Annotated in this window: 41 protein-coding genes (2 of these 41 cut by a window edge); 7 read left to right on the top strand and 34 right to left on the bottom strand. The window is 30.9% G+C overall.

Annotated elements, in window-relative coordinates; genetic code table 11:
- From ACH5TX_RS12930 to ACH5TX_RS12850, 17 genes are all read right to left on the bottom strand, one after another.
- Positions 1 to 166: the 5' portion of a LysE family translocator gene (locus ACH5TX_RS12930; protein WP_439339916.1), read on the bottom strand. It extends 530 nt beyond the left edge of the window; 166 of the gene's 696 nt are visible here — the first part of the coding sequence; its start codon is at positions 164 to 166; the stop codon falls past the left edge of the window.
- A gap of 134 nt (positions 167 to 300) precedes the next feature.
- Positions 301 to 1,185, bottom strand: coding sequence for a glycoside hydrolase family 17 protein (locus tag ACH5TX_RS12925; protein ID WP_439339915.1), 885 nt, complete (start codon positions 1,183 to 1,185; stop codon positions 301 to 303).
- 11 nt (positions 1,186 to 1,196) lie between these two features.
- The gene (locus tag ACH5TX_RS12920) at positions 1,197 to 2,762 is read right to left on the bottom strand and encodes an MFS transporter (protein WP_439339914.1); all 1,566 of its coding nucleotides are present in this window, start codon (positions 2,760 to 2,762) and stop codon (positions 1,197 to 1,199) included.
- 40 nt (positions 2,763 to 2,802) lie between these two features.
- Entirely contained in the window at positions 2,803 to 4,308 is a 1,506-nt protein-coding gene (locus tag ACH5TX_RS12915; RefSeq protein ID WP_439339913.1) for a glycoside hydrolase family 30 protein, read from the bottom strand.
- 25 nt (positions 4,309 to 4,333) lie between these two features.
- Positions 4,334 to 5,557: a glycosyl hydrolase family 17 protein gene (locus ACH5TX_RS12910; protein WP_439340053.1), complete on the bottom strand. Its 1,224-nt coding sequence runs from the start codon at positions 5,555 to 5,557 to the stop codon at positions 4,334 to 4,336.
- A 61-nt stretch (positions 5,558 to 5,618) separates the two neighbouring features.
- On the bottom strand, positions 5,619 to 9,074 hold the full coding sequence (locus ACH5TX_RS12905; RefSeq protein ID WP_439339912.1) for a 1,3-beta-D-glucan phosphorylase, GH149 family: 3,456 nt from the start codon (positions 9,072 to 9,074) through the stop codon (positions 5,619 to 5,621).
- 82 nt (positions 9,075 to 9,156) lie between these two features.
- Complete coding sequence (locus ACH5TX_RS12900) at positions 9,157 to 11,955, bottom strand: PKD domain-containing protein (RefSeq protein ID WP_439339911.1); 2,799 nt, start codon at positions 11,953 to 11,955, stop codon at positions 9,157 to 9,159.
- A gap of 11 nt (positions 11,956 to 11,966) precedes the next feature.
- Positions 11,967 to 12,827 carry a glycoside hydrolase family 16 protein gene (locus tag ACH5TX_RS12895; protein ID WP_439339910.1) on the bottom strand — a complete coding sequence of 287 codons (861 nt, stop codon included), beginning with the start codon at positions 12,825 to 12,827 and terminating at the stop codon, positions 11,967 to 11,969.
- Between the two features lie 33 nt (positions 12,828 to 12,860).
- A complete protein-coding gene (locus tag ACH5TX_RS12890) occupies positions 12,861 to 14,300 on the bottom strand; it encodes an Ig-like domain-containing protein (protein ID WP_439339909.1) in 1,440 nt (479 codons plus the stop codon).
- Positions 14,301 to 14,313: 13 nt separating this feature from the next.
- Positions 14,314 to 17,457 carry a glycoside hydrolase family 2 TIM barrel-domain containing protein gene (locus ACH5TX_RS12885; protein WP_439339908.1) on the bottom strand — a complete coding sequence of 1,048 codons (3,144 nt, stop codon included), beginning with the start codon at positions 17,455 to 17,457 and terminating at the stop codon, positions 14,314 to 14,316.
- A gap of 672 nt (positions 17,458 to 18,129) precedes the next feature.
- Entirely contained in the window at positions 18,130 to 19,086 is a 957-nt protein-coding gene (locus ACH5TX_RS12880) for a PKD domain-containing protein (RefSeq protein ID WP_439339907.1), read from the bottom strand.
- 12 nt (positions 19,087 to 19,098) lie between these two features.
- Positions 19,099 to 21,114, bottom strand: coding sequence for a hypothetical protein (locus ACH5TX_RS12875; protein WP_439339906.1), 2,016 nt, complete (start codon positions 21,112 to 21,114; stop codon positions 19,099 to 19,101).
- A 10-nt stretch (positions 21,115 to 21,124) separates the two neighbouring features.
- Entirely contained in the window at positions 21,125 to 22,606 is a 1,482-nt protein-coding gene (locus tag ACH5TX_RS12870) for a RagB/SusD family nutrient uptake outer membrane protein (RefSeq protein ID WP_439339905.1), read from the bottom strand.
- A gap of 8 nt (positions 22,607 to 22,614) precedes the next feature.
- Complete coding sequence (locus tag ACH5TX_RS12865) at positions 22,615 to 25,632, bottom strand: SusC/RagA family TonB-linked outer membrane protein (protein WP_439339904.1); 3,018 nt, start codon at positions 25,630 to 25,632, stop codon at positions 22,615 to 22,617.
- 229 nt (positions 25,633 to 25,861) lie between these two features.
- Entirely contained in the window at positions 25,862 to 28,666 is a 2,805-nt protein-coding gene (locus ACH5TX_RS12860) for a helix-turn-helix and ligand-binding sensor domain-containing protein (RefSeq protein ID WP_439339903.1), read from the bottom strand.
- Positions 28,667 to 28,849: 183 nt separating this feature from the next.
- Entirely contained in the window at positions 28,850 to 29,524 is a 675-nt protein-coding gene (locus tag ACH5TX_RS12855; protein WP_439339902.1) for a head GIN domain-containing protein, read from the bottom strand.
- Between the two features lie 94 nt (positions 29,525 to 29,618).
- Positions 29,619 to 29,918, bottom strand: coding sequence for a heavy metal-binding domain-containing protein (locus tag ACH5TX_RS12850; RefSeq protein WP_439339901.1), 300 nt, complete (start codon positions 29,916 to 29,918; stop codon positions 29,619 to 29,621).
- Between the two features lie 207 nt (positions 29,919 to 30,125).
- Here ACH5TX_RS12850 and ACH5TX_RS12845 point away from each other — a divergent pair, with 207 nt between their 5' ends.
- Positions 30,126 to 30,692 carry a hypothetical protein gene (locus tag ACH5TX_RS12845; protein WP_439339900.1) on the top strand — a complete coding sequence of 189 codons (567 nt, stop codon included), beginning with the start codon at positions 30,126 to 30,128 and terminating at the stop codon, positions 30,690 to 30,692.
- A 307-nt stretch (positions 30,693 to 30,999) separates the two neighbouring features.
- On the opposite strand, the gene rnr is transcribed toward ACH5TX_RS12845, so the two are convergent.
- A complete protein-coding gene (rnr, locus tag ACH5TX_RS12840) occupies positions 31,000 to 33,204 on the bottom strand; it encodes a ribonuclease R (protein WP_439339899.1) in 2,205 nt (734 codons plus the stop codon).
- An 879-nt stretch (positions 33,205 to 34,083) separates the two neighbouring features.
- Between rnr and ACH5TX_RS12835 the strand changes: the two genes are divergently transcribed.
- From ACH5TX_RS12835 to ACH5TX_RS12825, 3 genes are read left to right on the top strand one after another with little or no spacing between them, the layout of a single operon-like run.
- Positions 34,084 to 34,518: an RpiB/LacA/LacB family sugar-phosphate isomerase gene (locus ACH5TX_RS12835; protein ID WP_439339898.1), complete on the top strand. Its 435-nt coding sequence runs from the start codon at positions 34,084 to 34,086 to the stop codon at positions 34,516 to 34,518.
- An 11-nt stretch (positions 34,519 to 34,529) separates the two neighbouring features.
- Complete coding sequence (locus tag ACH5TX_RS12830; RefSeq protein ID WP_439339897.1) at positions 34,530 to 35,447, top strand: cation diffusion facilitator family transporter; 918 nt, start codon at positions 34,530 to 34,532, stop codon at positions 35,445 to 35,447.
- Positions 35,448 to 35,502: 55 nt separating this feature from the next.
- Positions 35,503 to 35,946 carry a GNAT family N-acetyltransferase gene (locus ACH5TX_RS12825; protein ID WP_439339896.1) on the top strand — a complete coding sequence of 148 codons (444 nt, stop codon included), beginning with the start codon at positions 35,503 to 35,505 and terminating at the stop codon, positions 35,944 to 35,946.
- On the opposite strand, the gene ACH5TX_RS12820 is transcribed toward ACH5TX_RS12825, so the two are convergent.
- The 10 genes from ACH5TX_RS12820 to ACH5TX_RS12775 all read right to left on the bottom strand — a co-directional run bounded on the left by ACH5TX_RS12820 (position 35,947) and on the right by ACH5TX_RS12775 (position 44,430).
- Positions 35,947 to 37,353, bottom strand: a complete 1,407-nt coding sequence (locus ACH5TX_RS12820) for a T9SS type B sorting domain-containing protein (RefSeq protein ID WP_439339895.1) — start codon at positions 37,351 to 37,353, stop codon at positions 35,947 to 35,949.
- Positions 37,343 to 38,194 carry an OmpA family protein gene (locus ACH5TX_RS12815; RefSeq protein ID WP_439339894.1) on the bottom strand — a complete coding sequence of 284 codons (852 nt, stop codon included), beginning with the start codon at positions 38,192 to 38,194 and terminating at the stop codon, positions 37,343 to 37,345. The genes ACH5TX_RS12820 and ACH5TX_RS12815 overlap by 11 nt, the downstream gene beginning before the upstream one ends.
- A gap of 65 nt (positions 38,195 to 38,259) precedes the next feature.
- Complete coding sequence (locus ACH5TX_RS12810) at positions 38,260 to 39,894, bottom strand: S41 family peptidase (protein ID WP_439339893.1); 1,635 nt, start codon at positions 39,892 to 39,894, stop codon at positions 38,260 to 38,262.
- Between the two features lie 5 nt (positions 39,895 to 39,899).
- The gene (rnpA, locus tag ACH5TX_RS12805; protein WP_439339892.1) at positions 39,900 to 40,277 is read right to left on the bottom strand and encodes a ribonuclease P protein component; all 378 of its coding nucleotides are present in this window, start codon (positions 40,275 to 40,277) and stop codon (positions 39,900 to 39,902) included.
- A 110-nt stretch (positions 40,278 to 40,387) separates the two neighbouring features.
- Positions 40,388 to 41,098 carry an aromatic aminobenezylarsenical efflux permease ArsG family transporter gene (locus ACH5TX_RS12800; protein WP_439339891.1) on the bottom strand — a complete coding sequence of 237 codons (711 nt, stop codon included), beginning with the start codon at positions 41,096 to 41,098 and terminating at the stop codon, positions 40,388 to 40,390.
- Positions 41,098 to 41,535, bottom strand: coding sequence for a nitrophenyl compound nitroreductase subunit ArsF family protein (locus ACH5TX_RS12795; protein ID WP_439339890.1), 438 nt, complete (start codon positions 41,533 to 41,535; stop codon positions 41,098 to 41,100). The genes ACH5TX_RS12800 and ACH5TX_RS12795 overlap by 1 nt, the downstream gene beginning before the upstream one ends.
- Before the next feature lie 12 nt (positions 41,536 to 41,547).
- Positions 41,548 to 42,525, bottom strand: coding sequence for a permease (locus tag ACH5TX_RS12790; protein ID WP_439339889.1), 978 nt, complete (start codon positions 42,523 to 42,525; stop codon positions 41,548 to 41,550).
- A 10-nt stretch (positions 42,526 to 42,535) separates the two neighbouring features.
- On the bottom strand, positions 42,536 to 42,835 hold the full coding sequence (locus tag ACH5TX_RS12785) for a thioredoxin family protein (RefSeq protein ID WP_439339888.1): 300 nt from the start codon (positions 42,833 to 42,835) through the stop codon (positions 42,536 to 42,538).
- A 53-nt stretch (positions 42,836 to 42,888) separates the two neighbouring features.
- Complete coding sequence (locus tag ACH5TX_RS12780; RefSeq protein WP_439339887.1) at positions 42,889 to 43,194, bottom strand: ArsR/SmtB family transcription factor; 306 nt, start codon at positions 43,192 to 43,194, stop codon at positions 42,889 to 42,891.
- Between the two features lie 45 nt (positions 43,195 to 43,239).
- Complete coding sequence (locus tag ACH5TX_RS12775) at positions 43,240 to 44,430, bottom strand: TlpA family protein disulfide reductase (RefSeq protein ID WP_439339886.1); 1,191 nt, start codon at positions 44,428 to 44,430, stop codon at positions 43,240 to 43,242.
- 157 nt (positions 44,431 to 44,587) lie between these two features.
- On the opposite strand from ACH5TX_RS12775, the gene ACH5TX_RS12770 reads away from it, so the two are divergent.
- Positions 44,588 to 46,441, top strand: coding sequence for a glutamate-cysteine ligase family protein (locus ACH5TX_RS12770; protein ID WP_439339885.1), 1,854 nt, complete (start codon positions 44,588 to 44,590; stop codon positions 46,439 to 46,441).
- A 3-nt stretch (positions 46,442 to 46,444) separates the two neighbouring features.
- Positions 46,445 to 47,635 (top strand): succinylglutamate desuccinylase/aspartoacylase family protein, encoded by a 1,191-nt coding sequence (locus tag ACH5TX_RS12765; RefSeq protein ID WP_439339884.1) that lies wholly within the window; start codon positions 46,445 to 46,447, stop codon positions 47,633 to 47,635.
- A 166-nt stretch (positions 47,636 to 47,801) separates the two neighbouring features.
- Here the strand turns inward: ACH5TX_RS12765 and ACH5TX_RS12760 are convergent, their stop codons facing one another.
- The 6 genes from ACH5TX_RS12760 to ACH5TX_RS12735 all read right to left on the bottom strand — a co-directional run bounded on the left by ACH5TX_RS12760 (position 47,802) and on the right by ACH5TX_RS12735 (position 56,252).
- On the bottom strand, positions 47,802 to 48,068 hold the full coding sequence (locus tag ACH5TX_RS12760; RefSeq protein ID WP_439339883.1) for a hypothetical protein: 267 nt from the start codon (positions 48,066 to 48,068) through the stop codon (positions 47,802 to 47,804).
- A 430-nt stretch (positions 48,069 to 48,498) separates the two neighbouring features.
- Positions 48,499 to 50,322: a M1 family metallopeptidase gene (locus tag ACH5TX_RS12755; RefSeq protein ID WP_439339882.1), complete on the bottom strand. Its 1,824-nt coding sequence runs from the start codon at positions 50,320 to 50,322 to the stop codon at positions 48,499 to 48,501.
- Positions 50,323 to 50,379: 57 nt separating this feature from the next.
- On the bottom strand, positions 50,380 to 51,990 hold the full coding sequence (locus tag ACH5TX_RS12750) for a S8 family peptidase (protein WP_439339881.1): 1,611 nt from the start codon (positions 51,988 to 51,990) through the stop codon (positions 50,380 to 50,382).
- A gap of 119 nt (positions 51,991 to 52,109) precedes the next feature.
- Entirely contained in the window at positions 52,110 to 52,970 is an 861-nt protein-coding gene (locus tag ACH5TX_RS12745; protein ID WP_439339880.1) for an MBL fold metallo-hydrolase, read from the bottom strand.
- A 241-nt stretch (positions 52,971 to 53,211) separates the two neighbouring features.
- On the bottom strand, positions 53,212 to 55,407 hold the full coding sequence (locus ACH5TX_RS12740) for a SulP family inorganic anion transporter (RefSeq protein WP_439339879.1): 2,196 nt from the start codon (positions 55,405 to 55,407) through the stop codon (positions 53,212 to 53,214).
- Positions 55,404 to 56,252, bottom strand: coding sequence for a universal stress protein (locus ACH5TX_RS12735; protein ID WP_439339878.1), 849 nt, complete (start codon positions 56,250 to 56,252; stop codon positions 55,404 to 55,406). The genes ACH5TX_RS12740 and ACH5TX_RS12735 overlap by 4 nt, the downstream gene beginning before the upstream one ends.
- Positions 56,253 to 56,355: 103 nt before the next feature.
- Between ACH5TX_RS12735 and ACH5TX_RS12730 the strand changes: the two genes are divergently transcribed.
- On the top strand, positions 56,356 to 57,671 hold the 5' portion of the coding sequence (locus ACH5TX_RS12730; RefSeq protein ID WP_439339877.1) for a cation:proton antiporter. It continues 553 nt past the right edge of the window; the window shows 1,316 of its 1,869 coding nt (coding positions 1-1,316); its start codon is at positions 56,356 to 56,358; the stop codon falls past the right edge of the window.

The following is a 57,671-nucleotide window of genomic DNA, read 5'->3' as shown; positions in this document are numbered from 1 at the left end:
CCACTAAAATAAAAATGATATCGGCTAACATAACGCCACAATCAAAAATTAAGGCACTTTTAAAACCCTTGGTAGCACTGGTTTCGAGAAGTACAAAAAAAACCGGACCAATAGTAAAGGCAAGTATAATTCCAAATGGAATGGCTGCTAAAATATCATCAAACATAATTTGTGCGAAGCTTTACACAAAGTAAAGAAATATTTTAAAAACTAAGAGATGAATTAATAAGTTAAAATAAAAAATGTGTGATTAGATAACCACACATTTTACTAAAATTAGTCACTCAAAATATACGTTTCTTAAAACTTCAGTTTTTCATTCTTATCCCAAAGCCCCCAATAAGCTCCTACATCGCCTTCAGCTCCAACTTTCCAAGATTCATCAAATGATGAGAAATAAAACATTTCTATATCATCTTCATTAGACCAAACTTGTGAATTAACAAAATACTTTAAAGCATTTTCATGTGATGGTTGTGCTCCTTGAAGCCCTTCACCTAAAGAGGGCCAACCTGTTTCTGTTATAATCACTTTTTTTCCATTACCAGCTTTTAAAGCTTGATGATACATGTCTTTCATATATAACAAAGCATATTCTAAACTACAACCTTCCCAATACGGATAACAATTTGCTAAAATAATATCGCAGGCTTCTGTAATTTTTGGTCTTTGTTTAAACTCATAGTAAGCATCTACATATCCCATAGGAATATCTGGAATCGCTTCTTTTACTTGATACATAAAAGATAAAAGCGCTTCTTCGGTTAAATCGCCTCGGTACATGACTTCATTACCAACTGCAGCAATATCAACATAACCTTGCTTAGCCAATTTTATAAGTCCTGCAATTTCCTTTTTATTAATTTCATCATCGTTACCTAACCAAGCGCCTACCAATGTTTTAATGCCATATTCCTTAGCAATACGAGGAATAATTTCATTCCCTTCTGTACAAGAAAAAGAACGTATCCATTTGGTATAAGGCTTAATTATTTTCATACGTCTCCTTATCTGTTTTTCGGTAATTTGTTCTCCTGGTTCTTGACCTTCTTCATAAGGACTAAAACACAACCCATGCATCCCATTTTTTAGAACTCTTTTAAACAAATTATGTAAACCTCTTGTGGTTTTTTTATCAAGATCTATTCCTCTAAACGATCCTATTTTATCTTCTCTATACGACATATTCTTAATAATTATAATTCTCCTCTACGCTTTACTAATACTTCTTTTATTTCGCGCGCTCTTGATTCATCTAAACTATATTTCCACATTACAAACATTGCTAACGCAGCTGTTAAAGCAGGAACAACAATATCTGCAATTCTAAGTCGAGTCATGGTTTCAACAGCTTGCTCACTTATATTTTGATCAAAACCAACAACTTTTAATATAACGCCACTTAATATAATAGCTAAAGCTTGACCTAACTTTACCATCCACCAGTAAATGGCTCCAAAAGTGCCTTCTTTACGTGGCATGCCATTTTCAAGTTCATCTAAATCGCAAACATCTGCAGTCATAGACATCATTAAGGTAAACAAGCCTCCCATTCCGAAAGCAAATAAGGGAATTGGTAAAAATATTAACCATGGTATACCATTACTAGCATCAATACTAAACCATGACATACCTGCACTTTCTAAATATGGATTCAAAAATTCGAAAATAGAAGCCACACCGTTATTGAGTGATTGACCAAAAGCCGTTTGATTAAAACTGTTATTAAGTTCTACATCGAAGCCCCACCATTTTAATATATAACCAATAATAGATAGGAATGTAGAAATTAAAAACGCGTTTCTTTTTCCCCATTTAGTAGCCATTTTAGAAATAATAGGGATTACTACAAATGCTGTTAAAATAGCATTAAGTGTATTAAACCACGCTGGCCACGTACCTGCTTGTTCCCAACTGCCTTGGTTCATATAAAACACAATAATAAAAACAGAAAACGCAGCTACTAATTGAAAGCCATTAAACACTAAAAAAGTTGCGCCACAAAGTTTCATAAAAGGCTTGTTTTTAGATACTTGTTTTATACCTTTTACTAATTCTTTCATATTAGACGCAAGGGTTTTAAAATTAATCTCTTGTCTGTTTCCCATATGAGCTGAATCTATACCTCTACAAAAGAAAGCAGGTAAAATTCCGAATAAAATACACACTGCCCCTACTATAACCGCCATGGTTCTTACGCCTTGTGCAGGATTATCAAACGTATTTACATCTGGAATAATTACATATAACCAAGGTACTATCATCCACGCAATTTGACCCATTGAATTTGCTAAACTCATAAGTCTTGTTCTTTCATTATAATCAGATGTCATTTCATATCCTAATCCAACCAAAGGTGTTGCAAACATTGTGTTTCCAACAAGAAAAAGGATTTGTAAAATCATAACATACCAGAAATTAAATGTCTGTGATGCATTTTCATCTAGCTGCCACATTAAAATAAAAAGTATCCCACTAATAATGGCTCCTGTAAATATATAAGGACGTCTTCTACCCCATCTTGACTTTGTATTGTCGGATATAAAGCCCATTATAGGATCTGTTAAGGCATCAAATATTCTAGGTAATCCTCCCAAAAGACCAGCCCAAACAGGGTCCATGCCAAATGCTGTAAGAATAAATACTTGAAGATAAACACCTAAAACTCCGGGTAAAAGATTAAGAACAAAATGGCCTGCTCCAAATGCTCCTTTTTGACCTAATGGAACTCTATCTTTTGCTGCTGTTTTAATATTAGACATATCGTATTGGTTTTTAGTTGGTATTGTTAATAGTTTCTATTTATATTAATAGTTTCTTCTTTGGTATTAATATTGTTTGAATAGCTTGTTTACTTATTTGAATATCTATAGACTGTTCGCCTAAAGACATCTTTATATTTTTTGATTGTTCTCCTTCATTAAAAATTACAACAGCAATAGATCCGTCGGGGTTTTGGGCTGCAGTAACCATTAGCGTATCATCGGAGTTTTCAAGACCTATTATTTTTGCTTCTGGCCTTATGTATTTACTAAAATGCGCCATGACATAGTATAATGGTGTAAAGTAAACTTCATCTGTATCTGGATCGACAATTACAGGAGCTACACACCAGTTTTTAAACCAGTTTGGACCGCCTTGTTTATCGAGTACCATATTCCAATCTACCCATCCATCAACCCAGTTATTTAGGCAACCTATAATATCTCTGGCGTATCGATTTACAGGCGCGTATTTAGGATGTAAATGTTTGTCTTCTTCAGATGCCCAATCCCAACCCCAATCGGTAGCTTCTTTTTTCCAGTACCAAGCATCATCTTTCCAAACCGGAACTTGAGAATCTACACATCCTTCGGTTTCAATTAAAAATTTATTTGGTGCTTTATTATGTGCATATTGCAAGGCTTCTGGAAAAAAATCATACGTACTCTCGTACCAATGAATAGCCGTTCCATGAAAATATTTTGATGATGCTTCGTCTCTAAACATTTCATCTACCCATTCTTTTAAACCCGCTCTATTTTGATCGTAACCTAAAATAATTTTATCGCCATAACCATCAGACTCTAATTTTGGACCTAAATGAAACTGAACAAAATCGGTCATTTCTTTTGGTGAAAAATGCATACTTTCCCAATTGTTACCGTTACCATGAGGTTCGTTTTCAACTGTAAAACCCCAAATTTCTATCCCTTCAGCTTTATAAGCATCTAAATATTTTGAGAAGAATAATGCCCAAGTATCATAATATTCTGGAAGTAATTTACCGCCAACCCAATTGTTATTATCTTTCATCCATGGAGCTGCTGTCCATGGTGAAGCAAATATTTTAAAACCATCTTCAGACACTGCTAAGGCATCTTTTATCATAGGAATTAAATCATCTTTATCTTCTTTAATAGAAAAATGTTCTAGGTTTTTATCACCTTCAATAGGCGTATATGAATAATTAGAAAGCGAAAAATCGCAAGAATTCATGTGTGTTCTCGTTAAAGAATAATTTGCACCTTCTTTAGAAAAATAAGCCTTCAAAATAGTATTTCTATTGACTTTACTAAGCTTGTTTAATAAGTAAGCTGAAGACTCTGTAAAAGCTCCACCAAAACCTGTAATGGTTTGGTACGTTTTATTTGATAAAAGTTTTATTGTACTCGCTTTTTCTACAGAAGGTCTTTCTGAAATCTTTTTTAAATGATTGCCACTAGCTGAAGTTTCATAAACTTCTACTTGTAACTCATTATGCGTTTCATTACAACTTAACATAAGAAGAATAAAAAGTGAATACACACTGTATTTTAATGTTTTCATATTTTAAAACTTTAAGTTGACTCATTTATCTATGTGCCATAATTTCTCCAATAGTTACTGGTGTTAAAACATCTTTCAATAAAGCATCTTTATCGCCATTATATGTTTTAGTTATTGGCTGTCCATCTCTTGTTAATCCTTTAAAAACGCCTTGATCAACTAAATTCCACAACGCATATTTCGCTTCACCTTTAAGGTTTATAAGTCCAAAATGATTCTCAGAACCTAAAGCGTTATGTGCATCTTTCCATTGCTCATCAAAAGCTTCAAAATAGAAACAAGAAATGTTTTCTTGGTTTGTCCAATTACGTATAAGTTGATAGTATTTTGCCGACTTATACTCATCTGTTGCTCGAGAACCTTTGGCACCATAATGTCCGTTTGACACGGTTGCCCATCCTGTTTCGCCAATATGTACAGGTTTATTAACCCCTAAACTTTTGATGTAATTTGATACACTATCATGTTGTTGTTTAGCAAATTGAAATGAGCGTTGCATAGCAGCCTCAATTTTTTCGGCATCAGTTAAAGTATATTCACTTTCAGGAACAAACCAAAAGGCAGGATTATAGTGAGAGTTATGCATAGGATAAGTATGCATAGAAATATAATCTACTGCCTTTATTAGTTTTTCTAAATCTTCTGTATGGTAACTAGGGTCGCCTCCACCCCAAGATGAAAAATCATCGGAACTTGTAATCCATAAATCTTTTGATAATTCACCAGACTTCTTTAAATCCTGTAAATGATTTACCCATTTTAAAATAACATTTGGCCTAACAAAATAGCTTGTTGCCCAACGTACCATGGCTTCATTACCAACCGCAATAATTTTTACAATATCTGGATATGCTTTTGCTAAGGCCACTGCTCTATCAATTTCTCCTGCATTCTGTTGGCTCTCTACTTCATGATTCGGCTCTAAACCTGTCCATGCATTTTCGCAATCAATCCACGCGCCTAACATTACATACATTTCAAAGGTTGAATCTTCAGCTTTTAATTCTGAAATAGCTTTTAATAAATTAGGAGCTTGCTGTAACTGAACATTATAAGTGCGTAAAATTTTCACGCCCATAGCTGCCAATATTTTCATATCCTCTTTTAACTGAGGAATGGTAGGTTGTATATCGCGAGATTTTTGACGATACCCACCATAAGAAATTGCTAGATAATTAGGATTCCCTAAAATGTCTGCTGCTGTTTTATATAATGATTCATTTTTAGGTTGTTGATTGCATCCTAGCATAGCTATTAAAATTGGTAGTATTAGTAATATTTTTAAATGTGTCTTCAACGGTATATATTTATTATTTCTTTATTGAAACAATTATTTGATTAATCTCGCCTTCTCTTTCAAAAATAGATTTAGATATTTGCTCATCAAGTTTTAAGCTATCAAACACCGTTTGTGTGCCTTTATTAAAATTAACTTGTACGCTATCTTTATTTGAAAACTTATATATAATTGGTATTTGACAGTAAGTGAAACAAAGCGAATTAGCGTCTAATTTTATTTCCTGTGGTTCTTTATTAATTGCTGTATAATTAAACACTTGTGGTTCTTTTAAAAACTCATTGTCTCTTAACAAACGCGGATTAAATAATACTTTTCCGTTTTTAACAAAAACTCCTAACTCGCCTATTCTGCTTAAAACATCTTCTTTTACTTGACCTGTCATTCCTGGTTGTTGTGCTCCTTTTGTTGCTGGTGTATGCGAATACGGATCGGTAGGAAATGCACCGTATAATTCTGGCGATTTATGCACGCCTATACCTGCATTTATTTCATAATAATGATCTAAAAGCTTGCCTATAATAACTTCGCTTTCTTTCATATTTATTGCCAATAAACAATTTTCTTGTACTGCCAATAATAGTTTAGATACCATATGCCAGTAAATAGAACCTAAACCTTCATAGCCAAAAAATGTTCCTGAGCGTCCTGTAAAAGCTTTATGATTAAATATAGATTCGAAAGTATCTAGCAATAACTTAGAATCTCTTTCTACAAGAAACTGATATTTATTTGGCAAACTAGATAGCGCTTCTTTTAAGCTATTTGCATTATTGAAATTGCCATTAAAATGATAATTTCCTAACACATCTTTTTCTATAATTTGTTGATGCCCTTCTGCAACTAATTGCTTTAACAATTCAGATTGCTCAAAAGAATCTTTAGGGATGTTATTCTTTTTGTCAAACCTTGGTAATTCTTTATCTGGATATAAAATATAACTGTATTGGTCGTCTCTAAATAAAGCACTGCTCTTTAAACCATCTAGTAATTCTAAAGCTTCTTTTGGTGATAAATAGCCCGAACTTAAAGCTGCTACTTGACCTTCTAACATTTCTGGCAGATATGAAATTGAAACTTCTGAATCATTTTCAACTGTCATTAAATTATACGCATGAAACATATTGTCTGTGCGTTTATTAACATCTATTGTATGTTGTAAATAGGTTTTTGTAATTGTTATAAACTCTAAAATCTCTGATTTACTAACGTTACTTTTATTAGCAGAAAATCCATTATTATAAATAGCTGTTCTATACTTACTTCCAGCACTACCTAAACCATCTAGTACAGTTTTACGATCTTCATTAGAAATGCTTCCAGAAAGTATATTTTTATTGGTTTCAAGTGTTGAAATAACTTCATTTAAAAACACCCCTAATTCCTGTGATATTTGAGCATTATCTATATCAGATTTAGCGATAACTTCTTCAAAGAAATTTAAAAATCTATTTAAATAACAAAGGGTTACCATAGATACACCATTACCAACTAATGCATTGTTGGCATCGTTCCATTCTGGTCTTTGTGTATTTAACCAAATACCTCCTTCGGGAATAAAATTTGAAACTTTTGCTAATACCGTTGCTAATAGTTTTTCAATTAAATTAACCTTGTAAATAGCATCGTTTTTATCTGTTAATAACGCACCATCGGCACCTAACAGCTCTTTTCTTTTATTAATTTCTTCATCTAATTTATAGTCGAAATCAATAGTATCTTTAGGATTAGAAAGTGTGTCTTTATAGCTTTTAATTTTATACGGCACATTGGCATAAACAAAAATGTTTTCGTTAAAGCGTTTTGCTAAAAGGCTAGGGTAGTGGTCTTCTATAAATTCTAAGAATTTTAAAAGATAAATAATTTGATGATCGCCCCAATAACCAATGTATGACCACGGATCGTTTTCTTCAATAACCTCCCAATCAAAACCATCTTTTGTAACACGATATGGGTTATAACCTTCAAATGTTGTAGCATTTAAAAACTTATGAATCATTCCTTCTATAAACTCTGGATAAGCATGTGCCAAGGCTTCCCAGTTTTGGAAAATATCTCTCCAATTTCCTTCGTAATCTAAAATTTTTGAACCATCTATTTCACTTCTTGTATTAATTGAAAACTTGTTCCAAGGTCTACTTGGGTCGCCATGTCTTCTACTAAATTTTAGAGGTAAATATTCAAAACAAAGACGTTTAAAATCTTTATCAACTTCTTCTTCTGCTAAATTCTTTAAATAGCTTAAAGTGAATGAATCTGGAAGTTGTTTTAATTGTGTTTCCTTTTTCTTAAAATAATCTTTATTGGCTTTAGAAATGTATGTTATGAAGTCTTGTTTTTCAATGCTGTAACCATCATCGAAAATACCACCTCTCATAATATTGAAAAGTGTATTTGAAAAATGCCTCGTATTTATAAGCGGATCGTTGGTTAATTGTAAACCATCTGATGCACCTGATAAGTTAATTAAATTTTTAGTTCCTGCATCAATATCATTTTGTACAAACTGCTCTAAATTTTGTTCGTTTTTAATCATTTCAGATATTTGAATAACCCCTGAAATAGATTGATTTACATTAGTAACAAACATCCATTTTTTTTCTGAACTTGCTTCTAATGCGATATGAGAAGAAATAAAATAAGCACCTTTTTCTGCTTTTACATCAACCTCTTGTTTTAAAGCTTTTTTACTTCTAAAAGCATCTAATTGTATAGATGATAAAAGATAAGTTGGGTTTTCTATTCCAGCAGACCAAACAATATTAGACTTTAATGCCTCACTTGGTTCTGCTTTATCTACAATAATAGCACTTAAAGCATAAACACCTAAGCCTGTATCTTTTAATAACTCACTTTTTTTATAAGCATCAACTAAATTACTTGCTTTATTTTGCAAATCGGAAGTTACTCCTGCAGGTAAAATATTTTGTAAACCATCTAAAAGAGTTATGCTAAGCTTTGTTTGAGAATTATTTATGAGTGTCGATTTTTTAACAAAACCAAACTGATTACTAGAACACCATTGGTATCTGAATGTTAAGCCTAAATCTAGATTTATTTCTTCAAAAACAACTTTATTTCCATAACTGTTTTTATATAAATTTCGAGTTATCTTGTAAACACCCATTTGACGAATTGAAAAAGGCTCCCATACATGAATAGCATCATTTAAATGCACCTGAAATATGGATTTACTTCCTGTAATATCTGCCGATTCTGTTATTTTATCGTCGGTATAATATGGAAATATTGAAGATTCAGAATTTTTTCTTCCAGCCGATAATCCTCCATTACTTGAAATAAACATCCAATGATTAGAATCGCTCACAATACTCATAAAGAAAGGACGCATTTCATTACTATTAGAAATTTTGTAATAAGTTTCATTATCAAAATTCACTAAATCTCCTTTAACAGTATCCATATGCTTTGAAGTTTTTGATTCGTCTTTAAAAACTGTACTATTCATTTAACTCTCTAATTTATTTTAAAAAAAGACTAACTAGTAAATGTTGTTTTAGCTAGCCTTTTTTATATTATTATTTTATAATCTATTGTTTAACTTTAACAGAAACATTATCTATATACACTTCTATTTTACAACCTCCTGTTGCTCCACAATCTGATTGAAACTCTAAAGAAAGTCCTCTATCTGGGTCTAATGTGTCAGCTATAGTAATATCCATTGTAACTGTTTGCCAAGTATTATCAAATGTTGGGAAGGTAATATCATGCCTTACTGCACCTGCTGTTTGCTCTGTAAACAAAGCTGCTTTAACAACCGCTCCTGGTTGGGTTAATATGGCTTTAATATCAAATGTAACGGTAACCACATCGCCTGCAGAAACACTGTTTTTAGCAAATTCTTCTTGTTTTAAAACAGGGAAAGAAGCAGCTCCAGAAGGTTCTGCAAATAATTGAGCAGAAGACGAACCAGTACCATTACTTTCTGTACTTGTAACTGTTGCAATACCTCCATTTACAAAGAAATTCCAACCTGTGCTTCCGTTTTCAAAATCACCATTTGTAATAAGCTCATCGCCTGCTGGGGTTCCGGTTCCTCCTCCTGTAGATCCTGTTTTATAAAAATACAGGTTATCCATATAAACAATTGCTGGATTTACTCCCTTTTGAGCATCTATTTTAAACTGAAGGATCTTACTAAAATCTACTCCTGTAAAATCGCTTATTGGAATATCATAACTCTTCCACTCTCCTTGTGTTAATCCTGGCAAACCAACCAAAGTTTCGTTTGGCGGACTAATTGGTGTCATTTCTAAAACTGTTGCATCAGGTGTCCAAACATCAATATGTAAAAACTCCATATCTGAAAAATCGGTATCACCTGCTAATTGCATACCAATGAATTTTACATTGCTATATTTTATAGCATCATTACCAGCTATACTTACAGTTTCTGATACTAAATCGCCTTGCCAGTTCGTATCTAAATTTGTTCCTGCTATATCAGTATAAGTATCACTAAAAATAGATTTTACATTCGCTGCATCTTGTGTTGGCATTGGTGCTGCCATGGTTGGCTCTGTTCCACCGCCTGTAGATCCTGTTTTATAAAAATACAGGTTATCCATATAAACAATTGCTGGATTTACTCCCTTTTGAGCATCTATTTTAAACTGAAGTATTTTACTAAAATCTACTCCTGTGAAATCACTTATTGGAATATCATAACTCTTCCATTCTCCTTGTGTTAATCCAGGTAAACCAACCAAAGTTTCGTTTGGCGGACTAATTGGTGTCATTTCTAAAACTGTTGCATCGGGTGTCCAAACATCAATATGTAAAAACTCCATATCTGAAAAATCGGTATCACCTGCTAATTGCATACCAATGAATTTTACATTACTATATTTTATAGCATCATTACCTGCTATACTTACAGTTTCTGATACTAAATCGCCTTGCCAGTTCGTATCTAAATTTGTTCCCGCTATATCAGTATAAGTATCACTAAAAATAGATTTTACATTCGCTGCATCTTGTGTTGGAGTTGGTGCTGCCATGGTTGGCTCTGTAGTTGATACGCCACCACCATCAGTAAGCTCAAGATCATCAAAATAATAGGTTTCGTCAGAATCTGTTAAAGAACCATCTGTACCATCTGGATTGTCTGGTTTAATAACTATTTGATTAAGACCTGTATTATTAGAAGGTATTCCTGTAAATGTAATTTCTAAGTCCGTCCAAGTGTTAGCCGTTTCAATAGTTTTATATTGAGGTCCAGGATTTCCAGATCCAGCCGGTTGTGGATTGCTATTAACTTCAAATTTTATAACTGCATTCGCTTTGGTTGAATATGCTTTTATTTTGAATGTTTTTGTAGCATCAAAATTATCAGTAAATGCATTTTGTATACCAGCCCATCTATTTGTTCCAGAAGCTTTAACTATTTTTAATACATTATTAGACGTGTTTAAACCTGTTTTATCTGGGTTTTCAGAAAGCTCGACAGTAATACTTCCATCATTAGCAAAAGAATCTACAAACGTTTCACAGCTTTCAAAATCTACAGGAAGAGTTGTAGCAGCCACAGGTGTTTCAGAACATGCTGAATTATCAGTTTCAATTTGTTCTACATCATCAAAATAATAGGTTCCTGGATCTTTAGCTGCTCCATCAATAATTAATGTAAATCTTGAATATTTATCTGAAGCATTAAAATTAAAAGTAAGTATTTCCCATCCTGTTCCTCCATGATTCGCTATAGTTTCTATATTAGCTCCTGTTCCTTCTTCTAATTTTAATAAAACATCTACAGGTTTATCAGACCAAAAATTTATAGTAATTGTTTTCTCAGTAGCTAAATCGATTTCTGTACCTAAATCAAAATAAATACCTTCATAGGCTGCACCACTATTAGTAATAGCACCTACCTTAGAGGCATCTGTATTAGATCCACCAGGTGCAGGATTATCAACAATTTCAAAAGAAGCCCCTGTAAATACTTCAGCTTCATATTTAGTATTTGTTCCATCAAAAGAGATTGGTAAGGCTACTATTTCTGGAATTAATATTACTATTTCATCTTCAAAAATAGCTGAAGCACCTGCCACATTTTTCGCTTTTAAAACTATTTTATAAGTCCCGTTGGTATAAGTTTTTACAGGATTAATTTCTTTAGAATTGCTACCATCACCAAAATCCCATTCATACGTATTAGAATTCTCTGATGTATTTATAAACGTTACAGTGCCAGAATCTTCATTAAGAGTATAAGTAAAACCAGCTTCAACTCTAGGTAATATGACATCATCATCTTCACAGCCAATAAAAGAAATGGCTAAGGTTAAAATTAAAAAGTACTTGATATTTGTTATTAATAGTTTCATAGTCTTATTTTTTAGTAGTTGTTGTTTTTATATACTCTTACATAATCTATAAGCATGTTTTGTGGAAAAACAGTTTCGGCATTAGGAGTGCCAACATAATTACCTCCAACCGCTAGATTAATTATAATATAGAATGGATGATTAAAAACCCATTCGCCTGTAACATCGGCAGGTGTTATTTGATTATATAACACATCATCTACATAATAGTTAATGTATTCTGGTCCCCATTCAATACCAAAAATGTGAAAGCCTGTATCGAATCTGTCATTTTCTAAATTATAGGGTTTTGTTATAGATGCTCCACCTGAATAGCCAGGACCATGTACTGTTCCGTTAATTAAAGTTGGCTCTTGTCCGCGATTCTCCATAATATCTATTTCACCACATTGAGGCCAACTAACAGTATCAATGTTATCGCCTAACAACCAAAAAGCTGGCCACAGACCTTGCCCATAAGGCAGTCTAATACGAGCTTCAAAACGACCATATTTTTGAGCAAACTTTCCTTTAGTTAATATTCTTGCTGAAGTATAAGAAGCACCGTTGTAGTCCTCTTTTTTCGCACTTATAATTAATACGCCATTTTGTACGGTTACATTTTCACTTCGGTTTGTATAGTATTGTAACTCATTATTTCCCCAACCTAATCCTGCTGGAGTACCATCGCCATTTCCTATATCATAACTCCAAATAGAAGTATTTAAAGCTCCATCTGAATCAAATTCATCTTGCACAGTTAATTCTGTAAATCTTGCTACTGTTTGAGTATCATCTGTAGCACAACTAGATAAAACTAAAACCCCTACTAATAAAAAAGACATCAGTAATTTTGGTTTTACTTCTATTATATATTTTATTGTTTTGTTCATCTTTGAATTTTTTGAATGTTATTATAACCAACCTTATTCCTTGTAGAAATAGATATTATCTACATAGATGTTTGAAATTGTAGTATCTGAAATAAAGAACAGAAGCCCAATTTCATTTCTACTACCTAAGCCTGTAAAATCTGCCAGAGGAACATCTAAACTCACCCATTGATCTGTTGTTAATTGAGATCCATCAATCCTTACAGTTCCAGAAGTTTGACTAGGTCCAACCTGATTTAGTAATTGTAAATTGATAAAATCTCCAGAATCAATAGCTTCTTGTACATTAATGTCTACATGAAGATGTGTCATTGCTGTAGCATTAATTGTTGGAACATCTAAAAACATCCCAATACCAACAAAATTTAAAAGTGTATAATTAATAACTTCACCACTCCCTAAAATTAAAGGAGGTTGACCTCCTAATGTTGTTTGTCCGTCTGGAGTAAAGAAGCCATTATAATAATCTACAGCTACATTATTATAAGCATCACTAAAAATAGAAATAACATTATTTGCATCTCGTGTAGGTACAGGCGATTCTTCAAAATTGCCTATAGATTCTAAGGTTAAAGACCCTAATGCTTTTACACCTCCAAGAGTTGCAGTAATCTTTGCTGTACCTGAATTAATAATAGTAACAATACCTGTTTCACTTACTTGTGCCACATCATTATCTGAAGAACTAAATGTAAAATATGAAGGCGCTGCTACTACTGTTTGATTAATACCGGAACTTAAATTAAATGTTTGTGTAAGGCCAGGTTCTGCTAAATTTATAGTAGTTCCAATAAATGTTTGTTCAGAGACATCTTCACCGCCTAAAATAGTTGGTTGTGGCTGAGCAATGGTTCCTAATTTTTCAAACTGTACTTCGTCTATCCAAAAAGAATAACCTACCTCACTTCCTGCAGGTCCTATACCTCCAGCAGAATATCTTAACATACCACGTTCTTGAACTAATTTTGATGGATCTGGAATTGGAATAATATATTTTACCCAATTGGTTGTTAAATCAACATTTGTAAGGGTAGCAATATATTTGTTTTCACCAAAATCTTCTCCAAAACCAATTTCTCCAACAGTAACAGCTTGCGATGCTTTTGCCCAAAAAGTTAACGCATCAAAACCAGTTAAGTTTCTACCAGAACCGTCTCCATCAATTCTAAATATAGCCCCTGCATAATTACCTTCAGGATCATTAGCATTTGGCACATCAAATCTCATGGACGCCATCCCTTTGTAGCTTACTTCATCATCTACAGACCATGCCGTAGGTTTCGAGCCACCGTAAGGAAAGTAAAAATTACTTCCTAAACCAATAGGTGTATCTAAAAATACTTCGGCTGTATTTGGAAATGTTGCAAACTCTGCATCTTCTGAAATATCTCTTTCACAACTAACATTGATTATAAAAAACAATACTAGCAGAAGCCATGTTATTTTTGAATAAATAAATTTTCTATTTTTCATTTTTATGTCTTTTTTATTTTCCAATGTTAATATGTATGTATGTTCTAATTTCCCACTCATTACCATTACCAAAACCAACAGGGCTTATGGTAGGCGATGTAGCAAATTCTGGTGCTGCATTTGGTGAATACCTTGGTGAATTTTCGTCCATAGAACGCCATGTACCTCGTATACCAATTTTAGTGTCTGGTAGAATAAACCAATCTGGTTTACCAACTGAAGTTGAAAGATCTAACATAAGCTGTACAGGATATGTTAAGTTGAAATCGCGATGGTAATCAAAAGGGCCCCAATCGTTAATTTTGAAAGAATGAACTAGTTTTAGTTTATTATAAATAAGTCTAATATCACCTCCAATGCGCTCAATAGTTCTTTCGTCGCTACCATTTGCTTGTGCATTTCCAGCATAAAAATTAGCAATAAGACCTAAATCTGGGCTTACTTTAGACACGATACGTGTATGTGCTTCCCATAAATCTTTTGCAGGTACTGCATTTGGAAAAGCAAAAGAAGTACGATTGGCTAAAAAACCAATAGCTGCATCTTGAGCTGTAGGATGGTGACGAAAAACAAAACCGAAATTCATAGCAAATTTTGCGTCTTCTTGTCGGTCGTTATCCCATTCGTACATCCAAGTTCCTGGTGTAGGATCGTAAGTAAATAAAATTTCTCCTGCTGTTGTTTCTCTATTTCCTCTTACAGCAAACGGATCGTCTTGAATGTTTCTAAGTCTTCCAGGTCCATTAACATCATTTGGCATGGCACCAACAATTGGTTTTTGCCATAAAAAGTTAGGAGCAATTTGAAGATTACCTATAGTATATGTAAAACCAGTAAGAAAGTTGTTTTGGTTACCGCTACCCGAATCTTTAAGTCTCCACCCTGTAAACGTTTGAGTTTGATCGGCACCACCATTAGCTACTAAGCCCATGGTAGCTCCTTGAGCATACCAGTTAAATAATCCTTTTTGAAAGGTTATTTTAGCTTTTGCTCCCCAATTATCTTTTTCATTAATTTTATCGTTATAAATAATATAATTACCTGATTGACCTTCTGCAATTTGGAATTGTCTTCCATTTAGAGGTTGTCCTCCCCAAATACCACCAGCTTCAATTTTAAATGCTCCAAGTTCTCTTTTAGCATGAAGAGTTACTCTTCGTGTTTTTGGAAGCGGAACAGCAATAGACGTTACAGCTTCACCAACATCATCAATATCTTCATGGTAAACCGCCGTAAGATCGTAATGTCCTATTTTTTTACTGTATTTTAATAACACAGCAGGATTAGCTCCCCACCAAAGTTGAGGTCCAAAAGCTGCTTTTAAGCCCTTAAGTCCTTTTTTACCATCTACTTCAAAACCTAAAATTTCTCCGTTATAGATATCTAAATTTGGTCCGTAATTAGCTTGTGGATATAAACCAAAGAAATCACCTTCGTAACCCCAATGATAATGACCTGTTCTATAAAAACCTCTTAAATCAAAATCTTTAGCATTCCATTCAAATTCGGCATTATATACTTTTACTCTATTAGGGTCTGTAATATCTACATTTCCTTCATCTGTATTTACAGAAAAAGGGCGCCCTATATTTTCATAAAAAATTTCATCTATAGGGTTTTCAGCAACATTACCAAGAATATTAAAATTAACGCTAGCACTCATATTAGAACTAGGGTTTCCTTCAACTCCAATAAAATATGATTGCATGTGATCGAAACCTAACTGATTTGGATATGTTGAGCCATTAGGGTCGGCATTACTAGGTGTTGTAATTAAATTACCTCCTGTATTAAAAGTTGTAAACTCTGCTCTTAAATTATTAAGTCTTATTTTATCTGAACCCTGACCTTTTAAAGCAGCTTTATCTCCTCTAGCTTTTAAAACGGCATCCATTAATTGAATGTTTTCAAAATGATTTTTTACGAATTCAGATGTAACACCTTCTCTGTATGGGTTTAATTGATGTGCTTCTTTTAAAGCATAATAAGCAGCACGTGGATACAAATCGTATAATCCTCGATCGCTGGTTGGTCCTTTTGCACAAATACCAAACCATTCTTCATTCATGTTGTTTTCTCCTGGAGCTAAATCTCTAGCATAACCGCCGTTAGCCCATGACGCATTGTTATCATGTACATCTGCATTTTTTCTATCATCAAAACCGTATTTCCACCAACCATCACTAAATTGAAATGTAAAACCTCCAATAGAAATATCTGATTTATCAAAACCAGCAGCATTTTGATAGATTTCTTTCCAATTTTCTACCATATAGTATGCTTGTGAAAACTGATCTTCTTTTTTTTCAATTTCATTAAAAGCATCTGCTCCAAATTCGGTAAACATAATTGGCATATTAAGTTTTTCCTTTACCACATCGAACATATCAGTAAATGATGGACCACGATAAGAATTCACCCCATATATATCAACATCTTTACATTCATCTGCAACAATATCTATAAACAAAACATCTCCATTACAAATAGCCACAGGATGAGAAGTATCCATAGCTTTCATCATTTTTGCAGCCTCATTCATCAATTTATACATAGGCCTTCCACGAGATTCTCCTATAAAATTTATTTTTCCTTCATCATCTGGAAAATCTTCCGTTTCTGCACCTGCCCAAAAAAGACCGTAATTATTTTCGTTTCCTAATAAGTATAATAATAGTCCAGGTGTATTTTTATAACCTTCAACTAATGCTTTCATCTCTGCCAATAGAAACTCTTGAGTACGAGGTTCTGAATAAATTGTAACAGGCGTCCAAACACCATCTAATGTTAAACCATAACGGCCAAAAGAATGATTAAGCATGGTGTAAATACCGTAATTCTCATATATATACTGAATCCATTTTGCTGGAACGCCAGTATATTGACGAATTACATTAACGTTCATGTTTTTAAGAAGAGACATTTCGGTATCAAGTCCTGCTTTAATTACATCGTCGGACTTTTTCCAGAAATTAGCATTTACGGTATTTGTTCCAATTGGAATATAATCCCAATTCATACCATTAATCATAAAGTCTTTTCCATTAACGACTAATTTCATGCCTTCTTCATTACTTACAACTGATACTTTATCAGACTGCGCAAAGGCAGTTACTGTAAATAAAAAAAGTACGAATCTTAGAAAATTGTTTTTCATAGTCTTATTTAATTATTTGAGTTAGTCTTAACAGACTATTATTCTGTGGCAGCTTTTAAAAGAATTATTTAGCAACACTGAATAAGTGGTGATTTGTTTTATATAAAATTATGAAGGAAAATTGCGAAATCAATAAAAAACACCTCTACAAAAAACATACAACATAAAATAAACATGGTGTTTTTAATAAAACACTAACAATGCAAGTGTTTTTCTAAGGATATATGAGCTTTTAAGAAATCTACTCAGGCTTATTAAACAGTGTTTGTTGTGGTAATGTATAGGTGAAAAACATACATGTTGTATATATTTAGGCTGTTACTCTTCTTAATTATTAAAGATTGTGCTAATTAATTAATACTTATAATAACTATACACTAATAAATTTGCTAAAAAAATAATATGGGTTTAAGCACTGATTTATAAGCTTTTTAATAATATTAAAAACGATAAAGCATCACAACATTTAATTATTAACGGCATAAGATAATGGCATTATTTAAAACCTAAAAGACAATTTAGTGATATACCTATCATGATAAATTACTTCTTAATTTTACATAAAAATTACAATACAACTTAATTGTATTTACAATAATTATGATCTAATTAAAAAGGGGACAAACATTAGTTTATAACGTTTATCCCCATAAATAAAACTAAATAATATTATTATTGGATTGGTTTCTCAGTTTGAAAATAACAATACCAAGCTCGAGGCCCTTCTTCTACCCTAACTTTTAATATACTATCTGTTATTTCAATAATTTCTAAAGTACTTGAAGATTCACCAACATACCAACACATAAACCCTCCATCTGAAATGTTTATAGTTGTTCCTCTATACGTAGGATTAACAGCGTCTAATGTTGCAATAGAAGATGAAGGACTAAAAGTAACTGTCTTAATACCTGTAAGCGTTGGTGCAACATCAATACCATGACAAGTATCACCATCTACACCAATTGAACCAGCATAATCACCAGGTGTATATGCTATTTCTTTTAATTGTTCAAAAGTTATTTCTTCTCCATCTCCTGACTGAGTGAAAACAAACTCTGCTTCATACATGCATAACTTATCTGTCCACCAAGGACCTGCAGTAAACCAATCTGAAAATGTATGCTGACCTCCAGCTTGCACTTCATTAGGTCCTAAACCAATATTTCCATTTTTATCTGCTGCCCAGTACCATGTTTTACTGTTTCCAGCACCTCCAGTTAGGAAATCTTTAGCTTCTTCATCTTCAAAAGAACTAAAAACATCAACATTCATTGTTGTTGTACTTGTAATACCACCTCTACCAGAAGCCATTACAGTAACAGAATAGGTGTTTAAATCTGTTAAACTAAATCTATGTGTTACTTTTCCTGATGGAGCCGATACAACCTTTGAGCCGTCACCAAAATCGAACCTGTATGTTATTGCGCCGTCTGCAGAGGCTTCAAAATTAACAAAACCAGAACCGTCTCCATTAGGATTACTAGCATCTACACCAACAATTTCTGCTGAAATAGTAACATTGCTTGGAGCAATAATATCTCCAAATGTTCCTTCGTCATCTTGACAACTGCTAAACAGTAGTAAACTAGAAAGAAAAACTCCTATTATATATTTTATATTTTTCATCTTTTTAAATTTTTATTTTTGAATGTCATCAATATATATGGTGTAATTAGCAGTGCCATCTCCAGCAGTACCATTATCCATAATTAATACAAGATTTACATAATCTACACCTGCCTCAACACCTGTAAGTGTAAAAGTTAACTCTTCCCATGCATTAGCAGTTGTTGTAGTTGCTGTAACCTCAGCAGTTGCTTTTGTATTTGGCCATGGTGTAGCATCTTCAAATTTCATAAGTAAATTTAAACCTGCTCTTGGCGACCAAACTTTTACTGTAATTGTAGTTGAATTATCTATTGAAAATGGCGTACCAACTGTTATTTTAGAACCAGCCCAAACTTGTCCTGCTCCTTTTACTAATTGAGCAACCATACTTGACGGGTTTCCATTGGTATCTGGATTTGCAATTACTGAAATTTCTCCACCATCAAAACTGCTAAAATCTTGTTGTGGTTCGAAATCTAAAAATGAAACAACCGAAATATCATCAACATAAATAGTATAATTATCAGTACCATCTCCAACAGTACCGTTATCCATAATTAATACAAGATTTACATAATCTATGCCTGCTTCTACACCTGTCATAGTAAATGTAACTTCTTCCCATGCATTAGCAGTTGTTGTAGTTGCTGTAACTTCTGCTGTTGCTTTTGTATTTGGCCATGGTGTAGCATCTTCAAACTTCATAAGTAAATTTAAACCCGCCCTTGGCGACCAAACTTTTGCTGTAATTGTTATATCTTCTTCTATTTCAAATGGGTTTTCTACAGTTATCTTAGAACCTGCCCAAACTTGTCCTGCTCCTTTAACCATTTTAGCAACCATAGTTGATGGATTACCATTAGTATCAGGGTTTTCTATAATTGAAATATCGCCTCCATCAAAAGAGCTTAATTCAAATGGTGTTTCAAAGTTTATAGGTAAAACCGAAGGTCCTGACCCATCACTTATTTGCTTAATATTATCTATATAAAACGTCCAATCATTATCTCCTGTTCCTACAGTTCCAAAATCGAAAAACAGTACAATTTTTTGAAAAGTTTGAGAAACATCTATAGCACTTAAATCAAAAACAACTTCTTCCCAAGTACCATTTCTAACTGTAGTAGCTTCGCTTTCTATAAAAATTTTATTATCAGTAAGGTTTTCCATTTTTAATAAAACCTTACCTCCTGGTCTTGGAGACCAAACATCCATTTTTAGTAGTTTTTTAGTAGAAAAATCAATAGGAGCAGATGTTATAATAACATTACCCGCCCAAACTTCTGGTCCATTTTTAACAATTTTAGCAACCTTAGAAGAAAGGTTTCCATCCGTATCTGGGTTATCAACAACCGCAATTGATGCACCACCAAAATCGACTAAAACACTAGAATCAAATATTTCAAAATCTATTGGTAATTTGGTAGGTTTAGAAATTGTTATGTCTTGAGTTATTTCACTCGATTCGGTACCACCACTTAATGCTACAACTTTAATTGTATAATCGCCAACAGCAGGATACTCAAAGCTAACTTCGTCTCCTAATTCTAAAGGTGTTCCTACCTCATCTACATTAGAAGTATCAAAAAACACAAGAAATGACGCGGCATAATCTGCAGTTGCAGATACGTTTAATACGAAAGGATTAGAACTATCTATATTCGCTTTTACTTCTAAATTTTCAGGTGCTTTAAAAGAAACTAATAACTCTTTAGTAATCTCTGTTTTTAATCCTGTTAAACCAACTGCTTCAATAATAACAGGATAAGTACCTTCTACATAAGTATGTGATATGCTTTCTCCTTGAACCACATTAACGACTTCTCCTGATCCATCACCATAAGTAATGTTATAATTTGAAGCACCAACAGCATTTGGAGTTATAGTAACCAATCCTGTATTATCTTGAGTTATATTAAAAATGGCTGAAACTTCGGTAGGAGCAACAACTTCATTAATAAAACTCAAATCATTATCATCTTCGGTACAACTTACAAGAAGAAGTAATACCATAGTTAATCTAAATATATATTTTAATGTTTTCATATCTTATTTTTTAGTTTTCGTATCCAGGGTTTTGTGACCATGTTCCTCCCGATAATTCAATTTCCTGAATAGGTATTGGAAAAAGCTCATGCTTTCCTGTTTGAAAGCCTGGAATTGCTTGTGCTGCTTTTCCTGTTCTTACTAAATCGAAAAAACGATGTCCTTCACCAACCAACTCTACACGTCTTTCTTTATAAATAGCATTTGTTAAGTTTGATCCTGTAGCAGCAATATTATCTAACATAGCTCTATTACGTACTTGATTTAAATAGTCTTGCGCTCTAGAATCGCTAACATTTCCTCTATTTAAAGCTTCGGCAGCCATTAATAAAACATCGGCATAACGAATGGCTCTTGTATTATTTGGGTTTGTAAGTGCAGGATCAGGTCTATTAGCATCGCCTAAACGCGCTATGTATTTTCTGTTAAAATATCCTGTTTGCTCATAACCAGCATCTGGATTATAACTAGCTGTTGGGTTGTCTGCTATCCACTGCTCAATATCTAAAATTGAATATTCTAAACGAATATCGCCTTCTTCAAAAGCATCTACAGCATCTTGAGTAGGCACGTTAAAACTGTATCCGAAATCGAAAACAGGTCCAACATAACCTCTTACACCATTAAAACCAACTGCATAATTACCCTCAAGACATTGAAAGCATTCGAAAGATCCTCCATCAACATCAGAATACTGTATTTCAAAAACAGATTCTATATTATTTTCATATTCGTTTTCCCACATTAACGGCGCTTCTGTAGATGATAATAAACGATGTGGCCCGTTATTAATTAAATTTTCTAATACTGTACCAGCATCAGTAAATTTTTCTTGATATAAATATGCCTTACCTAATAAAGCTTGAGCAGCTCCTTTTGTAATTCTACCTGTTTCACTTTGTGTATAAGGAAGGTTTTCTGCTGCAAACATTAAATCTTGCTCAATTTGTGCATAAATTTCAGCTTTAGGTGTTCTTTCTAAACTAAATTGCTCACCAAATTGAATACGTTTATCTACTACTAAAGGCACATCTCCAAACCATTTTACTAACTCGAAATAATAAAAAGCTCTTAAAAATCTGGTTTGAGCTAAAACACTAGTTTTGTTTGGGAAATCAATTTTATCTTGAAATTCCATGATATAGTTAGTACGATTAACACCTGTAAACATCCATGTCCAGATATTTCTTAAAATATCATTATTTGGTGTATGAATCATATCATCAATTTGTTGAATTCCTGGAGTATCGGTAGCACTTTCACCACCAGCAAGTGTATTATCTGAAGCTATTTCTCCAACTTGAAATTGTTGCGATGTTGCCTGTAAGTAATCATAAGCTGCAATTAATGCATCTTGATAATCGGTTTCTGTATTGAAAAAATCCTCAGAGTTTTTATCTTGTGAAGCCACATCTATAAAATCATCAGCACAAGAAAACATGGCTATAAAAGCAAATGATATAAGGATATTTATAGTTTTTAAATTTTTCATAATACTAATTAAAATTTTAAGTTAATTCCTAATAGAAATGTTTTAGCGCTAGGATAAAACCCTTGGTCTATTCCTCCTCCTAGAGGCGCTCCATTAGAAGCAGTAGGATCATAACCTTTATATTTGGTAAGTGTAAATAAATTACCAGCAGAAACATAAAGGCGTAATTTGCTTATTTTAGAATTTTCAAGTAATTCATCAGAGAATGTATATCCTAACTGTACATTTTGTAAACGAACAAAAGAACCATCTTCTACATAAAAATCTGAAAACAAACCATTAGGTGTTGCTCCATTTGTAACTCTTGGGAATGAATTACTTGTACCATCTCCTGTCCAACGATCTAAATAAGAAATAGTTCTGTTTGTTAACTGCTGTGCGCGTTCATAATTTCGAACAATGTCGTTTCCAACGGATGCAAACGCATAGGCAGCAAAATCAAAGTTTTTATAATCTAATGATATATTTAAACCCATTGTAGCATCTGGTAACGGGTTACCAATATCTACTCTATCATCTTCTGTAATAAATCCATCATTATTCTGATCTACATATTTTATATCTCCAGGTTGAGGAGCAAGATCTCCAACTGCCGAATTATCTATTTCTGTTTGATTTTGAAAAACTCCAGCTGTTTCATATCCATAAAAATATCCTATTGGAAAACCAGCTTCCATTCTAGAAGGCTCTGGTTGACTAATACCAAAGCTACCACCAACAAGAACTCCGGTATCTGTATTTACATATAAAACTTCGTTTTTGATATATGTAACATTATACCTAATACTAAATTTAAAATCGTCGGTAAAATTATCAGAATATCCAATAGCAAATTCTAGTCCTGTATTTTCAACAATACCACCATTAACAACAGGAGCTCCACCGGTACCTAATAAACCTGATACTTCTGGTATTACTAATAAATCTTCTGTTTTACGTTTAAAATAATCGGCAGTAATATCAACTTTATTATCTAAAATTCTCATATCTACACCAATATCTAGTGTTTTTTGCTTTTCCCATTTAATTCCTGGGTTTGCAATACCTCCACTGGCTGTACCAATAAGTTCTTGTTCATTAAAAATATAAGTACCTTCTCCGTTTAAAAGAGAAACATATCTATAATCTGGAATTCTATCATTACCAAGAATACCATAAGATGCTCTAATTTTTAATAAATCAATGGTAGAATTATCTTTAAGGAAATCTTCATCAGATGCAACCCACCCAATAGAAGCTGAAGGGAAATATCCAAACCTATTTTCAGGTCCAAATTTTGTAGAACCATCACGCCTTACAACAGCCGATAATAAATATTTTCCTTTATAATCATATTGTAATCTAGCAAAATACGATAACAATCTAGAATCAAATGTTGCATTACTTCCAGTAAACCTATTTATATTTTCTATATCTGATGCTTGTTCTAAATTAGCATTTACAAATGCATTATCAAGAATATCAAACCCTGTGGCTCCTGTAAATTCACCTGTAGTTTTAAATACTGAGGTACCTAAAAGAACGTTTACTTTATGAATATCGTTAAAAGTATTATCATATTTAATAAAAGCATCAAACGTATAATCTCTAAAATAATTAAGTCCTTCAAAAACACTACTTCTATCTACATTACTATTTTTTCCGCTACCAAAATTGGCAATAGGATTAAATACTTTAGACCTTACTTCAGAATAATTAAATTGAATATTTGATTGTGCAGTAAAATGTTCTAGAAAATTATAAGATAATCCAGCATTTCCACTAAGTTTCATAACTTTACCTCTATCGAAAATATCGTCTATTTGAGCTAGCGGATTAATAACTTCTCCACCTAAACCTTCTGCTTTAGTATACTCACCATTTTCGTCATAAACATTAAACGTTGGTGCCATATTTATGGCATTGAAAAGTACTGAAGAATTAGAGTTTTCTGGAAGATTTCTTTTATTGGTTCTCATTAAAGTAAGACCAGAAGTGAATTTAAAATTATCTAAAAAATCTAACTTATAACTTGCATTATTTGTAAAACGAGTAAAATTAGAGTTGTTACCACCAACAATACCATCTTGTGTTAAAAAAGACCCACTATAAGAATAAGAAGATTTTTTTCCACCGCCTTTAAATAAAATACTATGGCTTTGTATAGGTGCGTTTTCAAATACTTGGTCTTGCCAATCGGTTCCAATACCTAGTGTTGATACATTAGAAAACGGAAGGCTATTACCTCCTGCAGCATAAGCTTCATTAACTAACAACGCATACTCTGTAGCATTTAAAACTGGTATTTTTCTAGTAGTTTGCTGAAAACCTCCAAAAGCATTATACTCTACTGTTAGTGGCATTTCTTTTCGTCCGCTTTTAGTTGTAATAAGTATTACACCATTAGCTGCTCTTACACCATATATACCAGCAGTCGCATCTTTTAAGATGTTCATACTTTCAATGTCATTAGGATTTAATACACTTAAATCTTCAATAACATTACCATCTACCAAAATTAATGGTCTACTATCACCATTGGTAGAAACACCTCTAATACTAATTGTAGAGCCTCCACCAGGAGTACCAGATTGCGAAGTAATATTAACCCCAGCAACTTGACCTTGTAAAGCTTGTTCAATTCGTGTTGGCTTTAAAGCTTCAATGCTTTCACTAGAAACCACACTTACCGCTCCAGTAATTTCCTTTTTGGTTTGAGTTCCGTATCCAATTACAACAACCTCATCTAATTGAGCGAGATCTTCTTCTAATTGAATTGTTAATTTAGAATAATCTGTTATAACAATTTCTTTTGTTACATAACCGATATAACTAAATGATAGGGTAGCACCAACTTCGACATTGGCAATAAAAAAATTACCATCAAAATCTGATACCGCTCCTTTACTTGTGTCCTTTACTAATACATTAACTCCTGGTATAGGGAATCCTGTATTGTCTTGAACATTTCCACTTATGTCTTTACTCTGCGCACTAGCGTAAGAAAAAAAGACTAAGGTTAAAATTTTTAAGAGTGTTTGCCTCATTTTAATATAGTTTGTTTAGTTTCTATAAAGCTAATCCTACTAATTGTTAATTTATAAATTATTACCTCAACAAAAAATATACATGATAAAAAAATTACATAAATTTTATGAAAACACTAATATTAACAAGGGTTTTTAAGAATACTGTATTTCAAAAATTATGCTTTAAAACAAAAAAACACAACAATGTTGTGCTTTTGTATAGGTAAAAATTAAATATGTTGTATGTCTAAATTTCCAAAATGTAATCTGTAAGGCTAGATTCATGAGGTAAATTCATTTTTTTACGTAATCTGTAACGTTTAACCTCTACACTTCTTGATGATATATTAAGTAAAGGCGCAATTTCTTTTGAAGATAAATTTAATCGTAAATAAGCACATAACCTTAAATCGTTTGAGGTAAGTGATGGATGTTCTGCCTTTATTATTTTAAGAAAATCTTTATCGGCATTATTAAAAGCTTCTTGAAACAGATTCCAATCATCTGTATTATTTAAATTTTTATCAATTATTTTAATAACATGTTTAATTGTATTATTAGTATCATTGGCATTTTTAAGTTCCTTTTTAATACTATTTAAAAACTCATTCTTTTTAATTAAACTCATTGTAGAAATACCAAGTTCTCTATTTTTATTTTCTATATCTTGTCTTAAATTATCATTATTAAAACGCATTAATTGTTGCTTATTTTCAAGTTCTTTTAACTCTAAATCTCGCATAGCTTTTTGCAATAACTTTTCTCTTTGTTTTCTATAATAGCGTTTATAAACATTGTGCATGAATAATGAAAACAATAAAACTATAAGAATATAAATTGTAATAAATAGGTTTGATAAAAACCAAGGTCTTTCAATATTAAAACTATAAGACGCTACATTAATACTAATGTTATTACCTGTTTTAGCTCGAACATTAAAAGTATAATCTCCATACGGAAGGTTTTTAAAATAAACTTTAGGTTCACTTGTCCATTCACTCCATTTAGGATACATACCTAATAATTGATATTGATACTTAGTGCCTAAAGATTTTTCAAACTCTGGTACACTGTAACTAAACTGAAAATTATTCTCATTATTTTTAAAAGCACCTTTATGCTCTTTATTAATAATTTTTGGAGGAGAATTTAAATCTGTTTCAAGAATTGAATTAATAGAAACATTATAATTTTTATTAGGTATTTTATCTAAATCTAATAGTAAATAACCCGATGACGTTCCTACTAAATATGTTTCATTATTTATATAAGAAATATTTTCATATCCTGTTTGACCTACAGGAAACGATTCTGAAAATGAAATTTTATTAAATTTTAGCTTGTCACTTAATTTACTTGTAATTACATAATTTAAATTGTTTTTAGAAAAACTCCATAATGTGTTGGTTTCTTTACTAAAAACAAGTTTTCCTGATGTGTAATTTTCCTTATCTAAAATAGTACTTAAAAGAGAATCTTTAACAAAAGAATTAATATTGGTATCATATTTAAGAACACCTTTACTATAGCTATAGAAAATATTATTATTATAATTAATTAAACTAGAATAGAGTTCTTTAGAAATATTGGAGTCTTTATTTATTTTTAAAACCTGAGTGAAATCTTTATTTACTTCAAGAATAAAAACACCTTTATATTCATGACTTACCAATATTTTATTTCCAGTAATTTCAAAAAACTTACTAGAAAAATTAAACCCTTCAATTTTATTTTTTAAAACCCAGGTATTATTCTTTCTTTCTATTACATACAAACCATCATAATTGCCTTGTAATAATAAATTTTCGTTTATTGACTTAATACTCCAAGTACCTTGAATGTCTGCAATTTTTTCAATTTTGTTGTTATTAATAATAAATGTTCCTGAATCGTGACCACAAAACAATTGATTATTAATTTCTTTTAAACTCCAAACTGCACCCTGAGAATTTTCAATAAACTTAAAGGCATCTTTAGAGTTTAAAGGCTTATAAAATAGACCTTGATTGGTTCCTAGATATATTATTTTATTAAATACAGCAGATGTATAAACAGTACCTATTTTACCATCTTTATCGTTATAAATAGTAAAAGGAGATTTAATATTTACACAATTAATACCATTATTTAAAGCGAGCCATATATTATTATCGTAATCTTCAAATACATAATGAATAGAATTATTACTTAAACCATTGGTAATATTAGTTTGATAGTCTATCTCGCCGTTAACAGTTATATGTATAATACCATTAGATCGTGTACCTAGTAAAAAACTCTTATCTTTTAATTGAGTACTTCTATAAACACTTACTTTAGAAAGTAAGGAGTTCGCTTCTATATTCCATTTTAAAAGTTTATTATTTTCTTCTAGAATATAAAATCCATTAGATTCTGTTTCTATTAATAGTTTATTATCATGATAAAACATGTTAACCATCAAATTATCATTAATTATTTGATGATTAGAAACTAATTTAGCCTTTCCTTTTTCTATAGTATATAAACCATCTTTAGCCTTTTGAAAATATATAGCGTCATTAACTTTAAATATTTTATGAATTAAAGTTTCAGATTCAATAACATCAAAAGAAGCATCATTTTTGTGATAAATATAAATTCTGTTTAAAGATTGAAATAAAATAGAATCATCTAAACTAATGATGTTCCAAAATTCTTCATCTTCAATAAATTCTATATTTAATTCTTTTGATAATGAAGTATAAAACAATACGCCTAAATCGTTTTTCTGCCAATATCCAAACTCTTGATTACAACCTGTATAAATTACATCGTCTATAATATTTACAGAACGTATTATAGATTGATTTGGTGAATTATATAATTGCCATTCTGAACCATTAAATTCTAATAACCCTTTATTGTTGGCAACATAAATATACTTCTCTTTAGATTGCGTTATAGACCAGTTTTGTGTTTCGGCACCATAATCATTTGGAGAATAAATTTGAATTGGAGGTTGTTCTTGAGCTTTTAAACTAATAAAAACTAAAAAACAGATAAACCTCATGAATAGAATAGCATTATTCATTTAAATAAAAATAAATGTTATGCTACTAATATAGCTTAAAACCTTTTAAAATAAAGGATTAAATATAAATTGTATGGTTTTTGTATGGGTAAATGTGTGGTTTATAGGTAATATTTAATAACAATACATAAAAAAGCCAATACTTAAAAGTATTGGCCTTTTTATACGAAATGGTTTACTTTACTAATCCATTCGTTTAATTCTACCACCTAAAACTTTACTCTCTTTAACAGTTTCTGGATTTCCATAAATAAATACATCGCCACCAGCTCTAATTTTAGCATCTACTAATTTTGATGCATTTACATAAGCTTCTCCTGCTGCTTTAATATTTACTTCTGTTTTATCGGTTTTAAGCTCTTTTCCTTCATAAACACCACCTGTTAAAATTGAAACATTTTGACTTTTAGATTTCCCTGTAACGGTAATAACACCTCCTGTAACCGCTTTAATATTTGTATAAGTAACATTTACCGGAACATTAATTTGACCGCCTTCTTGAGCCTTTAAATCTACTTCAAATTGTTTTATAGTATCATCAGAATGTACTTTTGCGCCTTCATTAACATCTATAATATCAATAGTATTGTAATGTAAAATAACTTTTGTTTTATTACCGTCAAAAGCTTCTTCAAGCTTCATTTTAATTTTTAAAGTGCCATTTTTATTATTTATTATAACATTTTCCTTATTATCTCCAGTTATAATGGCTTTATTTTCGTTAGATTTTACTAATTCAACTTCTATTAAATCGTAAACTTTAAGTTCGCTAAAATCTCCAACATTTTTCTCTATTGGGTTTTGAGCAAAAATGACTGTAGTAATAAAAAGAATAAATACTTTAACTAAGGTTTTCATTGAATTTATATTTTTTTGATATAACGCAAAATTATCAATAATTATTCCGTTGTTAATTCACTTTATGAAAACTTTATAAGAAACTTAAAATATATTAAGAAACCTTTACTGCTGTACCTGTTATTGAAACCATAATTAAACCTGTAGTAGGTGATGTTTCAATATCTAAATTAATACCAACAACTGCATTTGCATGTAATTTAGTAGCATTGTCTTTTAGTTTTTGAAAAGCAGCTTCTTTTACTTCGTTAACCTTATTTTCATACGAATCGTAATATTTTTTCATACTAAAACTTAGTGTTGCATTTGGCGTATTTACATCTACACCTGTTACAATACCTAAGTAATCTTGAATAACATGGTTTTCTATGGAATTGGTTGTTGTTAATATCATAGTGTTTTATATTTTACTTATTAGTGTTTAAATTGGTGGGAATGTTACATTTTGTTACAGTAATTATTAAATAATCATAACTTGACTTTATCAGAAATTTTAGCTAACTTAGTTTATCGTATAATATAAAACATTAAAACGATTTCATATCAACGTCGTTATCTACAATAGAAAAAAATGAAACAAAAATTGAATTGGAAAAAAGTTTTGATCGAGACTTTTATGATTGTTTTGAGTGTGCTTCTTGCTTTGTTTATTAACGAGTGGAAAAGCAATAAGAACGAGCTGAGAAACACCAATGTCATGATGACTAACATTTCAGGAGAGATAAAAAGTAATCAATCTTTATTAGAAGATCTTATTCCATATCATAAATCCGTTTTAGAAAATATTCAATTAGCTGCATTAAAAGATTCCTTATCAACTACTTTTTTAAAGAAAGGATACTTCGAACTAAATTTGATAGCTCCAAGAGGTGTAAAACAGGGTGACTTTCAAAACATTGCATGGTTGATAGCAAAAGAAGAAAGAATTTCTAATCGTATTTCGTTTGAAGAATCTCAACAATTGTTTTCTGTTTATGAACAACAATCAAGAGTTTTAAAAACGATAGATAGAATTATAGACTTTCTTAGTTCGAGAGAAATTCATAGGGAAGAATTGGTCGAAGAAAGTGTTATTGTCCTAGCATTAGAATGGAATGAAATGATTGCACAAGAGAAAGAATTATTGTATCGATATTCTGAAGCTTCGAAGAAACTCAAAAGTAGATAACAAGGTGTATAGTGCATGCCCTGCGGGATACACACCATACACAGACCGATAAACGAATATCTAAAATATTCTATAATCTGCGTTAAGGATTGCAACGGCATCCTTTATGCGAAGCTTTTAATTTAAGACTCATCCATTATAAACTAAAAGTTGTTTGATAATGAGATCTCAAAACAAATTCTAAACTACTTCGCAGAAAGATATAGTGGAAAGCCTGACTCTTGTGGTAACGCCAAAATATTTTAAAATAAAAAGCCACAAACTATATGTTAGTTTGTGGCTTACTTTTATTAAAAACACTTCGAATTTATATATTACTTTCTTCTGGTTTACCTATTAAGTTAAAATCGAGATGTTTTTTAACTAAATCGGTGTTTTTAACTTTTACAATAACTTCATCACCAAGTTGATAGATAACTTTAGAGTTTTTACCAACCATAGCATAAGTGTCTTGATCGAAGGCATAATGATCGTCTTTCATATCGCGAACACTTACCATACCTTCACATTTATTTGAAATAATTTCTACATAAATTCCCCAATCGGTTACACCAGAAATAACACCTACAAACTCTTCATCTTTATGATCTTGCATAAATTTAATTTGCATGTATTTTATAGAATCGCGTTCGGCTTTAGTAGCTAGATTTTCCATATTACTAGAATGGTTACATTTATCTTCGTAAGCATCTTCGTTTGCCGATTTTCCGCCATCTAAATACTGTTGTAATAAACGATGTGCCATCACATCTGGATACCTACGAATAGGCGATGTAAAATGACTATAATAATCGAAAGCTAAACCATAATGCCCAATATTTTTGGTGGTATATTCGGCTTTACTCATGGTTCTAATAGTTAAAGTATCTACTAGATTTTGTTCTTTTTTTCCGTTTACTTCTTTTAATAAATTATTTAAAGAATTAGACACACTTTTTCTGTCTTGGAAATTTAATTTATAACCAAATTTACCAACTACATTTTGTAAAGAAGCTAATTTACTATCGTCTGGCTCGTCATGAACACGATATACAAAGGTTTTTTTAGGATCTTTTTTACCAACAAATTCCGATACTTTTTTATTAGCTAATAACATAAACTCTTCAATAAGTTTATTAGCATCTTTACTGGTTTTAAAAAACACACCTATTGGATTCGCCGCTTCATCTAAATTGAATTTAACCTCTACTTTATCAAACGAAATTGCACCAGAACTCATACGTTTATTACGCATTTTTTTAGCTAGCTCATCCATTTTTAAAATAGCATCTGCAATTTCTTGCGATGTATTATAAGTTTCTCCTGTAAGAGATACTTCTTTAGGAATTGTATTTGTTTTAGATTCTATAACTGCTTGCGCTTCTTCGTATGCAAAACGTGCATCGCTATAAGTTACTGTACGTCCAAACCATTCGTTTTTAATTTCACATTTATCATTCATTTGAAACACAGCAGAAAAGGTTAGTTTTTCTTCATGCGGACGTAATGAACAGGCATTATTTGATAAAACTTCTGGTAACATTGGCACCACACGATCTACTAAATATACCGAGGTGGCACGTTCGTAAGCTTCATCATCTAATACAGTACCTTCTTGTAAATAATGCGATACATCGGCTATATGAATACCTATTTCATATAATCCATTTTCTAAAACTGTAAATGATAAAGCATCATCAAAATCTTTAGCATCTTTTGGGTCAATGGTAAAGGTTAAATCTTTACGCATATCGCGACGTTTACTAATTTCTTCTTCAGTAATAGAGGTATCTAAATTATTAGCAAATGCTTCTACTTCGTGTGGAAATTCGTGAGGTAAACCGTATTCTGCTAAAATAGCGTGAATCTCTGTGTTATGATCGCCTGGTTTCCCTAAAACTTGCACCACTTTACCATAAGGAGAATCGGCTTTTTCTGGCCAATCTTCAAGTTTTACAAGTACTTTATCGCCATCTTCTGCTTTGTTAATTTTATTAATAGGAACAAAAATGTCTTTATACATTTTATTACTATCAGCTATTACAAAGGCAAAATTCTTCTTTTCATGAATTTGAATTACACCAACGTATTCACTTTTTTCACGTTTTAAAATCTGTGTTATTTCGCCTTCTAATTTTCCTCTATGACGGCGTTTGTAAACGTAAAATTCTACTTCATCGCCATTTAAAGCTTTATTTATATTATTAGATGCAATAAATACATCGTCTTCAAATTCGTCGCAAATAATATAACCGTTTCCTTTGGCAGCTAAATCTAATTTACCTGTATAATACTCAGCATTAACAATGGCTTTAAATTTACCACGTTCTACTTGTTCTATCTCTTGCTTAGCAGCTAATTTTGCTAAAGTTTTTATAATTTGATTTCTACTGCTAGCATCATTAACTCCTAACTTAGCAGCTATTTGTTTATAGTTAAAACTTTGGTTTCTCTCTTTTTTTAAAATACCTAAGATTGTATTTGTAAGGTTGGAAATACCTTTTTTGGATTTCCCTTTTTTCTTTCTTGTCATTTAATTTTTGTAATCATATTCATTTCCTAAGATACTGGAAATTCTGTTATTAAATAGCTTTAATTTAGGAGAAGGTTTGCTATTTATTTTATTCAAAGTTACAACTAAATTATTTAATGATATTTTCTTAGTGTTAAATTGAAGTTATCAACTATATATATATTATAATTCTTTTTCTTTTAAAATTTAAAAAAATAATAATGGTTATTATAGCTTGTTAATATCTGGTATAACTTTTTTAAATTTTATTTTGATTACAATAAATTTACATTCTGTTAATAGGTAATTAACAATAGAATTTATATTAATAGGTTCATTTTTAATGATTTTAATTTTTCTATGAACAGTTGTTAACAACTAAAAAGTACTGTTAATTATTAATAAATATTTATTTTTTCATGTTTATATCTATCAATTTTTAGTCTAATAACATTGCTAAAAAAAAGTGCTTAAATTTTAGGTTATTTGATTGTGATTTTTGATTGGAAAAATAAATGGATATTCAATATTTTTCTTTTAAAAACTAATCAACAGTTATTAACAAGTAATGAGTACTAAAACGATGAGTAATGAACAGTACTCTATTTTAGATTAAGAAATAAAATTAAAAACTTTAAAAATAATGGAGTAACATATTGATTATTAGTTATCAATATTTAATAATAGCACTTATTAACATTTAAAATTAACTAAACTAATTTTTTAAAATTTCTATTGAAATAGTTATTCTGAAAAGAATGAGAATTTATAATTAGGTATTTTGATATTATAGAATGAAATAATGATTGATTAAAAAGGTATTCTTTATTTATAACTTATTAAGTTATAATAAATAGAGTTTCATTAACTTTGAAGCTTAAATTATATTTTACTTTTATTATGACAATTTCTATAGGAAACGATCACGCAGGAACCGATTATAAATTTGCTATCATAAAGCATTTAGAAGCTAAAGGTTATATTGTTAATAACTACGGAACCGATGCAAATGATAGTGTAGATTATGCTGATTTTGTACATCCTGTTGCTGAAGATGTTGAAACTAAAAAAGCCGATTTTGGTATTTTAATTTGCGGTAGCGCAAACGGTGTTGCTATGACGGCTAACAAACATCAAGGTATTCGTGCTGGTTTATGTTGGACAAAAGAAATTGTACATCTTATACGTAGTCATAATAATGCTAATATATTATGTATTCCTGCAAGGTTTACAGCCATTCAACAAGTTATAGAAATGGTAGATGTATTTTTTAATACCGAATTTGAAGGTGGACGCCATCAAAATAGAATAGATAAAATTCCTTTATCTTGTTAATAACATTGTAAATGGGACATCATCATGCTCATAATCACAATCATGATCACCCCGATTTAAAAGGTCGCAATCTTTTTATATCTATATTATTAAACATTCTTATTACGGTATCACAAATAATTGGTGGTATATTATCTGGTAGTTTAGCGCTTTTAAGTGATGCTCTTCATAATTTTAGCGATGTACTTTCTTTAGTTGTTAGTTACATAGCTAATAAACTTTCAAAAAAAGAAGCATCTATTTATAGAACTTTTGGTTATAAACGTGCCGAAATTTTAGCTGCTTTTATAAATGCTTCTACTTTATTAATTGTTGCTATATTATTAATTATTGAAGCTATTAAACGGTTTCAACATCCGGAAGAAATTGAATCTGGTTTAGTTATTTGGTTGTCTTTAATTGCTATTTTAGGTAACGGATTTAGTGTGCTTTTATTAAAAAAAGATTCAGATTCTAATATGAACATGCGTAGTGCTTATCTACATTTATTTACCGATATGATGGCTAGTGTTGCAGTTCTTATTGGTGGTTTGTTAATGAAGTATTATCAAATTTATTGGGTAGATAGTGCTTTAACTTTAGCTATTGCTATTTATTTAATTTGGATGGGTTTCGATTTGTTAAAATCATCAACTAAAGTACTTATGTTGTTTACTCCAGATAACATTCCTATAAAACAAATAGTTGAAGAAATAAATGCTTTTGAATCTATTAAAAACTTCCATCATGTACATGTGTGGCAATTAAACGAAGATGAAGTACATTTAGAAGCACATATAGATTTTAATGAAGATATTACATTATCAGAATTTGATACTGTTTTGCATGATATTGAAGATTTAGTGTATAATAAATACCATATAAATCATGTAAATATTCAACCAGAATTTGGTAAATCGGATGCTAAAGATGTGATTGTACAAGACTAGATTAATTATTTTTTATTTTCGTAAAGACGGAAATCTTTTTTGAGTAAATAGAAAGATGATAGAAATTCAAGTAAAAGCCTTTTCAGAATTAACCAAACAAGAACTTTATAATTTACTGCAATTACGTAGTGAAGTATTTGTTGTTGAACAAGATTGTGTATATCAAGATATTGATGGAAAAGATGAAAAAGCACTGCATATTTTAGGTTTTAAAAACGGAAAAATTATTGCATATACTCGAATTTTTAAACCAGGCGATTATTTTGAAGATGCTAGTATTGGTAGGGTAGTGGTTAAAAAAAATGAACGTGCTTTTAAATATGGTTATGATATTATGAAAGCTTCAGTTAAAGTAATTGAAAACCATTATAAAGAGCAAAAAATAAAAATTTCCGCGCAAGCACATTTAAAATCATTTTATAATAATTGTGGTTTTAAAGAAATAGGAGAGGAGTATTTAGAAGATGATATTCCGCATATAGCTATGATAAGAAATTAATTATCGTTTTAAAGCAAAATGTCCTTTTATAGCTTCGCCTGTATTTAATACAACAATATACCAATAACTATCGCTTGTTAAAAGTGTTCCATTGTATGTTCCATCCCAACCAGGAGCATTGGGAAGTAAAAACTTTAAAAGCTTACCATATCTATTATAAATGGTAATGTTATTAACCTTATTATTGTTATCAATTACTTTCCATAAATCATGACTACCATCGTTATTAGGCGTAAAGTATTTTGGTATATAATAATCGGCATTATTAATTAATACATTAAAATTAGATTCATTATAATTACAAGTAGTTTCATTATAAATGTAAATAGTTTGGGTTGTAGTAATTATATCTCCGGTATTAAGTTGTGTACCATTACCTCCAGATTCAGTAAAATAATTTCCGTTATTAAGTATTGGTAAGGTATAAGATGGTCCAATAAAATCATTTAAAGTATCAACTAAAACAAAATTACTACATGCATCTTCTGTGTTTACATAATTAGAAAAAGAAGTGGGTTGCCAAGTGCTATGATTTTGATTTATATTATCAACAACAACACAGTTTAAGTTAGGATTAAAACTAAAATCCATTGAAGTAATATTGCTATTGTTTCCATTTTTAATATTTAGTAGACACAAATCATTTGTATGACAAATTAAAGTTGTTAAAGAAGAGTTCTGACTTACGTCTAATTCTGTTAAATAATTTTCAGAACAACCTAATGTATTAAGCGAACTATTTTGAGAAAGATTTAAAGTACTTAATTGGTTTGAATCACAATATAGAATTGATAAATTAGTATTATTACTAACATCTAAAACAGATAGGAAGTTGCTACCGCATTGAAGCCTATTTAAAGATATATTTTTACTAATATCTAGAGTAGATATTAGATTAATTTCACATACAAGAACATTTAAACTTAGATTATTTGAAGTATCTATACTTGTTAAACGATTGCCTTCACAACGTAAAGAAATTAAATTAGTGTTTTGTGTTATATTTATATTTATTAATTGGTTACTATAACACCATAAAATATTTAAATTAATATTTTTAGTAATATCTAAATTATTTAAATTATTATTGAAACAAAACAATTGTAGAAGATTTGTATTGTTTGTAAGATTCAAAATAGTTAATTTATTGTTATTGCAATTTAGAATTTCTAGTGCCACAAAATCTTCAATACCAGTTAGGTCTGAAATATTAGAATTTGAAACATCTAAATTGGTTAAGCCACTTATATTTGAAGTTAATACAGAACCGTCAATAATTCCAGAATCTATTCCTAAATTTATTAGAGCTTGTTCAAAATTAACATCTGGAATAGCCGTGGTTTGTGCTATACCAATAAAACTTATAAGTATAAATAAAACAGAAAATGTTATCTTTTTAATTGCCACCAACATAGGTAATTAAAATTTCGACACGTCTATCAAATTTTGGGTCGCCACCAAGCGGAAATTTTCTTCGCATTCCTAAATGTCGCATGCGTTTTTTACTCACTCCTTTTTTTGCAAAATAATCGTATACATATTTTGCTCTGGCTTCAGATAGGTTACGAAGTTTTGTTTTTCTATCTACAGCATCTCTACTATTTTGTGTACAACATACATGCCCTTGAATAGTAAAATAAATATCTTTTCGTTCTGCAAGTACTTCTGCAATTTCGGTTAATATTTTTTTAGAATCTGGTGTTACTGTACTATAACCTGTTTTAAATAAAATATTTTTAAAAATTATTTTATCACCTTTTGTACTTTCTTTTATTAAGTCTACAATCTTTTTTTCTTTAATTATAGGTTCTTTTTTTTCAGCTACAACAACAGGTTTAGGAACTTTAGGTATTACAATTATTTCCACTTTTCTGTTTAAACCTCTTATTTTTAAAAGGTTTTTTTCTTCAATAATTTTTAAAAGTATTTCGCCTTTACCATCTACATTACTTATTAAATCTTCACTAATTTCATTGTTAGAAAAAATGGTTTTTATAGCGTTAGCACGTTGTTGCGATAATTTTAAATTATAGGTATCTGCTCCAATATCATCACAAAACCCATAAATGGAAATAAACTCAATATCAACATTATTTAATGTAGAAATAAAAAGAAGTAATCGGTTTTCTTCAGTAGAAGGAACAGTATATTTATCGGTATCAAAATAAACTTCGTGGGTTAATTTATTTTGAGAAAACCCAAATTGGCAACAGCATGTAATTAATATTAATACAAATAGTTTATTCATAGTAGGAATATAGAATAAGATTATAAATATACTATTTTAATTTTCGATAAATAAACTTCTTCGTTTTATCGTAAATAATCCATATAAGTGGTAATACTACCAAGTATTTCTGAAGCCTTTTTTATTTTAGGATCATGAATTTTATAGTATTCATATAAACCTTCTCTGTATGTATAGCGTTTTACAATTTCTTCGGTTAATAATTCTAATAAATAATCTTTGTTTTCATCTATAACACTAGATTTAGAGTTATTTAAATTAGATATTAAGGTATTGAAATCTTTTTCAATATTATCATTTAATTCCTCTTTTTGAGCGGCTTCAAAAGCTTTATAAAGTGCTTTTTCTGTTTCGGTTTCAAAAGAAAAATTATTTGTTTTTAAATAGTTTTTAAAGTCTTTAAAATCGGTATCTGTTAATTTTAAACTATTTACATCTGTTACATTATGCTTGTAATAATAATTAGTAGCATAATTAAAAATAAGATCGTTTTTAACGATAGCGTTTGTAATAGCAGAGTTTTTTGATGCATTAAAAGTAGCATCAGGAAACACACCGCCACCATCAAATACTTTACGTCCGTTTTTGGTTTTAAATTCGTTGTAGTTTTCTTGTTTAACACGAACGGCTTCTCCTTTTTCGTTTCTATGCCAATAATCTAAAGCTTGAATACAACGTCCAGAAGGCGTATAGTATCTAGAAATAGTAATTTTAATTTGTGTACCATAGGTTAATTTTTTTGGGCGTTGTACTAAACCTTTTCCAAAACTTCTAGAGCCTACAATTACTGCGCGATCTAAATCTTGTAAAGAACCAGAAACAATTTCACTAGCCGAAGCACTACCACCATCAATTAAAACAACCAAAGGTATTTCGGTATCTATAGGATCATTTTTTGTGTAGTATGTTTTATTGTATTTTTTTACTTTAGATTTTGTGGTAACTACTAATTGTCCTTTTGGTACAAATAAGTTTACAATTTTAATAGCTTCATTTAATAAACCACCAGGGTTACCACGTAAATCAAGAATAATACGTTCGGCACCTTGGGCTTTTAAATCGCGTAAAGCATAATTGGTTTCGGCAGCAGCTTTTTTATTAAATTTACTTAAAACAATATAGCCTGTTTTATTGTTAACTAGAGAGAAGTGTGGTACTGCACTAATTTCAATTTCAGCTCTTTTTATAGTGGCTGTTTGTGTTTTTCCTTGGCGTTTATAAGTAACTTTTACTGATGAACCTGGAGCACCTTTTAATAAATCGCCGGCATGTTCTTTATAGGTTTCAATTAATGTGTTTTCTACTTTAATAATTTCGTCTCCCGCTTTTAATCCTGCTTTGTCAGCTGGATAATCTTTATAGGGTTCTACAATAATTAGCTTATCTTTTAATGTTTTTACTTTAGCGCCAATACCTGTATAATCGCCTGTATTATTAATTCTAGCCGCTTCTACATCTTGTTCGTTATAAAAATTGGTGTACGGATCTAAATCGGTTAACATGCTTTTTATAGCGGTATCCATTAAATCGCCAGGGTTTGTTTCATCAACATAATTCATGTTAATTTCTTTAAACAAAGTTGTGAAGATTTCAATTTGCTTTGCTATTTCAAAAAAATCATTTTTAAAAGCGGTTCCTGTTAAAAATATAACGCAGGCAATAACAGGAATTATAATTTTCTTTTTAAGTAAGTATTTCATTAGAATTATTTTTTAGAAACTTTGTCTTGAAATTTTTCAAATAACAGTTTCATTCTGTTTTCTACTTGGGCTAAAGTGGGTTTGTCTTTGCCAATGTACAAAATCATAAACGCATGTTGTGTTGTTAAATTGTTAAAATAAGTGGTTTTGTTTAATCGGTAAGATTCTCTTAACAAACGTTTTATGCGGTTTCTGTCTACAGCTGTTTTAAAATTTCGCTTACTTACAGAAAGCCCTGTTTTAGCCATAAGATCTTCATTAAAAGTAGTAGGCATATAAACTAAACGCAACGGATATGCAGAAACTGATTGACCTTCAGTAAATAACAGATCAATGAGTTTTTTGCTTTTTAGTTTTTCTTTTTTATTGTACGTAAATTTCAAGTAGTTTCTTTTAAAAACCCAAAGGTAGTAAAATAAAAAACCCACTTGCTTTTAATGTGGGTTTTTGGGTTTGTTTGTTTAAGATGTTTGTTTTGTAGTTAGTGATTACATTATTTTATTATTTCAGCAAAAATTAAAATGTAATAAACCCCAGTTATCACAAAAACAACTCCTGCAATATGGCGCATTAGCTTTTCTATTTTAGTTATCTTCTTATAAAAAAAAACAATGTTATTGGCAGCAAAAGCTAATAGATATGTAAATAAAAGTACTGGAAGTCCTGTGCCAAAAGCAAAAATAATTGGTAAGTAAAGTCCATCTGCACTAGATATTGTTATAGGTATTAACATCCCGAAAAATAAAGCTGCACTGTACGGACAAAATGCTAAGGCAAATACCACTCCAATTAAAAAGGTTCCTAACAACCCTTTAGTTTTGAATGTTTCTGAAAGCTTATCAGAAATACTATATTGTCCTAAAAAGTTTAGTTTAATAATATTCAGCATGATTAAGCCTAAAATTATAAGTAATGGGCCTAAATATTTTTCTCCATTTTGATTTAAAAATCGTGCTATATGAAATTTGCTTGCTCCAAAATAAAGTACAAGACCAATGGCTGTATAACTAAAAGCGCGACCTAAAGAATACAATACTCCGCTTAAAAGTACTTTTTTTTTACTAGACATATTTTTAGATATATAAGCAGTAGCCGTAATATTTGTAGCTAAAGGACAAGGACTAATAGCTGTCATTAATCCTAATACCAAGGCAGATATAAATGGTAACGTAGCATTTTCTAATAACGATTTTAAAAACTCCATTAAAGCGTTTTTAATTCATTTTCTATTTTTAATTTTAACGCATTTGCGAAGACTTCTTTTTCATTTCCATTCATAAAAGCAAATTCTGTTAAATCTATATGCTTTTCTTTTCCATTTTTTACAACGTTTAAAAATAACGCTGTTCCTGATGCTTCAAAATTTTCGGAAATTTTTTCATTTTTCTTATCATCTACATTAATAACTTGAAAGGTGATTTTGCCATTTTTAACTTCTTCTGTAAAATATGTTTCAAGCGTATATTTTGTACTTGCTTCAATAGCGTTACAGGTCATACACCTATGTGTAGAATGAAAATCGATGACTTCAATTTTAGAGATAGATTGATTTGTTTTTGTAGTTTTATTTTTAGTTTGTCCATTGCAGGATACTAAAGTTATACTAAAAATTAAAACGGATAAAAATTTAAATAATTTCATAATGTATTTGTTTTATAAGATGATGTTGAATATGTAACCTGATATGATGATGCAGAGCGTTACGACACCAAAAAAGATGCCTATTAATTTAAAAGTCATGACCTTTTTTAAAAGCATGGCTTCTGGAAATGACAAACCAACAACACCCATCATAAAAGCAATGGCTGTACCTAAGGGGATTCCTTTAGCAACTAATACTTGTGCTACAGGAAGAATGCCCGAAGCATTTGAATACATAGGAACCGCTAAAACAGTAGCTATTGGTACTGCAAAAAGATTGTCTTTATTCATATACTGTTCAAAAAATCCTTCTGGAATGTATCCGTGCATGAGTCCGCCAACAGCAATACCAATAATAACATATGGCATGATGCCTTTTATAATTTTAAAAACTTCATTCTTAATAATTGGTAAGCGTTGTACAAAAGATTGATTTTCTTCTTGAAAAGCATCTTGTTCTTTTTGTGCATTTGCTAAAACATCTTTTACCCAAGGTGTTAAATAGCGTTCTAATTTTAATTTTTGAAGAATAGTACCAGAAACAGTACCTAATACAACACCACTTACAACATAAATGAGCGTTGTTTTAATACCAAACAAACCTATAAATAACCCAATGGCAACTTCGTTTACTAAGGGTGATGTTATTAAAAATGCAAAAGTGACTCCTAACGGAATACCGCCTCGAACAAAACCAATAAATAATGGAACCGATGAGCAAGAACAAAAAGGGGTTACAACACCAAATAGGCTAGCCATAAGATATTCTAAACCGTATAATTTATGTCGTGATAAATAGTTTTTTACTCTATCTATAGGAAAGTAGCTATTCACTATTCCCATAAAAAATATGACTACAAAAAGAAGGATTACAATCTTTGTAGTATCATATATAAAGAAATGTAAAGCCTCAGATAAATGATTTTTGGGTTGCATGCCTAAAGCATCATAAACCAACCAATCTGCTAATTGCTGTATCCAATCGAACATCTTTTTCTAATTAACAGCACCCATCTTTAGAGCAACAAGAGCCTTCAGTTTCATTATCCTTTTTTTGATCTGGTGTTTGTAATAATTCTAAAATTTCTTGTTTTGATGGTATTCTTCCTTTTATTGTTACCACACCATCTATTACCAAAGCAGGTGTACTCATAACATTGAAAGTCATGATTTCCATAATATCTTCTACTTTTTCTACAGTTGCGTTTATGTTATTTTCATTTACAACAGTTTCAACCAAACTCGTTAATGTTTTACATTTTGGGCATCCTGTACCTAATACTTTAATTGTTTTAGACATCTTAATTATTATTTGTTTATCGCAAATAAGCGATTCGTTTTATAAAAAATATATCAATCAAAAAAAGATTTGAAAAGCGACTTCGCTAGTTTCCAGTTTTCTTGATTAATACAATACTTTATTTTGGGTGGTTTTAATTCGCCTTGAATTAACCCTGCATTTTTTAATTCTTTTAAATGCTGAGACACTGTTGATTGTGCTAAAGGAAACACCTCAACCAAATCGCCTGTAAAACAGCATGACTGATTTTCTAAATGTTTTAAAATAGCAATACGTGTAGGGTGTGCTAAAGCTTTTGCAAATCTCGCCAAAGCTTCAGTATCTACATCATAATCAATATGTTCTAAATTTCTTTTCATTTCCAATCGTAAAGATACGATTAGTTTTGTGTTTAGAAAAATTTGCTATTTATTTTTTATATAATTTTTCACCAAATCAATTAAGGCCTTACCATGAATATTTTTAGCAATAACAACTCCTTTATCATTAAGAATAAAGTTAGCAGGAATGGTTCTAACACGGATTTTCTTTAAGAAAGGGGAGTCATCTCCTTGTAAATATGACACTTGAAACCAACGATTAGCTCCATCTTGCACAGAAGCAGTTTTCCAAGTAGAGGCATCACTTTCTAAAGCATAAGCAATAATTTGTATCCCTTGTTTATGGTATTCATCCCAAATAGGAGCTAAAACTTCACGATTTTCCTTTCTGCAAGGAGCACACCAAGACGCCCACAAGTCTATAATAGTGAGTTTTTTTCCTAATTTGTCTTTAAGAGAAAGTGTATCTTTTGTTAGTGTGGGAAGCTTAAAATCAGGAAACATACCTCCTACTAAAATAGGTAAATTAGAAGGATCACTTTCTTTACAAAGCTGCTTTACCCACGGGTGATTTGGTTGTTTTTTCGCCCATTTATGACATTGATTTACTAAAAATTCAGGCACACGTTCATAGTCATTTTCAGGACTTACCCATCTTAATGCCACGAATGCAGGAATAAGGTTCTGTGTGCTATTTGCAAATTTTATGAGCTTTGTTTGATATTGTAAAATGGCGTGTTCCTTTTCTAATAATTGGCTTCCATCTTCTAATTGCCAATGCTTTTTTGCAAGATAGTTTTGGTAAGCTTTCACGTTAATATCTCTTAAATCTAACAAGGATTTATTAACTTTAGAAGGGTGTTTAATTGAAAAACTTTTTTGAAACTCATTTAATTTAGCAGTAATTTGAATAGCCTCTCCTACTTGCCATTGTATGGGCATAAAGTTAGACTTATTTGGGTTATCAGTCTGTAAATAATTAGGAGCTTTTTCAGGTGTTTTTATTGCTAATTCTAATAATATTGATGCTTTAGTTTTTGGCATATTGCTAAACTCAAAGTAACCATCAGAGTTTACTACAGCAGAGTCTATTACTTTTCCAAAATATGAAGCAGCTACCTGTCGTAAGGTTTCGGGTTTAATTAAATAAACCTTAGCACCTTTCTTTTCTATGCCTTCTATTTTTCCAGATATATATGCTGGAGAATCACAAGCTATTAGCGTAAAGATTATTAAGATAAAGCTAGTAATATTTTTTATAGAGACCTTTTTCATTTTTGTCAAATTAATGCAAAGTACCGTTTTAATCAAACTTAATTATGTTGAAACGAAGTTATAATTTTAATTAAAAACCTAAATCTATTACATGATAAAAATCATAGTTAAAACATTTGAATAATAGTATTTTAAATATTTTAAAACCGAAGTTGATATGGGCGATTTAAATGTTACAAAACTGAGGACTAAAAAGGATAGAGCAAATTATATATATCATTTATTAAATGATATAAAGGCTCTTGATTTAATGATTGAAAAAGGTTTAATAGAAGAAAGCCCTACTAGAATTGGAGCAGAGCAAGAATTTTTTTTAGTAAACAATCATTTTTTACCAGAAAATAAATCTTTAGAAGTTCTTAAAGATATTGATGACACTCATTTTACTACTGAAATAGGAAATTACAATCTTGAAATAAATTTAGATGTTTTAGAGCTTAAAGACGATTGCTTTTCTCAATTGCATACACAGTTAGATACCTTACTAGATAAAGCTAAAAAAGCGGCAGCTAAAAAAGGCATTAAAATTATTTTAACAGGTATTCTACCTTCGTTATCTGTTAATGATGTTGACGAACAGAGTATGACCAATGTTGAGCGTTATTCACATTTAAATGATGTTATAAAACAATGGAGAAGAAGACAAAGTTTTGATATTCATATAAAGGGTGTCGATGAAATAAATTTATTGCACGACTCTGTAATGTTAGAAGGCTGTAATACCAGTTTTCAAATGCATTTACAACTAAGTCCAAAAACGTTTGTAGATAATTATAATTGGGCACAAGCTATTTCCGGGCCCGTTTTAAGTGCTTGTACCAATTCACCTATTTTATTTGGTAAGGAACTTTGGAGAGAAACTAGAATAGCCTTGTTTACTCAAAGCATTGATACTCGTATTAATTCATATTTATTAAACGAAAAACAATCTAGGGTTAGTTTTGGCAGTAATTGGCAAACAGGAACTATTACAGATATATTTAAAGATAACATTTCTAGATTTAGAAGTTTTTTAACCACTGGTTTTACCCGTGATAGTGTAGACATGGTAAAAAATGGAGAAACACCTAAATTAAGAGCATTAGGTTTGCATAATGGCACTGTTTATCCTTGGAATAGAGTGTGTTATGGACAAACGGATGGAAAGCCAAATTTAAGAATAGAAAATAGATACATACCTTCTGGTCCCACAACAATTGATGAAATTGCAAATATGATGTTTTGGGTTGGTATTATGTTAGGCAAACCAAAAGCGTATAATAATATTCATGAGCAGTGGGATTTTAAAGATGTAAAAACCAATTTTTTTAATGCAGCTCGTTATGGAATGGCAACTCAGTTTTATTGGAATGGCAAATATATTTCTAGTTACGATTTAATTTTAAACGAGCTCCTTCCCATGGCTTACAAAGGGTTGTATGCCGTAGGTATATTGCCAAAAGATGCTGAATATTATTTAAAAGTTATTAAAGATAGAATACAAGCCAATAATGGTTCAGAGTGGCTTGTTAGAAATTTTAGAAGCTTGTTAAAAAAACATAAACGTTTTGAAGCCATGCAATTGCTTACAGCTAAGCTATATGAAAAACAAGAAACTGGATTTCCAGTTTCAACTTGGAGTATGCTGCATCATGCAGAAGATGTGCCTTTTATAAAAAAGCGTTTTGTTAAACATATAATGAGTTATGATATTTTTTCTGTAGATAAAAAAGACAGTATAGAGCTTGTTTTAAATATTATGAAATGGAAAAACATTCATCACATGCCTGTAATAAATAATAATAGAGAGTTGGTTGGTTTAATAACATGGAAAGATGTAGAGGCGTATTTAGACACTAAAAAACTTAAACACAATAGTGTTGATAAATTAATGAAAACAAACCTTGTAACTATTGATGAATATACGTCTGTTGAAACAGCTAAAAAACTTATGGAAGACAGAGCTATTGGAAGTCTTCCAGTAATTAAAAATAATAAATTAATAGGTTTAATCACTTTAAACGATTTTTAATACATGACTGAAGTATATAGCAAAGCGTTAGAAAATAAACTAACTGTTAACAGAATACTCGGAAAAATAGAAGGTTCTCTGCCTGGGCCAACAGTTGTTTTTTTTGGAGGTATTCATGGAAACGAAACGGCAGGAGTTTTTGCTATAAAAGATGTTTTTTCAAGTATTAACCCATCCTATGTTAAAGGCACTATTTTTGGAGTTTCAGGAAACTTATCGGCGCTTAAAAAAAATCAGAGATACATTGAAAAAGATTTAAATAGGCTGTGGACAAAAGAAAGCATTGCAGCCATTAAAAATAAGGCTGATTTAAATGAAGATGAAAAGGAATTAATAGTCTTGCTAGATGTTTTAAATGATATTTTAAAAACCAATGCACCACCGTTTTATTTTATAGATTTACATACTACATCTAGTCAAACATTACCATTTATAACTATTAATGATGCTTTAATAAATAGGAAATTTTCTAAACAATTTCCTGTGCCTATTATTTTAGGTATAGAGGAATATTTACAAGGACCTTTATTAAGTTATATAAACGAATTGGGTTACGTATCATTAGGTTTTGAGTCTGGGCAACATGATGATTTACGATCTATAACCAATAGCATTGCTTTTATATATTTAACCTTAGTATATTCTGGTGCTTTAAATGAAAAAGGACTTATAGATTTCTCAGGTTTTTATAAACAATTACAAAATCAGGCAATTAATATTGTTGATGTTTTTGAAGTTATTCATCTTCATAAAATACAACAGCATGATACTTTTAAAATGTTAAATGGTTTTAAAAGTTTTCAGAGTATTAATAAAGGAACGAAACTAGCAATTAATAATCAAATTGAAATAGCTTCACCATATTCTGGCCGTATTTTTATGCCTTTATATCAAAAAAGAGGCGCCGAAGGTTATTTTATTATAAAACCTATAAAGCCTTTTTTATTAAAATTGTCAATACTTTTAAGAGGTATTAAAACCGATAGTTTTTTGGCATTTTTACCAGGTATTCATTGGTTAAATAAACAAGAAGGTCTTTTACAAGTAAACTTAAAAATAGCTAAGTTTTTTGCCAAATCGTTTTTTCATTTGTTGGGCTACAGAAACAGACAAATTACAAACACACATTTAAGATTAAATAACAGGGAACGTGTTGCTAAAACAAGCATGTATAAAAAAGAACCTTGGTATTGAAATTAAGGGGTTTTGGGGATGTTTAGTTTACCGGTTACGTATATTGAAAGTTGCGTGTTTGTATGCGAGGATTTTCCGAAGGAAAATCAGAAGCTAGCAAACAAAGCAACTAACATTGGTTGAGCTAAAACAGCAATTTTATATATACAATGTTACCACACATTTTTTATTTCAGTTTTTTGTTTTCCAAAATATCAAACCCGAAAAACCCTTTCCGAGTATCAATTTCTACTATTTTATAAAAATTCATTTTTTCTAAATATTGAGTATAAAAAACTAGTTCTTTTTTTTCGCCTTTATAATTAATTATGAATGCTGGCTGTGATCCGTGACTTGTTTTTCTACCACCTCCAGCACCTAATTCATACCTGTCAACAATTTCATAAGATTCCGTTTCTATATTTTGGTCAGCGAAATAATAATTGGTTAGCATAAAGATTGAGCAAAAAATAAATCCAAATCCAATTAAGTAATGCATAGCAGAATAGAGGTAGAGTACAAATCCACTGTATTCATATGTACTCTTGTAATTTTTAAAATCCAACAAAAAACTCAAAAGACTAAAAATAATTATTATTGATGCAGGAATTAACCAATTAATTATCGTATTTCTAAAGATTTGTATTTGAAAATACATTAAAACTATTCCGATAAAGAAGATGGTCGGATAGAATATTTTTCGCTGTTTTTTCGTCATTTTTCAAATGTGTGGTAACGAAGTTGATATGAAATCTCTTGAATGTTTTATATCATACGTTAAACGAAGTTAGCTGTTTTTTCTGATAAAGCCAAGAGACTGTTAGATAACAAAAAAGCCCTTTGCAATTCATACAAAGGGCTTTCTTTTTTATTTAAAAAATAGTTTACTTCTTATTATTTCCCCTATCTATATCTGCCATCATTTCTTTTGGGTCAATTTGTACAGATTTTACACTTTTTGAAGCTTTAAATGTGTAAGTTGGATACGCCCAAGCCCAATCATTTATTATGGTTGCTGTGGTTGGTTTTTCACCACGCATCATTTGTAATGGAATATAAAAATCTTCGCTAGAACCATCGGTATAAGTAACAGTTAAATCTATTGGCATTGGCATAATACCAATACGCTCTAGAGTTATAGTATTACCTTCAATTGTTTTTATACCATAATCTATAGTATTGGTAGTTTGAGCAAAATCTGTTAAATACCAATCGAGTTCTAAACCAGATACTTTTTCGGCAGTTCTAATAATATCAATAGGTTTTGGGTGCTTAAAAGCAAAATCGGTAAAATATTTTTTAATGGTTTTCTTTAAATTATCCTGTCCAATAATATAACCTAATTGTGCTATAAAAACTTCGCCTTTATTATATGCCGAAATGCCATACGCTTGATTGTATTTATAACGATCGGCATGAGTTGTTAAAGGTTGTTCCTTTCCAGATTTAGCTAAGTAAAAATACCCTTTATAAGCATCTTCTGCTGGGTTTTCTTTACCTTCTTTCATAATGTCATTCATAGCCAAATCACTTATATAGCTCGTAAAACCTTCATCCATCCATTCGTGTTTTGCTTCGTTTGAAGCCAATAAAAACTGAAACCAAGTATGTGCCATTTCATGAGCTGTTACACCTACTAGGCTACCATAGCTTCTATTGCCAGTAATAAGCGTACACATAGCGTATTCCATACCGCCATCGCCTCCTTGAATAACAGAATATTGCTTGTATGGATATTTGCCTATATTTTTACTAAAGTATTGCATGAGGTCAGCAGTTTTAGACTGTATTTTTTTCCAGCTTTTTAATTTATCGGCATCTAATGTGCTTTTATAAAAGAAATTTAAAAGCGGGCCATCTGGTACTTGTAGCGTATCATGAATGTAATCAGGGTCTGCAGCCCAAGTAAAATCATGAACATTTGGTGAAACAAAATGCAATGTTTTTTTGTTTCCATTTAATTCAGGTGCACCTTTTAAGTAACCAGTACCTCCAACTACATAGTTTTTGTCTATTTTTAAAGTAATATCAAAATCACCCCAAACACCGTGAAATTCACGTCCTATATACGGGTCGGCATGCCAACCTTCAAAATCATACTCTGCTAGTTTTGGGTACCATTGGGTCATTGATAAAGCAACCCCTTCTTTATTATTTCTACCAGAACGGCGTATTTGTAGTGGTACTTGTGCGTCAAAATCCATGTTAAAAGTGACACTTTCTCCTGGTTGAATAGGTTTTGCTAAATCTACTTCTAAAACGGTGCCTACTGTTTCGTATTTTAAGGCTGTACCATTTTGATTAAGCGCGTTTACTTTAATATAGCCAATTTCATTAGGTTTAAGTTTACTAATGCGATTTCCAACTCTTGGATCTGGATCTGCAATAGTAAGTGAGCGTACATCCATTTCACTACCTGGTTGAAAGGCATTAAAGTATAAATGGTAGTATACGCGGTTTAATACATCGGGTGAATTATTCGTGTATACTAAAGTTTGTTTTCCTTTGTATTGATACGTATTTACATTCATATCAATATCCATTTTATAATCAACATGCTGTTGCCAATAAGTAGATGTTGCCTTAGCATGAGATGCCATTGGGGTAACAGGAGTTGTTGGGATTGATGGTGCAGATGTTATTTCTTTTGTAGTATTACAAGAGAAGAAAACAAACAAACCTAAAGTAGAAATAAATAATCGTTTCATAGTATTGGAAATTAAAAAAGAGGCTAAGAGCCTCTTTTTTGTTATAAATTTAGTGTTTTAATTAGCTGTTTTTGAAGCCATTATTAACGCGTTGTAAGCATTAACCATTTTTGCAGATTTTACTAAATCTCCAAAAGGTTTTACATTATTAGTATCACCACCAACAACAACTTTTGTGTTTATGGCTAAACCAGAATCCATAAGTATTTGTTTTACTTGAGCAGCACTTAATTTAGGATAATAAGAACGAATTAAAGCAGCAACACCTGCTACAGCTGGTGCAGCCATAGAAGTTCCTCCTTTTGTGTGATATTCGTTTTCTGGTGTTGTAGAATATATTTTTGCTCCTGGAGCAAAAACATCAACATTTACTTTTCCATAATTTGAAAAACCAGCTACCATATTAGAACCATATTTAGGCGCTAAAGCACCAACAGTTATAAATGTATTTGAAACTTCTGGACCTACACCAATTGCATCATTAGGGTATACGTTTATCGTATCTATATCGGCTCCTTCATTTCCTGCTGCATTAACAAAAAGAACATCGTTTTCTCCTGCGTAAGCAATAGCATCACGTACCCAATCACTATGGGGTGAGTAGTATTTACCAAAACTTCCGTTAATAATTTTGGCACCATTATCTACAGCATATCTAATGGCAAGTGCAACGTCTTTATCATATTCATCACCATTTGGAACCGCTCTTACACTCATAATCTTAACATTGTTAGCAACACCATTTGCTCCTTTTCCGTTGTTACGTTCGGCAGCAATAATACCTGCAACATGCGTACCATGACTTTCTGTTATCTTAACTGGTTTTACGTTTCCGTTTCCGTAGAATTTAGTAGACATATCATTGGCGTTATCTCCATTAATACGACCTTTAAATTCTTTATTTAAGTTATAGTTTAAACGGTCATTAATACTTTCTAAACCATTTTTTATTTCTTTTTTTGCATCACTTAAAGAATCCATACCATTACTGTACATATATTTAGCAACTTGGATGGCTTGAGTTAATGCTTCATCTTCTGTTTTAATAGCATTTACTTCTTCTTTAGTATAATCAGATTTTCCTAAATGTTTTGTAATAGCATCATCAGCACTAGTAATTTGCTGATATATTTGTTCGTAATTGGTTTTATAACCCGTGAATTTTTGATAATCTGTATCATATTCAGTTTGAGCTTTAGCGTAATCAGGATTACTAGTATCTCCACTTGCTAGAATACGTACATATTCTAATTGTTCGTTATATCCATCACCTAAAAAATTCCATCCGTGAATATCATCAACATAACCATTTTTATCATCGTCTTTTCCATTGTTTGGAATTTCATCTTCATTAGTCCAGATAACATCATTTAAATCTTCATGATCAATATCAATTCCAGAGTCAATAACTGCAACAATAACTGTTTTTCCTTTTTTGTTTTTAATGATTTCGGTATAAGCTTTATCAACACTCATTCCAGGAATGGTATCTTTTGCTAAATCTAAGTGTCCCCAAGTGTGTTTTTCTTTTTCTGTTAAATCAGATATTTTTAATGGAGATGTATCAATGTTTTCAACAGGTGTTGAAAGAATATCTGATGTACTCCCGCATCCATAAAATAAAGCAGTAGCAAGTACTGAAAGTGATAGAATTTTAATTGTTTTCATGTGTTATTGTTTATTGTTTTTCAATGGTCACATGCAACATCCAAATAGTTGTTTTTTTTGTGTAACTAAATTAATAGTCATGGATGTTTCATGTAATAATATTTATGTTAGTCTATTTTTTAATTAAATATGTCTTGAGTTAAAAATGTATCTTTTAATCGTACGCCTTTTTCGGTGTGCTGAACTGTAATAATTTCGTTATGAGCATCGTGTTCTAAAAACAAAAAATAGTTATTATCTGCTGCCATATTAAGGAATTTTTCTTTTTCACTAAGTGTTAATAAAGGTCTGGTATCGTATCCCATAACAAAAGGAAGCGGTAAATGCCCAACAGATGGTAGCAAATCGGCCATAAAACAAATGGTTTTTCCTTTGTAATGTATCATTGGAATCATTTGTTTTTCGGTATGCCCATCGGCAAAAAAGATATCGAAATCTAGTTCAGAATTTTTTAGTAAATCATTATTAGGAAGCGATGTAAACTTTAATTGCCCGCTTTCTTCCATAGGTAGAATATTTTCTTTTAAAAAAGATGCTCTTTCTCTTCTATTAGGTTCTGTAGCCCATTTCCAATGGTTTTCATTACTCCAAAAAGAGGCGTTTTTAAAAGCAGGTTCATAACCTGTTCTATCTTTATTCCATTGTATACTTCCTCCGCAATGATCAAAATGTAAATGTGTTAGAAAAACATCGGTAATATCATCACGATGAAATCCTTGTTTTTTTAGTGAGTTATCTAAACTAAAATCGCCCCAAGGGAAGTAATAACCAAAAAATTTATCAGATTGTTTATTGCCCATACCATTATCTATTAGTGTAAGCCTGTTACCATCTTCAATAAGTAAACATCGAGATGTTAAATCAATCATATTATTACTGTCTGCGGGGTTGGTACGCTGCCATATTGATTTGGGTACAACACCAAACATAGCACCACCATCTAGTTTAAAGTTACCAGCATTTATGGGGTATAAATTCATCTGTTTTTAATCATTTTTTTATATGTCAGATGTAATTTGTAATGTAACATTAAAGTTTAAATTAAAATTATAGGTGACTCTTTTTATAGGAGTGTAAAATTAAGAAAACTATTGTTAATGGTTAGAAATGTTAAGAATATATTAAGAATAAAACATCAAATTTATCGCTTATTAAGGTTAAATCGTATTATTTGTATCCTTATTTTTAATTTGTGTTATAAATTGAAAGTATTTTAAAAATTTAGTTTATTACATCTTTTAACCGTTTACCAAAGTCGAATAAAGCTTTAATTTCTTTAATACTTGCTATTCGTTCTTTTCCAAAAATAAGTAAAGCTTTTCCATTAGATTCTACATGGTAGTATGGATTACTTTCAAAGAAATGGGTAATATCATCATTAAAAAAGGTGCTAATTGCTTTTTCATTATCTCCCAATAAATGAAAACGATGAGAGAAATCTTTATGGTTTTCAATATTAATATCTTTAAAACCTGCAAAGGCTGAGACTTTTTCTAAAAAGCCTTCTTTATCTAAAGTGAATTCTGGAATAGTATGTTCTAAATTTATGTGAAGCATGGTTTTTCTAACAACTTCTTTTGCAATAAATTCACCTTCAGAAAATTCAATATCAAATAATTTGGTGGATTTGTCTTCGGGAGATAGTTTATTGTAAATATGATTGATATGTTTTGTATTAAAGAATGAGAAATTGTTTAAAAAATCGACTTCTTTTATTTTTTTTGAAGAGTAATTGTAATGATAGCTTTTTGCCAAACTTTCCATGCTGGTTTGACGTCTTGTTAAATTGTTTTTAATAATTTTTGGAACCGGAAGCATACGCCTTAAAGCAAAAGGATGTTTAGAATCGGTATCATGCATATCCAATCCAATTACATCAAAATGGCCACCACGTTTTTTAAATAATTCTTGATAGCTATGCATGTTTTCCATAACGGTATGATCTACGAATTCACATAAGGAGAAATCAACAATAACGTCTTGGTCTTCGGGTACATCATCTAGTTGTTGTTTAAGTCTAAAATAATTTAAAAAACTACAAAAGTGTTTTACACTAACATAAAAGTTATTTTGATTTTCTTCTTCTTTGTACATTAAAACATTAGGTTTTAACAAGTTTCTTACAAAGAAACTAACACTTTTATTGATAATAATATGGATTATAAGTGTTGTAATAACCCCAGCAATAATACCTGTAATTAATCCTATTTTTAAAGTAATAATTAGGGTAACAAAGAAAATTATAAGTTGTTCTTTTCCTATTGAAAATATTTTTTTAATAATATTTGGAGAGGCTAGTTTATAACCTGTATATACTAATATAGCCATTAAAGCAGGCAACGGAATTCTTGTTAATTGGGTGCTAAATAATACAATAAATAATATTAGAAATAAGGCATGGAAAAAGTTTGCAGATCTATTACTAGCACCATTGTTTACATTAACCGAGCTACGCGCAATAACCGTTACAACATTTAAACCGCCTAAAAGCCCGCTTCCTATAGTTGCTAGCCCTAATGCTTTTAAATCTTTATTTACGTTAGAACGTCTTTTTTCGGGGTCTAACTTATCTACGGCTTTAATGCTTAAAAGTGATTCTATACTCGAAATAAGAGTAAGCGATAAAACACTACCCCAAAAAGACAGGTTCCAAATACCACTAAAATTAGGACGAGGTATGTCGGCAATAATGGTTTGAATAGTTGGAATACCAGAAATCATGTATTCTTTTGCAATTGGATTTGGTTCGTGTAAACCGAATTCAAAATAGTAACTAAACCCAATAGACAGAATAACAATCCACATAGGTGCAGGTATCAATTGTAAATATTTATTTCTAATTTTAGAATAAAACAGCATGATAGCTAAACTTAAAATACCTGCCAAGGCTGCATAAATTAAACCTTCATTTTCGTAATGAATAGCATCGTTAATTGTATAAGGTATTTCAAAAAGGTAGTCTATAGTGTCCTCGCGTTTTATTTTGTGGGCAAACATAATATGAAATTGTTTCCCTAAAATAATAAGACCTATGGCAGCTAACATGCCTTGAATGGCAGAAGACGGAAAAAAATCGGCGAGGGTTCCCATTCTAAAAAAACCTAAAAGGAGTAATAAAACACCCGAGCACATAATAGCAACATAGGCGCTTTCTATTCCAAGAGTAGTTATGGCAACTAAAAGCACACCAACCAAACCATTTCCAGGACCAACAATAGTAACATGGCTACCACCAAGTATAGAAACCACTATACCGCCTACAACGGCTGCTATAATACCTGCTATAGGAGGTGCATCACTAGCCATTGCTAAGCCTAAACCTAAAGGCAATGCAATAAGGCTAACCACAAAACCAGAAAATATGTTTTTGGGTAAGGTTTTAAAAAAGCTTTTTATGTTATTTTTTTTTGGACTCATTGCAAGATTAAAACATCAGTTGGTAGCTCGGTTAAAATATGTTCAATATCATGAGGAAATAAGCGATCCCAAAAAGTCATTTTTGAAGGCGCATTCATAACTAATAAATCGGCTCGAGAAATTTGTGCATAATGACCAATAGAGTAGCCTTTTTTGCCAAAAATGGGTTGAGATTTTATAATAATATCGTTAGTATATGTTTCAGGAATATGCTCTATAATTTCTTTAACTCTAGAGTTTTCTCTTAGTTTAATACGTTCTTTTATAATGGAGGCTCTTCTAAGTGATTTATCATCATTAACTTTAACAGCAACTTGCTCCTGATTAATTTCTTCTACAATAGTAATTTTTTTAGCTTTTAGTTGCTTTGCAACATAAAAAGAAGTTGTTATAGTTTGTTCTGTTTTTGGGGCTTTCAACCCGTTAACAACAATATGTTCACAAGCAACACGATCTACAGAAGGTTTAATTAATAATAGAATAGAACATTTTGCTTGTCGTGTAATTTTTCTAGCAATAGAGCCTACATAATACTTTACAAATCGTTCTCGTTGAACAGCTCCAAGAACTAATAAATCAATTTTTTTTTCTTCAGAAACTGATAAAATGACATCAACAGGATCTCCTTTTTTAAAAACAACTTCGTAATCTAATTTGTCTTTTTCAAAAGATTTAAGAATAGCTTTTAACATGTCTATTTTATCTTCAGAAGCATCTCCAACATGTATTAAAAATAATTTTGAATTAAAAAATATCGATAATCTGGCTGCCTCAAAAAGGTTTGCTTTTAAGTTGGGCGAATATGCTACCCCAATTCCAATACTTTTAAAAGGTTTTAAAGTCACTCTATAGCTATTAATTATTCCGTAAGTTCGTAAGATAGTATTTTTTTAAAAAAATAAATCATCTGTTTTTACTTAAATTAGTAATTTAAAAAGAAAATAAAATATGTTAGAATTAGCGGGGATAGTTATTTTAGGAATATTGGCTCAATGGTTTGCCTGGAAATTTAAAATTCCAGCCATTTTACCTTTAATTCTTATTGGTTTGTTAGTAGGACCAATAGCTGCAGAATTTTTATCGGATGATGGCTCAAAATGGATAGAACCTATTTGGAATGGAGAAAAAGGCTTATTTCCTGGAGAAGGCTTGTATTATTTTGTGTCTCTAGCCATAAGTATTATTCTTTTTGAAGGCGGTTTAACTTTAAAGCGTTCTGAAATTGAAAATGTTGGACCTGTTATAACAAAATTAATTACGCTTGGTTCAGCTATTACGTTTTTTGGAGCAGGCATTATAGCGCATTTTATTTTTGAATTGAGTTGGGATCTTTCATTTTTGTTTTCTGGATTAATAATTGTTACAGGACCCACAGTAATTACACCTATTTTAAGAAATATTCCGCTTAAAAAAGATATATCAACCGTATTAAAATGGGAAGGAATTTTAATTGATCCTATTGGAGCTTTGGTTGCCGTATTAGTGTTTGAATTTATTAGTGTTGAAGGCGATAGTGGTTTTACAAAAACGGCTTTAATTGAGTTTGGTAAAATTGTTTTATTCGGAACCACCTTTGGTTTTACATTCGCGCATGGCTTAGCTTTTGCTATTAATAAAAAGCTGATTCCACATTATTTATTAAATGTAGTATCGCTTTCTGCAGTATTGTTGGTTTTTGTTGAATCTGAAATTTTTGCTCATGAATCTGGGCTTTTAGCTGTAGTGGTTATGGGTATGGTTTTAGGAAACGGAAAATTAGAAAACATAAAAGAACTCCTTTATTTTAAAGAGTCATTAAGCGTTTTACTTATTTCTATTCTTTTTATTCTGTTGGCTGCAAATATTAATATAGAAGATTTAATGCTCCTTTACACATGGAAAACAGCAGTGCTTTTTGCCATTGTTGTTTTTGTTATAAGGCCACTAGCTGTTTTTTTAAGTACCTCAGGGTCTCATTTAAATACCAATGAAAAACTCTTTATAAGTTGGGTAGGACCTCGTGGTATTGTAGCTGCCGGTATAGCATCTCTTTTTGGAAGTAAACTTTTAAAAGAAGGCGTTGAAGGTGCCGAGTATATTACACCTTTAGTGTTTATGATTGTTTTAGGAACAGTGCTGCTTAATGCAACTACAGCACGCTTTTTTGCTAAAATAGTAGGTGTTTTTCTTAAAAAATCTGAAGGTATTTTAATTATCGGAGCCTCAAGGGTTTCAAGGTTATTAGGACATTATTTAGAAACCAATGGCAGACATGTAGTACTTAT

Source organism: Thalassobellus citreus, assembly GCF_044385915.1.
Classification (GTDB): Bacteria; Bacteroidota; Bacteroidia; order Flavobacteriales; family Flavobacteriaceae; genus Thalassobellus; species Thalassobellus citreus.
This window is presented reverse-complemented; position numbering and strand designations above follow the sequence as displayed.

Coding starts and splice junctions, on each gene's coding strand:
- ACH5TX_RS12910 (WP_439340053.1), bottom strand. CDS start 5,557: ATGCTAGGATGCAATCAACAACCTAAAAATGAATCATTATATAAAACA.
- ACH5TX_RS12775 (WP_439339886.1), bottom strand. CDS start 44,430: ATGAAAAAGGTCTCTATAAAAAATATTACTAGCTTTATCTTAATAATC.
- ACH5TX_RS12830 (WP_439339897.1), top strand. CDS start 34,530: ATGGGACATCATCATGCTCATAATCACAATCATGATCACCCCGATTTA.
- rnr (WP_439339899.1), bottom strand. CDS start 33,204: ATGACAAGAAAGAAAAAAGGGAAATCCAAAAAAGGTATTTCCAACCTT.
- ACH5TX_RS12890 (WP_439339909.1), bottom strand. CDS start 14,300: ATGAAAAATAGAAAATTTATTTATTCAAAAATAACATGGCTTCTGCTA.
- ACH5TX_RS12815 (WP_439339894.1), bottom strand. CDS start 38,194: ATGAATAAACTATTTGTATTAATATTAATTACATGCTGTTGCCAATTT.
- ACH5TX_RS12825 (WP_439339896.1), top strand. CDS start 35,503: ATGATAGAAATTCAAGTAAAAGCCTTTTCAGAATTAACCAAACAAGAA.
- ACH5TX_RS12810 (WP_439339893.1), bottom strand. CDS start 39,894: ATGAAATACTTACTTAAAAAGAAAATTATAATTCCTGTTATTGCCTGC.
- ACH5TX_RS12920 (WP_439339914.1), bottom strand. CDS start 2,762: ATGTCTAATATTAAAACAGCAGCAAAAGATAGAGTTCCATTAGGTCAA.
- ACH5TX_RS12880 (WP_439339907.1), bottom strand. CDS start 19,086: ATGAAAAATATAAAATATATAATAGGAGTTTTTCTTTCTAGTTTACTA.
- ACH5TX_RS12875 (WP_439339906.1), bottom strand. CDS start 21,114: ATGAAAACATTAAAATATATATTTAGATTAACTATGGTATTACTTCTT.
- ACH5TX_RS12745 (WP_439339880.1), bottom strand. CDS start 52,970: ATGAATTTATACCCCATAAATGCTGGTAACTTTAAACTAGATGGTGGT.
- ACH5TX_RS12800 (WP_439339891.1), bottom strand. CDS start 41,098: ATGGAGTTTTTAAAATCGTTATTAGAAAATGCTACGTTACCATTTATA.
- ACH5TX_RS12900 (WP_439339911.1), bottom strand. CDS start 11,955: ATGAAACTATTAATAACAAATATCAAGTACTTTTTAATTTTAACCTTA.
- ACH5TX_RS12760 (WP_439339883.1), bottom strand. CDS start 48,068: ATGCTAACCAATTATTATTTCGCTGACCAAAATATAGAAACGGAATCT.
- ACH5TX_RS12915 (WP_439339913.1), bottom strand. CDS start 4,308: ATGAAAACATTAAAATACAGTGTGTATTCACTTTTTATTCTTCTTATG.
- ACH5TX_RS12925 (WP_439339915.1), bottom strand. CDS start 1,185: ATGTCGTATAGAGAAGATAAAATAGGATCGTTTAGAGGAATAGATCTT.
- ACH5TX_RS12795 (WP_439339890.1), bottom strand. CDS start 41,535: ATGAAATTATTTAAATTTTTATCCGTTTTAATTTTTAGTATAACTTTA.
- ACH5TX_RS12855 (WP_439339902.1), bottom strand. CDS start 29,524: ATGAAAACCTTAGTTAAAGTATTTATTCTTTTTATTACTACAGTCATT.
- ACH5TX_RS12835 (WP_439339898.1), top strand. CDS start 34,084: ATGACAATTTCTATAGGAAACGATCACGCAGGAACCGATTATAAATTT.
- ACH5TX_RS12895 (WP_439339910.1), bottom strand. CDS start 12,827: ATGAACAAAACAATAAAATATATAATAGAAGTAAAACCAAAATTACTG.
- ACH5TX_RS12780 (WP_439339887.1), bottom strand. CDS start 43,194: ATGAAAAGAAATTTAGAACATATTGATTATGATGTAGATACTGAAGCT.
- ACH5TX_RS12785 (WP_439339888.1), bottom strand. CDS start 42,835: ATGTCTAAAACAATTAAAGTATTAGGTACAGGATGCCCAAAATGTAAA.
- ACH5TX_RS12755 (WP_439339882.1), bottom strand. CDS start 50,322: ATGAAACGATTATTTATTTCTACTTTAGGTTTGTTTGTTTTCTTCTCT.
- ACH5TX_RS12750 (WP_439339881.1), bottom strand. CDS start 51,990: ATGAAAACAATTAAAATTCTATCACTTTCAGTACTTGCTACTGCTTTA.
- ACH5TX_RS12870 (WP_439339905.1), bottom strand. CDS start 22,606: ATGAAAAATTTAAAAACTATAAATATCCTTATATCATTTGCTTTTATA.
- ACH5TX_RS12850 (WP_439339901.1), bottom strand. CDS start 29,918: ATGATATTAACAACAACCAATTCCATAGAAAACCATGTTATTCAAGAT.
- ACH5TX_RS12865 (WP_439339904.1), bottom strand. CDS start 25,632: ATGAGGCAAACACTCTTAAAAATTTTAACCTTAGTCTTTTTTTCTTAC.
- ACH5TX_RS12885 (WP_439339908.1), bottom strand. CDS start 17,457: ATGAAAAACAATTTTCTAAGATTCGTACTTTTTTTATTTACAGTAACT.
- ACH5TX_RS12765 (WP_439339884.1), top strand. CDS start 46,445: ATGACTGAAGTATATAGCAAAGCGTTAGAAAATAAACTAACTGTTAAC.
- ACH5TX_RS12770 (WP_439339885.1), top strand. CDS start 44,588: ATGGGCGATTTAAATGTTACAAAACTGAGGACTAAAAAGGATAGAGCA.
- ACH5TX_RS12740 (WP_439339879.1), bottom strand. CDS start 55,407: ATGAGTCCAAAAAAAAATAACATAAAAAGCTTTTTTAAAACCTTACCC.
- ACH5TX_RS12790 (WP_439339889.1), bottom strand. CDS start 42,525: ATGTTCGATTGGATACAGCAATTAGCAGATTGGTTGGTTTATGATGCT.
- ACH5TX_RS12860 (WP_439339903.1), bottom strand. CDS start 28,666: ATGAATAATGCTATTCTATTCATGAGGTTTATCTGTTTTTTAGTTTTT.
- ACH5TX_RS12905 (WP_439339912.1), bottom strand. CDS start 9,074: ATGAATAGTACAGTTTTTAAAGACGAATCAAAAACTTCAAAGCATATG.